The organism is Pseudomonas sp. EL_65y_Pfl2_R95 (assembly GCF_963971045.1).
Taxonomy (GTDB): domain Bacteria; phylum Pseudomonadota; class Gammaproteobacteria; order Pseudomonadales; family Pseudomonadaceae; genus Aquipseudomonas.
The window spans coordinates 230,686-287,495 of record NZ_CAXAOV010000003.1 but is presented as its reverse complement, the minus strand read 5'-3'; the positions used below and the strand labels follow the sequence as shown (position 1 = coordinate 287,495).

57 protein-coding genes and 1 tRNA gene (2 of these 58 only partly in view) are annotated in these 56,810 nt (G+C 55.1%); 21 read left to right on the top strand and 37 right to left on the bottom strand.

The window, feature by feature from the left end; translation table 11 throughout:
• Positions 1-25, bottom strand: partial view of a hypothetical protein gene (locus AACY09_RS12090; RefSeq protein WP_339488263.1) — the start only. The gene continues 185 nt to the left of window position 1, outside the view; 25 of the gene's 210 nt are visible here — the first part of the coding sequence; its start codon is at positions 23-25; its stop codon lies off the left edge, out of view.
• Positions 26-569: 544 nt separating this feature from the next.
• On the opposite strand from AACY09_RS12090, the gene aroQ reads away from it, so the two are divergent.
• From aroQ to AACY09_RS12065, 5 genes are all read left to right on the top strand, one after another.
• On the top strand, positions 570-1,010 hold the full coding sequence (aroQ, locus tag AACY09_RS12085) for a type II 3-dehydroquinate dehydratase (protein WP_339488262.1): 441 nt from the start codon (positions 570-572) through the stop codon (positions 1,008-1,010).
• A 5-nt stretch (positions 1,011-1,015) separates the two neighbouring features.
• Complete coding sequence (locus AACY09_RS12080; protein WP_339488261.1) at positions 1,016-1,873, top strand: shikimate dehydrogenase; 858 nt, start codon at positions 1,016-1,018, stop codon at positions 1,871-1,873.
• Between the two features lie 73 nt (positions 1,874-1,946).
• Positions 1,947-2,474 carry a TRAP transporter small permease gene (locus tag AACY09_RS12075; protein ID WP_339488260.1) on the top strand — a complete coding sequence of 176 codons (528 nt, stop codon included), beginning with the start codon at positions 1,947-1,949 and terminating at the stop codon, positions 2,472-2,474.
• On the top strand, positions 2,471-3,751 hold the full coding sequence (locus tag AACY09_RS12070; protein WP_339488259.1) for a TRAP transporter large permease subunit: 1,281 nt from the start codon (positions 2,471-2,473) through the stop codon (positions 3,749-3,751). The genes AACY09_RS12075 and AACY09_RS12070 overlap by 4 nt, the downstream gene beginning before the upstream one ends.
• A gap of 57 nt (positions 3,752-3,808) precedes the next feature.
• On the top strand, positions 3,809-4,825 hold the full coding sequence (locus tag AACY09_RS12065) for a TRAP transporter substrate-binding protein (protein ID WP_339488258.1): 1,017 nt from the start codon (positions 3,809-3,811) through the stop codon (positions 4,823-4,825).
• 72 nt (positions 4,826-4,897) lie between these two features.
• Here the strand turns inward: AACY09_RS12065 and AACY09_RS12060 are convergent, their stop codons facing one another.
• The gene (locus AACY09_RS12060) at positions 4,898-5,566 is read right to left on the bottom strand and encodes a TetR family transcriptional regulator (RefSeq protein WP_339488257.1); all 669 of its coding nucleotides are present in this window, start codon (positions 5,564-5,566) and stop codon (positions 4,898-4,900) included.
• 101 nt (positions 5,567-5,667) lie between these two features.
• Positions 5,668-7,593: a 3-dehydroshikimate dehydratase QuiC gene (quiC, locus tag AACY09_RS12055; protein ID WP_339488256.1), complete on the bottom strand. Its 1,926-nt coding sequence runs from the start codon at positions 7,591-7,593 to the stop codon at positions 5,668-5,670.
• 800 nt (positions 7,594-8,393) lie between these two features.
• Here quiC and AACY09_RS12050 point away from each other — a divergent pair.
• Both AACY09_RS12050 and AACY09_RS12045 read left to right on the top strand, forming a co-directional pair.
• Positions 8,394-9,575, top strand: a complete 1,182-nt coding sequence (locus tag AACY09_RS12050; protein ID WP_445323845.1) for an OprD family porin — start codon at positions 8,394-8,396, stop codon at positions 9,573-9,575.
• Positions 9,576-9,782: 207 nt separating this feature from the next.
• A complete protein-coding gene (locus AACY09_RS12045; protein ID WP_339488254.1) occupies positions 9,783-10,616 on the top strand; it encodes an aldo/keto reductase in 834 nt (277 codons plus the stop codon).
• 118 nt (positions 10,617-10,734) lie between these two features.
• On the opposite strand, the gene pcaC is transcribed toward AACY09_RS12045, so the two are convergent.
• The 15 genes from pcaC to AACY09_RS11970 form a co-directional block, all read right to left on the bottom strand.
• A complete protein-coding gene (pcaC, locus tag AACY09_RS12040) occupies positions 10,735-11,130 on the bottom strand; it encodes a 4-carboxymuconolactone decarboxylase (protein ID WP_339488253.1) in 396 nt (131 codons plus the stop codon).
• 14 nt (positions 11,131-11,144) lie between these two features.
• Positions 11,145-11,933, bottom strand: a complete 789-nt coding sequence (pcaD, locus tag AACY09_RS12035) for a 3-oxoadipate enol-lactonase (protein WP_339488251.1) — start codon at positions 11,931-11,933, stop codon at positions 11,145-11,147.
• Between the two features lie 9 nt (positions 11,934-11,942).
• Positions 11,943-13,304 carry a 3-carboxy-cis,cis-muconate cycloisomerase gene (locus AACY09_RS12030; protein WP_339488249.1) on the bottom strand — a complete coding sequence of 454 codons (1,362 nt, stop codon included), beginning with the start codon at positions 13,302-13,304 and terminating at the stop codon, positions 11,943-11,945.
• A gap of 113 nt (positions 13,305-13,417) precedes the next feature.
• Positions 13,418-14,623: a 3-oxoadipyl-CoA thiolase gene (pcaF, locus tag AACY09_RS12025; protein WP_339488248.1), complete on the bottom strand. Its 1,206-nt coding sequence runs from the start codon at positions 14,621-14,623 to the stop codon at positions 13,418-13,420.
• Complete coding sequence (locus AACY09_RS12020; protein WP_339488247.1) at positions 14,620-15,402, bottom strand: CoA-transferase subunit beta; 783 nt, start codon at positions 15,400-15,402, stop codon at positions 14,620-14,622. Before AACY09_RS12020 ends, pcaF begins: the two co-directional genes overlap by 4 nt.
• Positions 15,402-16,253, bottom strand: a complete 852-nt coding sequence (locus tag AACY09_RS12015; protein ID WP_339488246.1) for a CoA transferase subunit A — start codon at positions 16,251-16,253, stop codon at positions 15,402-15,404. The genes AACY09_RS12020 and AACY09_RS12015 overlap by 1 nt, the downstream gene beginning before the upstream one ends.
• 207 nt (positions 16,254-16,460) lie before the next feature.
• Positions 16,461-17,804, bottom strand: a complete 1,344-nt coding sequence (locus AACY09_RS12010; protein ID WP_339488244.1) for an MFS transporter — start codon at positions 17,802-17,804, stop codon at positions 16,461-16,463.
• Between the two features lie 161 nt (positions 17,805-17,965).
• Positions 17,966-18,808: an IclR family transcriptional regulator gene (locus AACY09_RS12005; RefSeq protein WP_339488243.1), complete on the bottom strand. Its 843-nt coding sequence runs from the start codon at positions 18,806-18,808 to the stop codon at positions 17,966-17,968.
• 112 nt (positions 18,809-18,920) lie between these two features.
• Positions 18,921-19,862, bottom strand: a complete 942-nt coding sequence (locus tag AACY09_RS12000) for an AEC family transporter (protein WP_339488242.1) — start codon at positions 19,860-19,862, stop codon at positions 18,921-18,923.
• Positions 19,863-19,872: 10 nt separating this feature from the next.
• Positions 19,873-20,895 (bottom strand): cell division protein ZapE, encoded by a 1,023-nt coding sequence (gene zapE / locus AACY09_RS11995; RefSeq protein ID WP_339488240.1) that lies wholly within the window; start codon positions 20,893-20,895, stop codon positions 19,873-19,875.
• Between the two features lie 22 nt (positions 20,896-20,917).
• The gene (pcaG, locus tag AACY09_RS11990; RefSeq protein ID WP_339488239.1) at positions 20,918-21,523 is read right to left on the bottom strand and encodes a protocatechuate 3,4-dioxygenase subunit alpha; all 606 of its coding nucleotides are present in this window, start codon (positions 21,521-21,523) and stop codon (positions 20,918-20,920) included.
• 11 nt (positions 21,524-21,534) lie between these two features.
• A complete protein-coding gene (pcaH, locus tag AACY09_RS11985; RefSeq protein WP_339488237.1) occupies positions 21,535-22,251 on the bottom strand; it encodes a protocatechuate 3,4-dioxygenase subunit beta in 717 nt (238 codons plus the stop codon).
• Between the two features lie 143 nt (positions 22,252-22,394).
• The gene (locus tag AACY09_RS11980; protein ID WP_339488236.1) at positions 22,395-23,204 is read right to left on the bottom strand and encodes a sugar phosphate isomerase/epimerase family protein; all 810 of its coding nucleotides are present in this window, start codon (positions 23,202-23,204) and stop codon (positions 22,395-22,397) included.
• A gap of 37 nt (positions 23,205-23,241) precedes the next feature.
• On the bottom strand, positions 23,242-24,291 hold the full coding sequence (locus AACY09_RS11975) for a Gfo/Idh/MocA family protein (RefSeq protein WP_339488235.1): 1,050 nt from the start codon (positions 24,289-24,291) through the stop codon (positions 23,242-23,244).
• 157 nt (positions 24,292-24,448) lie between these two features.
• Complete coding sequence (locus AACY09_RS11970; protein ID WP_339488715.1) at positions 24,449-25,228, bottom strand: IclR family transcriptional regulator; 780 nt, start codon at positions 25,226-25,228, stop codon at positions 24,449-24,451.
• Positions 25,229-25,427: 199 nt separating this feature from the next.
• Between AACY09_RS11970 and AACY09_RS11965 the strand changes: the two genes are divergently transcribed.
• On the top strand, positions 25,428-27,161 hold the full coding sequence (locus AACY09_RS11965; RefSeq protein ID WP_339488232.1) for an FAD-dependent oxidoreductase: 1,734 nt from the start codon (positions 25,428-25,430) through the stop codon (positions 27,159-27,161).
• A gap of 187 nt (positions 27,162-27,348) precedes the next feature.
• Here the strand turns inward: AACY09_RS11965 and AACY09_RS11960 are convergent, their stop codons facing one another.
• The 5 genes from AACY09_RS11960 to AACY09_RS11940 all read right to left on the bottom strand — a co-directional run bounded on the left by AACY09_RS11960 (position 27,349) and on the right by AACY09_RS11940 (position 32,450).
• The gene (locus AACY09_RS11960; protein ID WP_339488230.1) at positions 27,349-28,857 is read right to left on the bottom strand and encodes a tripartite tricarboxylate transporter permease; all 1,509 of its coding nucleotides are present in this window, start codon (positions 28,855-28,857) and stop codon (positions 27,349-27,351) included.
• A gap of 15 nt (positions 28,858-28,872) precedes the next feature.
• The gene (locus AACY09_RS11955; RefSeq protein WP_339488228.1) at positions 28,873-29,349 is read right to left on the bottom strand and encodes a tripartite tricarboxylate transporter TctB family protein; all 477 of its coding nucleotides are present in this window, start codon (positions 29,347-29,349) and stop codon (positions 28,873-28,875) included.
• A gap of 61 nt (positions 29,350-29,410) precedes the next feature.
• On the bottom strand, positions 29,411-30,412 hold the full coding sequence (locus AACY09_RS11950) for a tripartite tricarboxylate transporter substrate binding protein (protein WP_339488227.1): 1,002 nt from the start codon (positions 30,410-30,412) through the stop codon (positions 29,411-29,413).
• Between the two features lie 223 nt (positions 30,413-30,635).
• Positions 30,636-31,568, bottom strand: a complete 933-nt coding sequence (gene pcaQ / locus AACY09_RS11945) for a pca operon transcription factor PcaQ (protein WP_339488226.1) — start codon at positions 31,566-31,568, stop codon at positions 30,636-30,638.
• Between the two features lie 12 nt (positions 31,569-31,580).
• Positions 31,581-32,450 carry a helix-turn-helix domain-containing protein gene (locus AACY09_RS11940; RefSeq protein ID WP_339488225.1) on the bottom strand — a complete coding sequence of 290 codons (870 nt, stop codon included), beginning with the start codon at positions 32,448-32,450 and terminating at the stop codon, positions 31,581-31,583.
• 129 nt (positions 32,451-32,579) lie between these two features.
• Here AACY09_RS11940 and pobA point away from each other — a divergent pair, with 129 nt between their 5' ends.
• The 3 genes from pobA (at position 32,580) to AACY09_RS11925 (ending at position 35,857) form a co-directional block, all read left to right on the top strand.
• Positions 32,580-33,764: a 4-hydroxybenzoate 3-monooxygenase gene (gene pobA / locus AACY09_RS11935; protein WP_339488224.1), complete on the top strand. Its 1,185-nt coding sequence runs from the start codon at positions 32,580-32,582 to the stop codon at positions 33,762-33,764.
• A 218-nt stretch (positions 33,765-33,982) separates the two neighbouring features.
• A complete protein-coding gene (locus tag AACY09_RS11930; protein ID WP_339488223.1) occupies positions 33,983-34,873 on the top strand; it encodes an alpha/beta fold hydrolase in 891 nt (296 codons plus the stop codon).
• Positions 34,874-34,933: 60 nt separating this feature from the next.
• Positions 34,934-35,857: a LysR substrate-binding domain-containing protein gene (locus AACY09_RS11925; RefSeq protein WP_339488222.1), complete on the top strand. Its 924-nt coding sequence runs from the start codon at positions 34,934-34,936 to the stop codon at positions 35,855-35,857.
• Between the two features lie 48 nt (positions 35,858-35,905).
• Here AACY09_RS11925 and leuD read toward each other — a convergent pair whose 3' ends face one another.
• Both leuD and leuC read right to left on the bottom strand, forming a co-directional pair.
• Positions 35,906-36,514, bottom strand: coding sequence for a 3-isopropylmalate dehydratase small subunit (gene leuD, locus AACY09_RS11920; protein WP_339488221.1), 609 nt, complete (start codon positions 36,512-36,514; stop codon positions 35,906-35,908).
• Between the two features lies 1 nt (position 36,515).
• Positions 36,516-37,937, bottom strand: a complete 1,422-nt coding sequence (gene leuC / locus AACY09_RS11915; protein WP_339488220.1) for a 3-isopropylmalate dehydratase large subunit — start codon at positions 37,935-37,937, stop codon at positions 36,516-36,518.
• Positions 37,938-38,212: 275 nt separating this feature from the next.
• Between leuC and AACY09_RS11910 the strand changes: the two genes are divergently transcribed.
• A complete protein-coding gene (locus AACY09_RS11910) occupies positions 38,213-39,025 on the top strand; it encodes a hypothetical protein (RefSeq protein WP_339488218.1) in 813 nt (270 codons plus the stop codon).
• A 32-nt stretch (positions 39,026-39,057) separates the two neighbouring features.
• On the opposite strand, the gene AACY09_RS11905 is transcribed toward AACY09_RS11910, so the two are convergent.
• Positions 39,058-39,393 (bottom strand): hypothetical protein, encoded by a 336-nt coding sequence (locus AACY09_RS11905; RefSeq protein WP_339488215.1) that lies wholly within the window; start codon positions 39,391-39,393, stop codon positions 39,058-39,060.
• Between the two features lie 188 nt (positions 39,394-39,581).
• Positions 39,582-39,671, bottom strand: a tRNA-Ser gene (locus AACY09_RS11900).
• Positions 39,672-39,888: 217 nt separating this feature from the next.
• Here AACY09_RS11900 and AACY09_RS11895 point away from each other — a divergent pair.
• The 4 genes from AACY09_RS11895 (at position 39,889) to AACY09_RS11880 (ending at position 43,194) form a co-directional block, all read left to right on the top strand.
• On the top strand, positions 39,889-40,338 hold the full coding sequence (locus AACY09_RS11895; protein ID WP_339488213.1) for a hypothetical protein: 450 nt from the start codon (positions 39,889-39,891) through the stop codon (positions 40,336-40,338).
• Positions 40,339-40,434: 96 nt separating this feature from the next.
• Positions 40,435-41,124: a crotonase/enoyl-CoA hydratase family protein gene (locus AACY09_RS11890; RefSeq protein WP_339488212.1), complete on the top strand. Its 690-nt coding sequence runs from the start codon at positions 40,435-40,437 to the stop codon at positions 41,122-41,124.
• Positions 41,125-41,357: 233 nt separating this feature from the next.
• Entirely contained in the window at positions 41,358-42,080 is a 723-nt protein-coding gene (locus AACY09_RS11885) for a lysophospholipid acyltransferase family protein (RefSeq protein WP_339488210.1), read from the top strand.
• Positions 42,081-42,219: 139 nt separating this feature from the next.
• Positions 42,220-43,194 carry a magnesium and cobalt transport protein CorA gene (locus tag AACY09_RS11880; protein ID WP_339488209.1) on the top strand — a complete coding sequence of 325 codons (975 nt, stop codon included), beginning with the start codon at positions 42,220-42,222 and terminating at the stop codon, positions 43,192-43,194.
• Positions 43,195-43,381: 187 nt separating this feature from the next.
• Here the strand turns inward: AACY09_RS11880 and AACY09_RS11875 are convergent, their stop codons facing one another.
• The gene (locus AACY09_RS11875; protein WP_339488208.1) at positions 43,382-44,107 is read right to left on the bottom strand and encodes an amidotransferase; all 726 of its coding nucleotides are present in this window, start codon (positions 44,105-44,107) and stop codon (positions 43,382-43,384) included.
• 313 nt (positions 44,108-44,420) lie between these two features.
• Here AACY09_RS11875 and AACY09_RS11870 point away from each other — a divergent pair, with 313 nt between their 5' ends.
• From AACY09_RS11870 to AACY09_RS11860, 3 genes are all read left to right on the top strand, one after another.
• Positions 44,421-44,564 (top strand): hypothetical protein, encoded by a 144-nt coding sequence (locus AACY09_RS11870; RefSeq protein ID WP_339488207.1) that lies wholly within the window; start codon positions 44,421-44,423, stop codon positions 44,562-44,564.
• A 33-nt stretch (positions 44,565-44,597) separates the two neighbouring features.
• Entirely contained in the window at positions 44,598-44,792 is a 195-nt protein-coding gene (gene ptrC / locus AACY09_RS11865; RefSeq protein WP_339488206.1) for a type III secretion system co-regulatory protein PtrC, read from the top strand.
• A 160-nt stretch (positions 44,793-44,952) separates the two neighbouring features.
• Positions 44,953-45,192: a hypothetical protein gene (locus AACY09_RS11860; RefSeq protein ID WP_339488205.1), complete on the top strand. Its 240-nt coding sequence runs from the start codon at positions 44,953-44,955 to the stop codon at positions 45,190-45,192.
• A gap of 51 nt (positions 45,193-45,243) precedes the next feature.
• On the opposite strand, the gene AACY09_RS11855 is transcribed toward AACY09_RS11860, so the two are convergent.
• Together AACY09_RS11855 and AACY09_RS11850 are read right to left on the bottom strand one after the other, a co-directional pair.
• Complete coding sequence (locus tag AACY09_RS11855) at positions 45,244-47,388, bottom strand: 3-hydroxyacyl-CoA dehydrogenase NAD-binding domain-containing protein (RefSeq protein WP_339488204.1); 2,145 nt, start codon at positions 47,386-47,388, stop codon at positions 45,244-45,246.
• A 62-nt stretch (positions 47,389-47,450) separates the two neighbouring features.
• On the bottom strand, positions 47,451-48,656 hold the full coding sequence (locus tag AACY09_RS11850) for an acetyl-CoA C-acetyltransferase (RefSeq protein ID WP_339488203.1): 1,206 nt from the start codon (positions 48,654-48,656) through the stop codon (positions 47,451-47,453).
• A 748-nt stretch (positions 48,657-49,404) separates the two neighbouring features.
• On the opposite strand from AACY09_RS11850, the gene AACY09_RS11845 reads away from it, so the two are divergent.
• Both AACY09_RS11845 and AACY09_RS11840 read left to right on the top strand, forming a co-directional pair.
• Complete coding sequence (locus AACY09_RS11845; RefSeq protein WP_339488202.1) at positions 49,405-49,764, top strand: rhodanese-like domain-containing protein; 360 nt, start codon at positions 49,405-49,407, stop codon at positions 49,762-49,764.
• Between the two features lie 2 nt (positions 49,765-49,766).
• A complete protein-coding gene (locus AACY09_RS11840; protein ID WP_339488713.1) occupies positions 49,767-50,573 on the top strand; it encodes a cytochrome c in 807 nt (268 codons plus the stop codon).
• A gap of 36 nt (positions 50,574-50,609) precedes the next feature.
• On the opposite strand, the gene AACY09_RS11835 is transcribed toward AACY09_RS11840, so the two are convergent.
• From AACY09_RS11835 to AACY09_RS11805, 7 genes are all read right to left on the bottom strand, one after another.
• Positions 50,610-51,344, bottom strand: a complete 735-nt coding sequence (locus AACY09_RS11835) for a peptidase (protein WP_339488201.1) — start codon at positions 51,342-51,344, stop codon at positions 50,610-50,612.
• A 58-nt stretch (positions 51,345-51,402) separates the two neighbouring features.
• Positions 51,403-52,200, bottom strand: a complete 798-nt coding sequence (locus tag AACY09_RS11830; protein ID WP_339488200.1) for a transglutaminase family protein — start codon at positions 52,198-52,200, stop codon at positions 51,403-51,405.
• Positions 52,197-53,147, bottom strand: a complete 951-nt coding sequence (locus tag AACY09_RS11825; RefSeq protein ID WP_339488199.1) for an alpha-E domain-containing protein — start codon at positions 53,145-53,147, stop codon at positions 52,197-52,199. The genes AACY09_RS11830 and AACY09_RS11825 overlap by 4 nt, the downstream gene beginning before the upstream one ends.
• Positions 53,148-53,149: 2 nt before the next feature.
• A complete protein-coding gene (locus AACY09_RS11820; protein WP_339488198.1) occupies positions 53,150-54,559 on the bottom strand; it encodes a circularly permuted type 2 ATP-grasp protein in 1,410 nt (469 codons plus the stop codon).
• 221 nt (positions 54,560-54,780) lie between these two features.
• The gene (locus tag AACY09_RS11815; RefSeq protein ID WP_339488197.1) at positions 54,781-55,515 is read right to left on the bottom strand and encodes a type 1 glutamine amidotransferase; all 735 of its coding nucleotides are present in this window, start codon (positions 55,513-55,515) and stop codon (positions 54,781-54,783) included.
• A 114-nt stretch (positions 55,516-55,629) separates the two neighbouring features.
• Positions 55,630-55,983 (bottom strand): ribonuclease E inhibitor RraB, encoded by a 354-nt coding sequence (locus tag AACY09_RS11810; RefSeq protein WP_339488196.1) that lies wholly within the window; start codon positions 55,981-55,983, stop codon positions 55,630-55,632.
• A gap of 346 nt (positions 55,984-56,329) precedes the next feature.
• On the bottom strand, positions 56,330-56,810 hold the 3' portion of the coding sequence (locus tag AACY09_RS11805) for an SDR family oxidoreductase (protein ID WP_339488195.1). 284 nt of this gene lie beyond the right edge of the window; only the last 481 of its 765 coding nucleotides appear in the window; its start codon lies off the right edge, out of view; the stop codon is at positions 56,330-56,332.

Here is a 56,810-nt window from a genome sequence, read left to right as displayed (position 1 = left end):
CTGACATGATGTTGATGTGTGACATGTTCACCTCCAGAACTTTGCTTGAGACAAACGATATGCCTCCAGCCCCGCCAGGTGAAATCAGTCGAATTGATAGTCGTTATCTATAGAAAGCATGTCGCATGCTGTAACGAGTAAATGATCAGCCTTTCCTGTACAGGCACGTCCTCACAGGCATGTCCTATACAGGCATGTCCTATACAAGCATCTCACCTACTAGCGCTTCTCTGGTCCGAACAACGCTGAACGCCCCGCACCGATAGCTTCAACCGTTGATTGTTTGTCTTCAAGCTCGAATTTCAGGACAAAAACGGTCACTTCAGGTGTTTGTGGCCGATAACCGAACAGTTTAAAACTAAATATCCACCTCGAATTACTCCCAATTTTCTTTATAAACTCCAATTAAAACAATCGCTTATATTTTGTCGGTGGATTGTTCTTATTTGTCATTCGCAGGCTATTAGCCAATTAGCCAGTTGACCAAACTAACCAGTTGGTACATTTTCTCATCAAGCGCTCTGAGCTACGCACTCAGCAGCACAAAAATAAGAGCGGAGTACCTTTACATGCCTCGTACCATTTTGGTTCTGAATGGGCCTAACCTGAACATGCTTGGCACTCGCGAGCCTGCAACCTACGGCGTCGAGACTTTGGCCGATGTTGCCGATCTTTGCCGCCACAGCGCAGAGCAGCATGGCTTCAGCAGCGAATTTCTGCAGACCAACAGCGAAGGCGAGTTGGTCACCTGGATACATCAGGCCCGTGGCCGGTGCGCCGGGATTGTGATCAACCCTGCTGCCTGGACCCATACTTCAGTGGCCATTCGCGACGCACTTGTGGCGAGCGAAGTCCCGGTTATCGAAGTGCATCTATCCAACGTGCACAAACGCGAAGAATTTCGCCATCACTCCTTTGTTTCAGCCATTGCCGTCGGCGTGATTTGCGGCTTTGGCAGCAATGGCTACCGCCTCGCGATCGAACACTTCGCTCATCTTCTGCAGGACTAAATGCTATGCCGCCACTCAAAACCCCAGGCATTCTTGCCGGCCTCATTGGCGCCGGCATTCAGGCATCGCGCACCCCCGCGCTGCATGAGCACGAAGCTGATGCGCAAGGTGTACGTTGCCTGTACCGGCTAATTGATCTCGATGCGCTCAAGCTGGATATTAAGGCCCTGCCCGAGCTTATCAGTGCAGCCCACAAAACAGGCTTCACCGGACTCAACATTACCTTTCCCTGCAAACAAGCCGTCATCCCATTGCTTGATGAGCTTTCAGCCGAGGCGCGGGGTATTGGTGCGGTCAATACTGTGGTCTTTACCAATGGTAAACGTGTCGGCCACAACACTGATTGCCTGGGGTTTGCTGAAGGTTTTCGCCGCGGCCTGGGTGATGTTGCCCGTGCGCAAGTGGTGCAGATGGGCGCTGGCGGTGCAGGAGCCGCAGTCGCCCATGCATTGCTCAGCGAGGGCGTTGAGCAGTTGAGCATCTTTGATGTTGATAGCTGCCGCGCGCAGAGCCTGGCTGACAACCTGAATCAGAATTTTCCCGGCAACCGAGCGCAAGCCGGCGTCGATTTACCCCGCGCGATGCAGACGGCCAATGGACTGGTCAATACCACGCCCATGGGCATGCTCAAGCTGCCGGGCATGCCTGTGCCCAAAGCCTTGTTGCGTGCCGATTTGTGGGTGGCTGAGATCGTCTACTTCCCCCTTGAAACCGAACTGCTGCGCGAAGCCCGTGCACTGGGTTGTCGCACGCTCGACGGCAGCACAATGGCCGTGTTTCAGGCAGTCAAAGCCTTCGAGCTGTTCAGTGGTCAAGCAGCAGACGCACACCGAATGCAGGAGCATTTCAACACCATGAGCTGAGCGATCAGTGCCAGCGCTCAACAAGAACAATGGCCCGGTTGCACTGCACACTGGCCAACCTTGCGAGGTCAAAATGACAAGAATCGTCAACCTGTACTTTAGCCTGCTAAAGCTGATCATTGTCCTGTGCATGCTGAGCATGGTGGTGATGGTCTTCGGCAACGTAGTTATGCGCTACGCATTCAACTCAGGCATCACGGTGTCCGAAGAGTTATCGCGCTGGTTATTCGTACTGATGGTCTTCCTCGGCGCTCTGGTTGCCCTACACGAACGCAGCCACCTCGGCCTTGATTTGATCATCAAGAAAATGCCGCCAGCAGGACGCAACATGTGCCTGGCCCTTGGTCACCTGATGATGCTGTTCATCGCCTGGCTGGTACTCAGCGGTAGCTGGCAGCAAGCACAGATCAATTGGGATGTCGCAGCACCCGCCTCCGGGCTGTCGATGGCCTGGTTCTATGGCATTGGCGTGCTGTTTGGCGTCACTGCGATCCCGATCATCGCCTGGGATTTCGTACTGGCTTTGCGTGGCCAGTTGCCCCAAGGCAAACCTGAAATCGAATCAATCCACTTGCCAACCAGCGAGAAGGCTCTCCCATGACGCTTGCTCTGTTTTTAGGCACCCTTCTCGGCACTATGGCGCTGGGTATCCCGATCGCCTTTGCCCTGCTTATGGTTGCCGTCGCACTGATGTGGCAATTGGACTTGTTCGATGCGCAAATCATTGCGCAGAACCTGCTCAATGGCGCCGACAGCTTTCCACTGCTGGCGGTACCTTTTTTCATGCTGGCTGGCGAGATCATGAACGCTGGCGGCCTGTCCAAACGTATCGTCAACATCGCCATGGCCCTGGTGGGGCACAAGCGCGGCGGGCTCGGCTATGTAGCGATTATCGCATCTTGCTTGCTGGCGTCGTTGTCGGGCTCTGCAGTAGCCGACGCCGCTGCATTGGCGGCTCTGCTTGTGCCGATGATGGTACAAGCAGGACACAACCGTGAGCGTGCAGCGGGATTGATTGCATCAGGCGGTATCATTGCGCCGATCATACCGCCGAGCATCGGCTTTATCGTGTTCGGGGTTGCTTCAGGGGTATCAATCTCGAAGCTGTTTCTGGCGGGCATCGTGCCGGGCATTATGCTCGGCGGGGCCTTGGCTATCGCTTGGTGGTTTGTCTCACGCAGTGAAAATGTCGAAATGCCGCCCAAGCGCAGCCGCAGCGAGATCATCAAAACCTTGCTCGATGGCAGCTGGGCCATGGGATTGCCGATTATCATCATTGTCGGCCTCAAGTTCGGCATTTTCACGCCAACAGAAGCGGCCGTGGTTGCGGCGGTCTACGCCCTTTTCGTGTCGCTGGTGATCTACCGTGAACTGAAAATCAGCCAGTTGTATGAAGTGGTGCTTTCGGCCGCGAAGACCACTTCTGTGGTGATGCTGCTGGTGGCCGCCGCCATGGTTTCGTCCTGGCTGGTGACGATCGCAGATCTGCCCGGGCAACTGACTGATCTGCTCGAGCCATTCCATGATTCGCCAACCTTGCTGCTATTGATGGTCATGCTCCTGATTATTCTGGTCGGCATGGTCATGGACATGACGCCGTCGATCCTGATTTTGACCCCGGTGCTGATGCCGGTGATGAAACAAGCCGGTATCGACCCTGTGTATTTCGGCGTGTTGTTCTTGGTCAACACCTCGATTGGCCTTATCACCCCGCCGGTGGGCACTGTGCTCAATGTTGTCTGCGGGGTATCCAAGCTGCGCATCGATGAAATCACCCGAGGTGTTTGGCCGTTCCTGCTGGCACAGGTGATCGTCCTGATTCTTCTTGTGTTGTTCCCCCAACTGGTTCTGGGACCGTTGAAGTTCTTCTCCGGATGAACCCTTGATTCACCGCAAGCCCCGTAACTCAAACAATAACGATGGAGTGCCCTGACAATGAACAACTGGTTTAAACCTCTGCTGACATCTGCCTGCCTGGCAGGCCTGCTGCTCAATAGTTTGTCTGCACATGCAGAGATTGGTGAGCACACCCTGCGCTTTGCCTTCCAAAACGTGAAGGAACACCCCCAGGGTCAAGGTGCACAGAAGTTCGCTGACCTGGTTAAAGAGAAAAGTGGCGGCAAGATGAAAGTTCGCCTGTTTGCTGGTGGCGTGCTGGGTGGCGACCTGCAAACTGTTTCCGCGCTACAGGGTGCCACGCTCGATATGACCGTTCTCAACTCGGGCATTCTCGCGGCTCAAGTGCCGGAATATGCCCTGCTCGACTTCCCGTTTCTGTTTAACAGCACCGCCGAAGCTCAAGCCGTGATCGACGGTCCTGTTGGCCAGGAGTTGTCCAAGCGCTTGGAAGGCAAAGGCCTGAAAACCCTCGGCTACTGGGACCTGGGTTTCCGCAACCTGACCAACAGCAAGCACCCGGTGACTAAATGGGAAGACATGGCCGGCCTGAAGGTCCGCGTAATCCAGTCACCGATTTACCTTGAGACCTTCAAAGCCTTGGGCGCAAACCCGGTGCCAATGCCATTTCCTGAGGTCTACACCGGCCTTGAGCAACGCACGGTTGACGGCCAGGAAAATCCGTTTACCGTGATCAAGGGCAACAAGTTCAACGAAGTGCAGAAGTACCTGTCGGTCACTCAGCATATCTACAACCCACAGTCTTTCATTATCGGTGAGAAAAGCTGGGGCAAGCTCAATGCCGAGGAACAAGCGGTGATCACCGATGCAGCCAAAGAAGCCACGGCTTACCAGCGCCAGATCACAGCAGCCGCTCAGGATGCTGCCTTTGCTGAACTGTCGAAGGACATGGAAGCCAACACCGTGACCCCAGCAGAGATGGAGCGCTTTCGTGACAAGGTCAAGCCTGTCATTGAGCAGTTTTCCAAAGACATGGACCCAGCCTTAGTCAAAGCGATGTACGACTCAGTCGAGAAGGCACGTGCCGCTAACTAGGGGCAGACGTCGGTGTTGTAAACAGTAAAAAAGCGGCCAATGGGCCGCTTTTTTTAAGCCAAAATTACGCTTTCAGCGTTGTAGAAAACCCAGCACCGACTCGCAAATCATGCGCTTTTGGCGCTGCATCACTTCCTCGCTCTGCAGGTCGATCTGGAAAATCGAGCTGAAGGTGTGACGGTTGGACACCCGATAGAAACTGAATGAGCTGATCAACATGTGTACATCCACAGGATCGAGGCCTTGGCGGAACAAACCCGCATCGGCGCCGCGATCAAGAATTTCGCCGAGTGACTTGAGCACATGGCTACTCAGTGTGCGGATGGTCTCGGACTGACCAACGTACTGGCCGAAATTAATGTTCTCAATGCTGACGATACGCACGAAATCAACATTGCGAGCATGGTGATCGAAGGTGAACTCGACCAATCGGCGGATGGCCTCTACGGGGCCAAGCTCACCTAAATGCAGACTCTGCTCAGTCGTGCGGATATCCCCATAAAGCTTCTCCAGAACAGCTTGATAGAGTTGCTCTTTACTGCCGAAGTAGTAATAGATCATGCGTTTTGAGGTATGGGTGCGTTCGGCGATGGCGTCGACTCGCGCGCCAGAAAGGCCAAACTGAACAAACTCGGTGACCGCCGCTTGCAGAATATTCTCGCGGGTTTTCTCCGGGTTGTTCTTACGGCTTTTACGTGGCGCAGTTGCTGGCTCTTCGGCAAACTCTGTTGTTGTCGTCATGGTTACCGATCATTTGGATGCGTTGATCATGATTATGGTCGCGTCTGCGAAGCGAAGAAAGCCCGGCGCCTATGTGACCGGGCTTTCTGCATAGCGATGCGCTACAGGCGTCTGTTCGCGACTACACCACTGCGCGCCTTAGCCATAGCAGCTAGCCGAACAGCAACGTTCGCCGCACCGTAACCGATATAACCGTTTTTGCGCTGCAACAACTCGAAGAAAAACCGCCCCTCGAAGGGTTCCGTATACACATGGAACAGCTCGCCGCCCTGGGCATCGCGGTCATAAAGTACGTTGTAGTATGCCAACTCACTGAGAAACTCATCATCGAAATCAAAGCGGGCGGCCAAATCGTCATAGTAATTCAGGGGAATATCAAGCAGCGGTACCCCGGCATCCTTGGCGCGGTTGATCTCGGTGAAGAGATCCTCGCAAGAAAAAGCAATGTGGTGCACGCCTGAACCGCGATAGCTGGATAGCGCGTGAGAGATCGCCGTATTGCGGTTCTCCGAGATGTTCAACGGCAAACGCACGGTACCGTCACGACTGCGCAAGGCGCGGCTTTTGACCAACCCATAGGGATCGGGCAGCACGACTTCATCATCCGCTTCGAAATCGAACAGGCTCTTGTAAAACAGTACCCAACTGTCGAGGTTGTCTGCCGGCAGAGCCAACGCCATATGGTCGATGCGCTGCAGATGGCCGGTCGGCTCAGCTTGGGGATCAAGGATAAAATCGCTGTCGTAGATGGTCGCACCTGCAGGTGATTTATCGAGTAGATAGATCAGGCTGCCATCTGGCGCGCGTACCGAAGGAATTTCACGCTCGTTGGGGCCTACCAGGCCACGGTATGGCTGGCCTTTGAACTGGCGCGCACGTTCCAGCGCATCGGTTGCGTTACGCACCCGCAACGCTGTCGCACACAGCGATGGGCCGTGGGCTTCAAAAAAGCCATGGGCGAATGAGTAGGGTTCGGCATTCAAGACGATATTAATATCGCCCTGACGCAGAAGGCTGACATCTTTTGAACGGTGTTTGCCAGCGCGGGCAAAGCCCAGGCGTTCGAGCCAATTGCCCAGCTTACTGCCCTGATCGCTATCAACGGCAAACTCAAGAAACTCCACGCCGTCATATTGGCTTGCAGTCGGTGGATCAAACAGCAAATCAAGGCTTGGCTGAGGGGTGCCTACCTGCTCACGGGCCTGCTTTTCGAGCAGATCACGGGTTTTCTCTTCCAAGTACAGCAGTGAGCGCAGCCCATCAGCAGCATTGGTCCGTGGCGGTGCAGCACGGAAGCCATCATTGAATATTTCAAGGGACAACGGCCCGTTATAGCCCGTACGTAGAATAGGTGCGAGGAAGCCCGCCAGGTCGAACTCGCCCTGCCCTGGGAAGCAACGGAAATGGCGGCTCCATTCCAGCACATCCATGGCCAGAATCGGTGCGTCAGCCATTTGCACGAAAAAAATCTTGTCGCCGGGAATCTCGGCAATCGCGGCAGGGTCGCCTTTCAATGACAGGGTATGGAAACTGTCGAGCAGCACCCCAAGCGCTGGATGATCAGCTTGGCGCACGATATTCCAGACTTGCTGATAGGTACTGACGTGACGCCCCCATGCCAGTGCTTCATAGCCGATACGCAACTCGCGCGCACCCGCACGCTCGGCCAGCTGGCTCAGGTCATCAATCAGAATCTGTTCATCACCCACGGCGTCTGCGGCAACATTGCTGCACACCAACACCAAGTCGGTGCCCAACTCTTGCATCAGGTCGAACTTACGTTCTGCGCGGTCGAGATTGCGCTGTAAGCGTTCACGGCGGCAGCCTTCAAAGTCGCGAAACGGCTGAAACAAGGTAATGGCGATGCCTAAGTCAGCGCACATTTGGCGCACATCACGCGGGCTTCCGGCGTAGTAAAGCAGGTCGTTCTCGAAGATCTCAACGCCGTCAAATCCAGCAGCGGCAACCGCTTCAAGCTTCTCGGACAGAGTACCGCTCAAAGACACCGTGGCAATTGAACGCTGCATACTCAAACTCCTGTTTTTATTGGCGCCGCCGGACCGTCGCGACATGGTTTGAACGCTCTACACAACGCTCAGGCAAGTAGCACGATCGAGGGGGTAGGGATCAGACTAGATGAAGTATTCGAGCTTGAACGCGATAGCGCAAACACTTTGTACTGAATAGTTACCTTTATGTTCGATTATCGAACACTGACGATTATCGAATCCTATCTGAAGATCATACGCAATCAGAAGAGCCTTAAATTTATTTAAAAATGCCTTACAAAGCTGACTCTATGGCTTATTTGAAGCATAACAATGTACCAAATAGTTAATTAGCCGTTCGATTAACGAACAGAACAGGTGTAAACGAATTGCGTTGCGGGTACTTAACTTCCACTATCGAGGCTCAATGAAGTGCGCTGCGATTGAGACAAACGCCTTCACCGATGTGCCAATAAATACAAATAAAGGTTCATTGCCATGTTTATTTTGCTTAGCGGCCTTAACGGCCAAGGTGTTCTCGCGAGACTTGCTGCTACAGACACCCCTGCCCCCTCCGATGTCCAGCTCAAGCCGGCCTATGCCACGCATAGCGATTTGCCGTGCCCCTGATCTGCGCCCCGCTCCGCGAACGCCCTTGAGCTGCTCGCGCAGATAAAACAGGTTGTAAAACGGCACCCCTTGCTCTGTCCTCGCAATCAAGTGGATGGACCGCGCTCGTCTTTCAAATGCATTAAAAACAATAAACAAAGGAAATAAACATGACTGCTCATCGCCTTCGTATGCCTGCCGCTTTGGCAATTGCCGTTTCCAGCGCAAGCATGCCCCTGCTAACCCATGCCGCTGGCTTCGTCGAAGACGCCAAGGTTTCCACCAACCTGCGTAACTTCTACATAAACCGCAACTTCGTCGACTCCAACGCCCCGCAAAACTATGCTGAAGAGTGGACTCAGGCCTTTATCCTCAATGCGCAGTCTGGGTTCACGGAAGGCACCGTTGGTTTCGGCCTAGACACCCTGGGCATGCTTGCCATCAAGCTTGATAGCGGCGGTGGTACCGCAGGCACAGCCCTGCTCCCGGTTCACTCAGACGGTCCATCTGATGACTTCGGCCGCTTGGCAGTCGCGGCCAAAGCCCGAATTTCCCAGACCGAATTGAAAGTCGGGGAATGGATGCCGGTGCTACCGATTCTGCGCTCCGACGATGGTCGTTCGCTGCCGCAAACCTTTGAAGGTGCGCAGTTGACATCCAAGGAGATTGATGGCTTGAACCTGTACGGCGGCCAGTTCCGGCAAAACAGCCCGCGTGACAGCGCGAGCATGGATGACATGAGTTATGCCGGTGCATTTTCCGACCGCTTCAACTTTGCGGGCGGCGAATATGCCTTCAACGACAAGCGTACCCAAGTGGGCGTGTGGTACGCCGAGCTGGAGGATGTTTACCAACAACAGTATTACAACCTGCAACATACCCAGCCCGTAGGCGATTGGGTGCTGGGCGCCAACCTCGGCTTCTTTATCGGCAAAGAAGACGGCAGCGCATTGGCCGGCGACCTGGAAAACAAAACCATGTCTGGGCTGTTCTCCGCCAAGTACGCCAGCAACACCTTTATTGTCGGCCTGCAAAAACTCACAGGTGACAACAATTGGATGCGCGTCAATGGCACCAGCGGCGGTACCCTGGCTAACGATAGCTTCAACAACAGCTACGACAATGCTCAGGAACGCTCTTGGCAAGTACGTCACGACTTCAATTTTGCCGGGCTCGGCATTCCCGGCCTAACCCTTATGAACCGTTACATCAGCGGCGACAATGTACATACCGCGACCACCAATGACGGTAAGGAGTGGGGCCGCGAAACCGAACTGGCGTACACCATTCAGAGCGGCACACTCAAGGCGCTGAACATGAAATGGCGTAACTCGACCCTGCGCCAGGATTTTGCCCTGCGCGATATGGATGAGAACCGCATCATCATCAACTATCCACTGGATATTCTTTAAATATTCCAACGCTTAACCCGTCAGCTCCAGTAACGTTCAGCCCATCCCTGCGATGGGCTTTTTTTCACCGGCGCAACGTGTTCGCTTATCGACCGCTGTTTGCCCTGCAAAGCCCGCCATGTGCACAAACACCGCGCTAACACTTGTAACATCAAGCAGGCAGCCGAGACGTCACTGCGCGTCAGTCACTCGCCACGGAGAAGTTCTATGCACACCATCACTACCCGCCAACAGTTGCGCTTGCCTAAGCTCGGTTTAGGTACGTGGCCGATGCTCGATGAAGAATGCAGCCGCGCCGTTCAACAAGCGCTGGAGCTTGGCTATCGACACATCGACACCGCCACCGGCTACAACAACGAAGCCGCTGTAGGTAACGCCCTGACTCAATCCAGCACCCCACGCGAACAGGTGCATGTCACCACCAAGGTTTGGTGGGACAAACTGCAACCCGAGGCCATGCGCCAATCACTCGACTGCAGCCTCAAAGCCCTGCAAAGCGATTATGTGGATTTGTTTTTGATTCACTGGCCGGGCAATGCCGGTAAAGACTGGAGCCTGGAGCGCAGCATCGAAACCTTGGTGGAGCTGCAACAAAGCGGCAAAGCCAAACATATCGGTGTAGCCAATTTCACCCTGCCCATGCTCAAGCGTGCTGTAGAAGAATTAGGTGCGCCATTGGCTGCGCTTCAGGTTGAATACCACTTGATGCTTGACCAACAGCCGCTGCTCGATTTCGTCCGCCAACACGGGATGGCGCTCACCGCCTATACCCCTTTGGCACGCGGCAAGGCGGCTGAAACGGCGGCAGTACAACAGGTAGCAGAGAAGCATGGCGTATTGCCCAGTCAGGTCGCGTTGCAATGGCTGCTGGCCCAAGACAGCGTCGCGGCAATACCCAAGGCCAGCGGTAAAGCCAACCAGCAGAGCAACCTTGCGGCGCTTGATATTCGTCTCGACAACGACGACCTGGCCCTGCTTGCCCAATTGCCGAAGAACCTGCGCGTGGTAAACCCAGACTTCGCCCCACAGTGGGATCGCTGAAACTGCGCTGAATGGTGGATGGATAAAGCGCCATCAACCCGGGAGCGTTGCGCGTTCCGACGGCAATGGTGGCTCCCGTAGGGTGCGACAACGCGAACCTGACAGCCTGATGTGATAGCTACTCGTGTAGCGACTCAACGCCCATCTCGTCCCAGACTTCTTCAGCCAGATGGAAGCTGGCGTTGGCGGCTGGAATACCGCAGTAGATCGCGCTTTGCATCAGTACTTCCTTGATCTCCTCACGGGTTACGCCGTTGTTTTTCGCCGCTTTGAGATGCAGCTTCAGTTCGCCTTCGCGGTTCATGCCGATCAGCATTGCGATGGTGATCAAACTGCGGGTATGACGCGGCAGCCCGGGACGTGTCCAGATATCCCCCCAGGCGTGACGAGTAATCATCTCCTGGAACTCTTCATTGAACGGCGTCATTTTTTCCAGGCTGCGGTCGACATGGGCATCACCCAGAACTGAGCGACGCACCTGCATGCCGGCTTCGTAACGTTGTTTTTCGTCCATTGGCTAAACTCCGGTCAGGCCAGCAAGAAATCGAGAACGCGCCGGGTGAACAGCTCACCCGCCTCGACGTTAGACAAATGCGCGGCATGAAACTCAACCTGCTGCGCACCTGCAATTTGCGAGGCGATGAACTGTCCGTCTGCCGGAGTTGTCACCGCATCATGGGTGCCGCACACCACTAGAACGGGCAGCTCTACTGCAGCCAGTTGCTCACGAAAATCAGCATCGCGTACCGCTGCGCAATTGGCGGCGTAGCCTTCTGGCGAGGTTTGCGCGAGCATGCCAACTATGGGTTCGACCTTCTCCGGTTGGCTGGCAGCAAAGCCTTCGGTAAACCAGCGTGCAACTGAGCCATCACGCAACGCAGCCATAGCGTCAGCGCCGTCACGCAATACGGTTTCAATTCGTGGATTCCAGATTTCAGGGGTGCCGATTTTCGCTGCAGTGTTGCACACCACCACCTTATGCAGGCGCTGCGGCGCGTTGATCGCCAGCCATTGGCCGATCAAGCCTCCCATCGACAAACCGCAGAATGCCGCTTGCTCAATACCCAGCGCATCGAGCAACGCCAGTACATCACGACCATTTTGCTCAATGCTGTAAGGACCTTCAGTCACCAGCGATTTGCCGTGGCCACGGGTGTCGTAGCGCAGCACACGGAAGTGTTTGCTGAATGCAGGCATTTGCTCATCCCACATATGCAGATCAGTGCCCAGGGAGTTGGACAGCACCAATACAGGGGCGTCAGCCGGACCTTCAAGCAGGTAATTCAGTTCGCCACCGGCGAGTTGCACAACAGACATTTATGACTCCTATTGGCAGAAATTTTGATGTTCGTGCAGTGCGCGTTCGACCCAGCGGCGCGCCTGACCGAGATAAAGGGCTGGATCAAGCAACTGATCCAGCTCAGCAGCAGACAGTTGCGCAGTCACTTCGGAATTAGCACCCAGCACTTCGCGCAAGTGAGTGCCTTGGGCGACTGCATCGCGGCAGCACTGTTCAAGTAAATGATGGGCAGCATCACGGCCAATACGTTGGGCCAAGGCAATGCTCACGGCTTCTGCCAGGACCAGGCCTTGGGTCAATTCGAGGTTTTCAGCCATGCGCTGCGCATGCACCTCCAGCCCCGGAACCACCAGCAAGGCTTGTTGCAGTGCACCCGAAACTAGGCAACACAGCTCTGGCAGGCATTCCCACTCGGCGTGCCACAAGCCCAGGCTGCGCTCGTGTTCCTGGGGCATAGCTGAGAGCATGGTGGAGACCAAACCCGGCGCCCGCGTAGCAGCGCCGATCAGCACCGCCGCACTCACCGGATTTCGCTTGTGCGGCATGGTCGATGAACCACCCTTGCCCGGCGCCGCAGGTTCAAATACCTCACCGGCTTCGGTTTGCATCAACAGGCTCAGGTCACGGCCCAGCTTGCCAAGGCTTCCGGCAAGCATGCCCAGCAAACTGGCAAACTCGACCAAGCGATCACGCTGGGTGTGCCAAGGTTGATCCGGCAGGGTCAGCTTCAGCTCCTCAGCCAATGCCTCACTGACTGGCCATGCTTGATCCCCCAACGCTGCCAGGCTGCCAGAGGCGCCGCCAAACTGCAGGCACAATAAGCGCGGCTTAAGCTCAAGCAAGCGCTGGCGATGGCGGGTAATAGCGCCCAGCATGCCCGCAAGCTTCATGCCCAAGGTTACCGGAGTGGCATGTTGCAGCCAGGTGCGCCCGACCATGGGTGTCTCAGCATACTGCTCAGCCTGTCGCGCCAGCGCATCGCCCAGTTGCTGTAAGTCAGACTCAAGCAACTGGATGGCAGCGCGCAGTTGCAAAACCAGACCGCTGTCCATCACGTCCTGGCTGGTCGCCCCCAGATGCACATAGCGCTCAGCCTCGCTACTTTCACTGGCGACGCGCTTGCCCAGCGCCTTGACCAGTGGAATCGCCGAATTACCAGCCACTGTGATGGCTTGCGCCAACGCGGCGAAATCAAAGTGCTCGGCACGACAGGCCGCCTCGATTGAACCGACGGCGGTGTCAGGAATCACACCGACTCGCGCCTCGGCACGGGCTAGCGCCGCTTCGAAATCGAGCATGCCCTGCACCCTTCCCCGATCGCTGAAAATCGCGCGCATGGCAGGTTGGGTGAAATAGGCGTCGAATAGTTGATTGCTCGGACTGTTCAAGCCGGCGCTCCAAAAAGTTGCAATGGGGTGTCTGTTTTATAGCAGTGAAGGTGCCGTGGCCAATAGCAGATTTGCAGCAATCACAAACCCTTGTCGCCATTGGCCGCGCAGCATCAGACCCGCTCGAAAGCCAGTGCCAGGCCCTGACCTACGCCGACGCACATGGTCGCCAGCCCCAGCTTACCGCCGGTTTTCTCTAGCTGGTGAACAGCGGTGAGCACCAATCGGTTGCCACTCATGCCCAGTGGGTGGCCAAGGGCAATTGCCCCACCATTTGGATTAACCTTGGCGCTGTCATCTGCCAGGCCCAGTTCGCGGGTCACCGCCAAGCCTTGCGCGGCAAAGGCTTCGTTCAGTTCGATCACATCGAAGGCGTTGATGTCGAGATTCAAGCGCGCCAGCAATTTGCGCACAGCAGGCACAGGGCCGACGCCCATAACCCGTGGTGCGACGCCAGCACTGGCCATACCCAGCACTTTGGCGCGTGGCTTCAGGCCGTACTTTTGCACCGCTTCTGCCGACGCCAGAATCATGGCCGACGCACCGTCATTCAAGCCCGAAGCATTGCCAGCCGTCACCGTTTTATCGGCACCGTTGACTGGCTTGAGCTTGGCCATGGCTTCGGCGTTGCTGTCGGCCCGTGGATGTTCGTCGGTGTCGATAACCGTTTCGCCCTTGCGGGTTTTGATCACCACCGGGACGATTTCTTCAGCGTAGTAACCCGATGCCTGAGCGGCCGCTGCACGCTGCTGACTGCGCAATGCAAAAGCATCTTGGTCAGCGCGATTAACCGAATACTCAGCGGCAACGTTGTCCGCTGTAACCGGCATCGCATCGACACCGTATTGCTCTTTCATCAACGGGTTGATAAAGCGCCAGCCCATGGTTGTATCTTCAATTTTTTGACCACGGCCAAAGGCGCTGTCAGCCTTACCCATCACATAGGGCGCGCGGGTCATTGATTCAACACCGGCGGCGATTGCCAGCTCCATCTCGCCCAAGGCAATAGCGCGAAATGCAGAACCCACTGCGTCTAAACCAGAAGCGCACAAGCGGTTAAGGGTTACGCCCGGCACCGTCTCCGGTAGACCGGCAAGCAACAAGGCCATGCGCGCCACGTTGCGATTGTCTTCGCCCGACTGATTAGCGCAGCCCATAAACACTTCATCGATGGCGTTCCAATCAACCTGCGGGTTACGCTCGATCAATGCCCGCAAAGGGATTGCAGCTAAATCATCGGCGCGCACAGCTGACAAGCCGCCATTGAGGCGACCAATTGGTGTACGCACTGCATCGCAAATAAAGACATCGCGACTCATTCATCACCTCCAGCTTGACCGTGGGCGGCAGCGGTGCGTGCTTCAAGATCACGCAGCGCCGTCAACTCTTCCAGTTTAGGTGCTTCGGTGGTGGTCACGGTTTCGGCAAAGCGTATCTGCCAGCCGGTGTTCTCAATGACCTGTTCACGGGTCACGCCCGGATGCATGGAGGTGACGATAAATTCATTACTGCCTGCTTCCGGCTCCATGATGCACAGGTCAGTGATGATCGCCACAGGGCCCTCGCCCGGCAGGCCGAGTTTCTTGCGATGATCGCCACCTTCGCCGTGCCCCACTGAAGTAATAAACGCGAGCTTCTCAACAAAGGTGCGATGACCTTGTTTAAGGATGATCAGCACTTTCTTCGCCGAACCGGCGATTTCGGGTGCGCCGCCAGCACCCGGCAAGCGCACTTTTGGATGATTGTAATCACCAATCACCGTGGTGTTGATATTGCCGAATTTATCGACCTGAGCAGCGCCAAGGAAGCCAACGTCAATGCGGCCACCTTGCAACCAGTAGCGAAAGATCTCGCCAGTCGGCACCACGGTGTCAGCGGTCTCAGCCAGTTCACCGTCACCAATAGATAACGGCAATACCGTTGGCTTGGCACCGATAGGGCCTGATTCGTAGATCAACACCACTTCCGGAGCATGGGTCAGGCGCGCCAGATTCGCGGCCTTGGAAGGCAGGCCGATGCCGACAAAGCAAACGCTGCCATTACCGAGGCGGCGGGCTGCAGCGACGGTCATCATTTCATTGGTATTGAAGTCGCTCATCACTTGTTCTCCCCGTTCACTAGCGCTTGGAACTCGGCGAAATCCGCAGTGGCGCGGATGTATTTATCAATCCAGGCAGTGAAGGTTTCACGGTCGCGGGCGATAGGGTCCCAAGCTTGGTAGAAGCGGTTGTCACGCTCGTAATAACCGTGGGCGTATGAAGGATGCGCACCACCCGGTACCACGCAAACAGCGGCAATTGACCAGGTCGGCAACACACAGGCATTCATCGGCGCTTGCAGGTCATCGACGATTTCCTCAACGGTAACAATGCAGTTTTTCGCGGCCAAAGCGGCTTCTTTCTGCACACCGAGGATGCCTTGAATCAGCACGTTGCCTTTACGGTCGGCCTTTTGCGCATGGATCACGGTTACATCCGGGCGCACGCTTGGCACTGCCGCCAGCGTTTCACCCGTGAACGGGCAGTCGATAAACTTGATCCGCGGATTGACCTTGGCCAAATCCGAACCCTGATAGCCGCGCAGCACCGCGAAAGGCAAGCCCGAAGCACCCGACACATAGGCGTTGGCCATGGCCGCGTGGCTGTGCTCTTCAATCTCAAGCGGTTGTGGCCAGCCCTTCTCAACGGCGTCACGCAGACGGTGCAGCGAGCCAACACCCGGGTTACCGCCCCAAGAGAAAATCAGTTTCTTGGCGCAACCGGCACCAATCAACAAGTCGTAAACCAGATCGGGCGTCATGCGCACCAGCGTCAGGTCTTTCTTGTTCTGCCGAATCAGTTCATGGGAGGCAGCAGTTGGAATCAGGTGGGTAAAACCTTCGAGGGCAACAGTGTCGCCATCGTTGACGAAGCGTTGAACGGCTTCGCTTAGAGAAATAATGTCGGCCATGGTAGGTCTCGATGGGTGAACGGGACGTGGCAGCACGTCGTGTCGGTAAAAAGTACTCTGACGCTGAAACTGGAACAATCCGATAATCGACTATATGGGCGATTATCGAACAACACTCAACACAGCAGCTCTAAACAGCAACGCCCAGAAAACTGGGCGCTGACGAACGAGACACGCCTACGCAGACGTTTTAAATTGCCAGAGCTCTCAGGTGGCGTCCGCGTGGCTGACCAAGCCCTTGATCACCACAGCCGCCGTGGCGATCGCGGCAGGCACGACCAGGGCGGTCAATACTTGCTCGAAGTTCCAGCCCAGGCCAAGCAAGGTGGCGCCCATCCACGCGCCCAAAATGGCACCAAAGCGGCCAATACCAAGCATCCACGACACACCGGTTGCGCGCCCTTGGGTGGGGTAAAACCGTGCCGCCAGCGACGGCATGGCCGATTGCGCACCGTTTACGCACATGCCGGCCAGCAAGACCAATGTAGCCAGAACCGTGACTTCACCGAGGCTCTGCCCGACCAGATAGGCAAATACGCCCGCGAACAAGTAGAAAAAGCCAATGACCTTGTGCGGGTTGAATCGGTCCATCGCCCAGCCTACAGCCACAGCACTGAGTACACCGCCAAACTGAAACAGCGCACCAATAAACGCGGCTTGTTCCATGCTCGCGCCACTGTCGCGCATCAGCGTTGGCAACCAGCTGGTCAGCAGGTAAACAATTACCAAGCCCATAAAGTAGGTCAGCCACAACAGCAACGTGCCAGCGCTGTAGGTGCCAGAGAAAATCACCTTGAACACATTTTGGCTCTGCACGGTTTTTTGCTCGGGCACGGTAAATGCGCTGACGCCGCTAATGGCGGCAGGTGCAATAGGTGCAAGCACCTTACGTACCTTCTCCGTGCCGCGGTTACGCACCACCAGAAAACGTGCAGACTCGGGCAATCGCAATAGCAACACCAGCGACAGCGCCAACGGCAAGATGCCACCGAGCAACAACAGACTGTGCCAGCCATAGGCGGGAATCAGTGCCGCAGAGACAAAACCACCGCCGGCCATGCCCAAATTGAAGCCACAGAACATGCTGGTGACCAGCAACGATTTGAGCCGCTCAGGGGTGTATTCAGACAGCAGCGTGGTGGCATTGGGCATCGCCGCACCCAAGCCAAGACCGGTGAGAAAACGCAGCGCCACCAGCTGATCGATATTGCCGCTGAACGCTGATAACAAGCTGAACAAGCCAAACAAGAAGACTGCAACCACCAGCACAACTTTACGCCCGTAACGGTCCGCCAAAGGGCCCGAACCCAAGGCACCAAACACCATACCGACCAACGCTGCGCTCATCACCGGACCGAGGCTGGCACGGTCAATGCCCCAATCCTGGGTCAAGGCCGGGGCAATAAAGCCCATGGCGGCGGTGTCCAAGCCATCGAGGAAAACAATCAGAAAACACAGAATCATGATGCGCCATTGATAGCGCGAAAGGGGTTGGGCATTGATAAACGACTGCACATCAAGGGTGGCAGTCGAGGAGTTCATGGCGGTCATGGTCGTCTCTTGTTTTTGATTTAAGCCTCGATTGCTAAAGCATTCGAGACGGCATCAGCAACATAAGCGCCGCCCCATGAGCAGCTCAATACGATAATCGATTCAGCGTTCGATTAACGATCAAAATCAGACCTTAGTCTATGCTCCAGCCACGGTGTTTCTTAGTGAAACAAACGTGTACTCAATTCTTTACTCGCTTCAAGCAGCACCGGTAAAAAACGTGTTTCCAATTCCTGACGACTGGTACGACTGACGTGCGTACCGACGTTCAATGCGGCTAAAACCTGACCGGCTGAATCTTTCAGCGGTACAGCGATAGAGCGCAGGCCGATCTCCAGTTCCTGATCGATGATCACCCAGCCCTGCTGACGGATCTGCTCGATATTCTCGCGCAGCGCCTCGGGCGTATGCAGGGTCCGGCTGGTTTTGATCTGTAGATCGGCGTGTTCGAGGTAGTCGTCTAGCGACTGGTTATCCATTCCCGCCAGCAAAATCCGGCCCATTGAGGTGCAATACGCCGGCAACCGACTGCCGACGCTGAGGTCCACTGAAATCAAACGCTGCGGCGTAGCCGAACGCGCGATGTAGAGGATCTCGTCGCCCTCCAGGCTAGCCATTGAGCAGGCTTCATGCAGTTGTTCGCTGATGCGATCAAGGATCGGCTGAGCTGTCACCGCAAGCGGCGTCGAAGATAAGTAGGCGTGACCAAGGGTCAATACCTTGGGCAGCAGTGAATAGGTGCGGCCGTCGGTGGTGGCATAACCCAGCTTGATCAGTGTGTGCAGACAACGACGCACAGCCGCGCGCGGAATCTCGGTACGGTGGCTGATCTGGGCAATCGTCAGGTGTCGTTTACGCTCCTGAAATGCATGCACCACAGCCAGGCCTCGGGCCAACGAGGTCATAAAGTTCGGGTCGCCGGTCAGCGCTTCAATACGCTTCGCTGGCGAAACCACAATAGGCGGCGCCAGAGTGGACAGCGGTTGGCGGGGTTCATCGCTCATTGTGGTTATCCTGTCTGGGGTACGGTCCATGAGCGATTATCGAACCATTGTCCGGTAATCGCAATCGCGTCGTTTCAACTGAGTGGTGGCGTCGCGACGCGAAAATCCGCAGCTATAAATGGGGTCCGGCAAGCCAGCCGATGAACAGGCTGTAGGTCAAAAAAGACAGCACTGTTGCGCCCACCAGGGCCGCAGCACAGCGCCCCTGCAAACCGAAGCGTTGGCCGACAATGGGGTAGATGCTCATCATCGGGGCGCAGGCGAACAACACCCCAGCCACACGCAAGGCTGGGTCGTCCACGGGCAAAAACACGAAACACAGCATCACCGCCAACGGGTGCAAAATCAGTTTGCCGATACTGATCTGCATGACATCGGTGACCATGCCGCCCGCACGCATGCCCACCAAGCTTCCGCCAATCACAAACAAGGCCACCGGGGCTGAAGATTGCGCCAGCATCTCAACCACTCGCATTGGTATGGCAGGCACTTGCAGCCCACATAAGGCAGTGGCCAAGCCCAGGCAGAGCGCAATAATGATCGGGTTACCCAGCAAGCGTTTGCCAGTCTTCATCAGCGTTGCCCGGATGCCCAACCCCTGATGCTCGCCCCACTCTGCCAGCGCCAACGCCAGCGGCAGCATCAACAGGTTCTCAACCAGCACGCCCATCGCCAGCCCGATAGCCGCGGCCTCACCGACCACCAATGCCGCAATCGGATAGCCGATAAAACCGCTGTTGGACATCGACATACCGACTGCCGCCAGCGCGCTGCCACTTAGGCTGTCCCCGCGCAGGCGCCGCGAAATAACAAAGCCCAAGGCGAATATCAGCAGCGATGCCAAGGCATACGCCAAAATGTAATTGCGCTCAAACACCTCATCCAGCGGTCGCTCAACCAATGCCTTGAACACCAGCGCAGGCAAGGCAAAACTGATGACAAAGCGGCCCATGCCAGCCACTTGCTCTTGGCTTATCCATAGCAAGCGAGTGGCAATAAAGCCGATGCCGATGATCAAAAAGATCGGTGCAGTAATACCTAGAATCTGCAGCATAAAGATAAACTCATAGCGTCAATTGGCAGCGCTGCAACTGCTGCATACGGCTGCGCGTGCGCGCGAAATCAACATGGCTGCCGGGCTGACACAGCGCATCCAGATCAGCTGCGCAACCCAAGGAAAGTTGCACGCCACTGTCATAGGCAATGTCGATAAAATTGAGAAAACGCTGCTGCACATCGATCCCTTCAGCATCAAGGCTGGTCACACCACCCACCGCCAGTTGCCGGTACTCGCCACACAGCCACAAAAAGTCTGCACTGGAACGTGGCTGGCGACACAGTTCGCTGAAATCGAGCCAGAGCATCGCCTGCTCACGGGCGCGCAGCTTCAGCGGGTGATGGTTAAGGATTATTTCGACATCATAGTCAGCCTGCTCGCTGAAACCGAGGCGCTGACCGAGCACTGTGCTGGATTCATTCAAGGGCCAGATATACTCGCCCCAGCAATAGCCTTTGCTCTGCCGGTAATCGGTTGAGCCATCAAGTTGCAGCACGTCAAAACGCTGTTCAAGCAGGTTGATTGCCGGCTTGAAGCGCTCCCGATACAGCGGATTAGGGCACAAACCCTGCGGCGCATAGTTGGAGGTGCACACCACACCGACGCCTGCTTCGACCAACACCTTGAGTAAGCGACCGAGCAGCATCGCATCGCCAATGTCATGCACATGAAACTCATCAAAACACAGCAGCCGCGTCTGCCCCGCGATCTCATGGCCTACTCGCGCCAATGGATCGGGCTGACCGATGTAGGCCAGCATGCGCTGCTGCAACTCCTGCAAGAATCCGTGGAAATGCACGCGGCGCTTGTCTTGCAATGGCGCGGCAGCAAAGAATGCATCCATCACAAAACTTTTACCGCGGCCTACTCCGCCCCACATATAAACCCCGGCCACAGGTTTACCTAGCCAGCGAGAACGCTTGGCCAGAAACGCCGAAAGCCACTGACCGAGATGGTCAATGGCAATCTGTTGTGCGGAGTCGGCGGTATAGCCATTCGCTTGGAGCAGCGCCGTAAAATGCGCACGCACGAGCTGCTCGGGCAGCGTCTCGCTAGAAGTCAAAAAACACCGTTTCGCCTTCGCCTTGAATGTAGATATCGAAACGATAAGCCAATTGACCCTCTACTTCACAGCGTTGCGCGACTAATGTCTCACGCCGTTGTGGCTGTTCAATCAGGTTAAGCACCGGGTCTGCCGCGTTAGCCTGCTCCTCATCAGAGAAGTACAGGCGGGTCTGCAGATGGATGTTAATCCCCCGGGCAAACAGTGAGACATTGATATGCGGCGCCATCGGCACGCCTGCCGCATTGTTGACCACGCCGGGCTTGATGGTGTTCAGCGTCCAGCCACCGGTTTCAAAGGTGGTGGCGGTACGGCCAAAGCAGTTGAAGGGTTTTTCCAGGTCGTAATCGCTGTCGTAACGACCTTGATGGTCAGCCTGCCAGAACTCCAGAAACGAGTCTTTGACCAGATGGCCGTTGCCGTCATGGACATTACCGATCAGCAGAATGTGCTCACCCGGCGCCTCAGGCTTAGCCATCTGATTCCAGATTTCCTGCGGACGCGCGGGGTTACCCGCCGCCGCGAGGGCCAAGCCAATATGCACATAAGGGCCGGCGGTTTGCGAAGGGGTTTCGTGTAGTAATTCAATAGGCATAAAAATTCCCCTCAGCGATTTTCGAAGTGGGTTTGACGCTGCCCACGCAGGACAATATCGAAGCGATAGGCCAGGCAATCCATCGGATTGGCCGCACCCATATCAAGCTTGGCAATCAGGCTTTGCACGGCATCTGGGTTGGCGATCGACTTCACAATCGGGCACATCGCAATCAGCGGATCGCCCTCAAAATACAGCTGGGTAATCAGGCGAGTTGAAATAGACGGGCCGCTGATGGAGACGTGAATATGCGCGGGTCGCCAGTCATTCGGGCCGTTGCGCCATGGATACGGACCCGGCTTAACGGTGCGAAAACTGTAATTTCCGTCACGATCAGTCAGGGCTCGGCCAACACCACCGAAGTTAGGATCAAGCGGCGCCAAGTAGCGATCGTTCTTGTGACGATAGCGACCACCCGCATTGGCCTGCCACATCTCAACCAGAGTGTGCGGGATCGGTTTGCCGTATTGATCCATCACTCGACCGGCAACAATGATGCGCTCGCCAACCGGCAAGCCGCCATTGTTGAAATTGAGCAGCAGGTCGTTATCGTGCTCGCCCATTTTCAGGTGCGAGAAGTCCGGGCCGCTGGTTTCAGAAATGGATTGAGGAATACTCACCAATGCTTGACGGGGTGAGCGGGCAATCGACGTTTTATAGTCAGGCGTTAGCGCCTTCGGGTGCCAGTTGCGATCACGAATGACGAAACGGCTATCCGCATCAGACATACCGATATCCTCTTATTAGAATGATTGAATCTTACGACCGGCTAATACAGGCCAAGTTATCGGCAGTGTCCAGCAGACAGGCTCATTTGGAAATTGAAAAAATCGCTGCCATCCATAACCAAACAGTTATGGATGGCGCTCGACTATTGCTGCTCAGCCAACAGCGTTTTGGCTGCTTGAAGGGCCCTTTCCGCACGCTGCTGGGCGTTGACGCCTGGATCTTGAATAGGCACTTCAAGGCTTAATGGAATCTTCACCGGTAATGCCTTGAGCAGACCCTGCAAATCGCAATCGCCTTCACCTGGGAATCGCCGCTCGCTACGCGCCTGGCGCAGAATCTCGGCCATATCATCAGGCCGAGGGCCAAGCACATCACAGAGCTGGGCATAGCGCAGCCGAGCCGGTTCAATCTGCGCAAGCTGTTCAAGGCTCGAACCCGAGCGATCAAAGTGAAACGCATCAACCAGCACGCAGCCGTTGCTGCGCCCCGCCGCCTCGACAATTCGTAATGCTTGATTGAGGTCGCGAGCATCGGTCCACGGCATAAATTCCAGATGCGGGTGTATACCGAAGGGTTTGGCCAGGTCGCACAACTGGGCAAAGTTATCGCTCAGCCGCGCTTCATCCGGATCATTACCAGCCACCAGTAATTCGCTGGCAGAAAATTCAGCACCCACCTCCAGCAGCGCTCGCAACTCGGCAACGCAGGTGTCTGGCTTCAGTCGCAATATTTCAATATCCAGTACGCCGACACCGGTGTCGCGCAAACGCTGTTGAGTCTGACGTCGTAGCTCGGCATCCGTCATCAGGGCGTAGTGATGCTCTTCAACCGTGGCCGGCACCAGGCGCAAGCCGACATGGCTATAACCGGCGAGGGCGGCGACTTCCACCATTTCAGGTGGTGACAGTTCAAGCACGGTAAGTGCAGCCAGGGAAAATAATTGTGCGCTCATTATTGGCTTCCAGCATTGGCTCGTTAAGTGCTCGATCTCAAATCTGCGCAGGCGTGCAGGCCTGCCCAGTTTCAGCGGCTTGGCGAATGGCTTCGATCAAGGCCAAGGTGCGCCCTGCGTCTGCTGCGCTGACAATAGGTACAGCTTCGCCGCGGGCAACCTCGATGAAATGCTCTAACTGCCGGGTCAATGCTTCGGCTGCGGGATAAGCCTGTACTTCAGCCAGCAAAGGCTGATGCCAGCCGGCATCTGAGGCGTCGTAGTGCCAATGCTTTAGCTGCGGCAGGCTTAGCGCGCCACGGGTACCGGAAAGCAGGTAGCAAGGCTGATCGACTTGCTGCGGGTAAACCGGGTTTTCACCCGAACACAACTCCCAGCTCCACGGCGCTGCTACCGCATCCGACCCTGTCAGGCTGCCAAGGGCACCGTTGGCAAACTGCAGCAATACCGCGACGCAGTCTTCATTGGCAAAACCGCGGGCCTGATTACTGGTCACCGCTTGCACCGACTGCACTTCACCACAAAGATGACGCAGTAAGTCGAGGTCATGAATCAGGTTGGTCAAAAGCATCCCGGCACCTGCTTCGCGGCGCCATGGAATATCAAAATAGCTGTCTGGCTTACGCAATTGCCACAGCGCGGTGACCGAGGTCAGTTGACCAAGGGCGCCGGCATCCAGTAAAGCGCGGGCTTTGGCGATCAGAGGATTGTGCCGCCGATGGTGGCCGACTAAAACCGCGATGCCGCTCGCCTCCGATACCGTGACCAAACGGCGAACTTCATCGAGATGAACACCAACCGGTTTCTCCAACAGCACGGGAATGCCAGCCACGACGCAGTCGATTGCGGTCTGCACATGCAGATTATTGGGGTTAGCAATGATCGCAGCCTGTGGTTTTGCATCGGCGAGCATCTGCTGATGGTCACTGAAATAAGGGACACCACGTTTCTCGGCCAGCGTGGCGGCCTGCGGATTAGGATCGGAAATAGCACAAAGCCGTGCTTGGCTTAGGCCGTCTAGATGCTCAAGGTGTTGCTGGCCCATCACTCCAGCACCGATCAAGGCGATACGCAGTGGCGTTTGCAAAACAATATCCTCGGGTCTTATTGGAATTCGCTCTTATATTATTTAGAACCCAGTTCCATTATTAAATCAAGGGCACAAAAAAATACATAACCTGGCCCATTTAGCTGCCAAGTGCGTAGATGCCGCAGATCAGGTGGCCGTGTTCACGGCCTGTGCATTAGACGAACAGCTCAGAGGCCGGACTCGCGTCCGATAACTCCCCCGCCGTTTTAAGCAACAGCGCTGCCAGCTCATGCACACGCGACTCAGCCAAGCGGGCACTCGGCCCGGCAATACTGAGCACACCAATGCAGCGACCATCAACAGGGCTCAGCACCACGGCGGCCATTGCCGAGGTGCCTACGGCAGAGCTCTGCTCAACCCAGGCATAACCCTGCTGCCGAGCCGCCTGCAACCGTGCAAGCAAGTCTGCCGAGTTGCGCGGTGCATTGGGCCCAAGTTGCTGGGGATCAATGACCGGGCCTTGAGATTCAACCAAAGCCAAGGCCGCCGCGTCATCCATGCTCGCCAACCAAGCATGCCCAGAGGCGGTATAGAACAATGGGGCATCGCGGCCCATATCGGGGTCGTAACGCAGCCCACCCTTTGCGCCTTGGGCTTTCGCAATCCAAGTCAGACGGTCACTGTCAATCACCCCGAGACGCACCAGCTCACCGCACTCCTCGGCCAGCCGATCAAGGATCGATTGGACAATGTCCGAGCCAGCGTTCGACAAATAGCGAAAGCTAAGTGCAACCAGTTTGGTAGACAGTTGATAGCGACTGTTATCCGGATTTTGCCTCACATAGCCCAGCCGGATCAGCTCGGCCAGCATACGATGGGTTGCACTTTTAGGGATATTCAACGCGTCAGCCAGGCTCTGCATCTGCAAGCCTTGCGGCTCTTGAGTGAGGCTCTCCAGAAGGCTGAGTGCGCGTTCGATCTGACTGCCGGCCATGGTGCTGAAATCCACATTGAGTTTGCCGGGTATTCTAGCGGGATAGTTCAGAACGGGGAAATTTAGCGCGCGAATTAAGCCTGCTACTTGAATGCCGTCAGTCGCTGACGGCAATTGCTGCTTGGCAGTTTTGATTTCGCTAAATATAATTCGGAACACTGTTCCACTTTTAACAAAAACCAAATGAGAACGTCGCGTTATGCAGGGTATATCCGCACACCAGCACACCCCCGCCGCAGATTTAGAGTGCGACTTACTGATCATCGGCTCCGGTGCAGCGGGTCTTTCGGCTGCCGTCACCGCATCCTGGCATGGGTTAAATGTGATTGTTGCGGAAAAGGACGCGGTGTTTGGCGGCGCCACGGCTTGGTCGGGTGGCTGGATGTGGTTACCGCGCAACCCCCTCGCTCGCCGCGCCGGAATCGACGAATCTCTTGAGCAACCGCGCCGCTATTTGCAGAACGAATTGGGCGAGCAATTCAATGCCGAGCGCATTGATGCCTTCCTCAATGCCTGCCCTGCAATGGTAGAGTTCTTCGAGCAACATAGCGCCCTGCAATTTGCCGAAGGCAATGCGATTCCCGACATGCACGGCAATACCCCCGGCGCTGCAACAGGCGGTCATCAGGTCATTGCGGCGCCCTACAGCGGCAAAGAGGTGCTGGATTTATTGCCGCGCTTGCGCAAAACCATGACTGAAACCTCGTTCATGGGCATGCCGATCATGGCAGGAGCCGATCTGGCCGCGTTCCTGTCGATGACTCGCTCAGCTAAATCCCTGCTGCATGTAAGCAAGCGCTTTATCAACCATCTTTATCATCTGGCGCGGTACGGGCGCGGCATGCACTTGGTCAATGGTGTCGCGCTGGTCGCAAGGCTGGCCAGATCCGCAACTGATCTGGGCGTGCAACTAATCGACTCAGCACCCGCTTTACGCCTGCTGGAAGAAAACGGGCAGATCTGTGGAGCAGTACTCGGTGGAACAGCGGGTGAGCGAACAGTGCGTGCACGAGCGGTACTCTTGGCCACAGGCGGCTTTCCAAATGATCCAGGGCGACGTCAGGCATTGTTCCCCCGCGCCGAACATGAGCACTTGGCTTTGCCCCCCAAATCATGCAGCGGCGATGGCTTGCGCTTGGGAGAAATGGTGGGCGGCCAGGTCAGCGACGATCTGCAATCACCTGTCGCCTGGGCCCCGGTGTCCAAGGTGCCCTACCCTGACGGCAGCGTTGGTCACTTCCCGCATATTATCGAGCGCGGCAAACCCGGCATCATCGGCGTGTTGAAAAACGGCAAGCGCTTCGTCAATGAAGCGCATGGCTATTACGATTACGTCTCGGCGATGATCGAACAGGTGCCAGAGACTGAAGAGCTGTGCTCATGGCTGATCTGCGACCACCGCTTCCAACGCCGCTACGGCCTTGGCTTTGCCCGCCCTGCACCGTTACCGGTGGGCCCGCACGTTCGCAATGGTTATCTCAAGCGCGGCGCAACCCTCGCCCAACTGGCGCAGGCCTGTGGCATCGATGCGCAAGGCTTGGAGCAAACGGTGCAGCGCTTCAATCAGGGCGCACGCAACGGCGAAGACCCCGAGTTCGGTCGCGGCTCGACCGCATTCAATCGCAAAAACGGCGACCCACTGCACAAGGGCAAAAACCCCTGCGTCGCGCCTATTGAAAAAGGCCCCTTCTATGCGGTCAAGGTTCAGCCTGGCTGCTTTGGCACCTTCGCCGGCCTGCGCACCGATGGCAACGCCCGTGTACTTGGAGCAAGTGGTGAGCCTATCCCCGGCCTGTATGCCGCCGGTGCAGATATGGCCAGCATCATGGGCGGTTTCTATCCATCGGGCGGCATCAACCTAGGGCCGGCCATGACCTTCGGCTATATCGCCGCCTGTCATGTTGCAGGCGTTGCCCCGACAAAAGCGCCCTAAAAATCCAGCAACCCAGAGGTCGACGCTCTTATCGGCCACTATTTCGGGCTTGAACATTAGGATTATTTGCGCCGGTCACGGTGGCCAAGCTTGGCGTTGACACACCCTACGAATCTGCCATTGCGGGCAACGGCACTCATAAAAAACCGGGCGTTAGGTCCCGGTTTTCAGGTCACAACCAAGCCTGTTATGCGGTGGCCTCAGTGTTGCGTTTAAACAGACGCTTGACCCCAGGCGCACGGCTTAGTAGCAGAAGAATCAGCACTGAACACAACACCGCCGATAATGGGTTGCTAACCAACTCTTGCAGCAGCGCGACGGGGCTATCACCGACTGAAGACATGGCCTGACGGTAGGACGTATCCATCAGCGGCCCAAGGATGACGCCAAGGATGATCGGCCCCATCTGGAAGCCGAAGAGCTTCAACAGGTAGCCTGCAAAGCCAAAGCTAAGCATCCAGGTCACATCGCTCATGTTGCTGTTAATCGAGTATGTACCGACCACGCAGAGCACCAGAATCACCGGCACCAAAATCGATTTGGGTAATTCGACCACTTTGGCAAACAGCTTGATGCCCATCAACCCGAATACCAGCAGAAAGATATTCGCCAAGGCAAGATTGCCCACGGTGAACCAGAAAATATGAGGGTTTTCCACCATCATCAGTGGCCCCGGATTGATCCCGTGAATCACCAATGCGCCGAGGATCACCGCGGTGACCGCATCGCCTGGCATACCCAAGGTCAGCATCGGCATATAAGCGCCGCCCACCGCGGCACTGTTAGCGGTTTCCGGCGCGACCAAGCCTTCGTAGGCGCCCTGCCCGAATGGTCGTGACGGGTTTTTCACTGTGCGTTTAGCGTGATCGTAAGCAAAGAGCGCAGCGATATCTCCGCCCGCACCCGGCAATGCTCCCACCAACACGCCGATCAATGATGTACGAATCGACAGAGGCAAATACTTCAGCACCAAACGCAGCGGCGGGACGATCTTGCTGACATCCTGCCGAACCGGCACCTGCTTCAGGTTATGCAGTTGATACAGCGCCTCAGACACACCAAACAGACCGATCATGACCGCGACATAATTAATGCCGCCCAATAGGTCCATATTGCCCATGGTAAAGCGGCCTTGCGCGGTCACCGGGTCCATGCCGACCATACTGATAAGCACCCCAAGTGCGGCAGCAAATACACCTTTGGCCAAGGAATCGGTAGCCAGACTGCCAACCAGCAACAAACCCAGCATGGCAATCAAAAAATAATCGCGCGGGGCGAACTCCAAGGCAAATTCTGAGAGATACGGGGCCAGTAGCGCCAGCACCAGAACGCTGATCAAACCACCGATAACCGACATGACAGTTGTCAGTCCAATGGCCCGCCCTGCTTCACCGAGTTTGGCCAACGGATAACCATCAAAGGAGGTCGCAACCGCTGCCGGCGTACCCGGCATATTGAGCAAAATAGACGCCCGTGAACCACCGTACACACCGCCGACAAAAATGCCGACGATCAACGCCAAGGCATCATTGACCTCCCAAGAGAAGGTGAATGAAACCAGCAACGACACTGCCATGGTTACAGACAGCCCAGGCATAGCGCCGATGTAGATACCGGCGAAAGTGCCCAGCGCGGTGAGCATTAGCAACTGGGGATCAACCCAGGCCATGGTCAAGAATGAAAACATATCAGTCATTTCGGCACGCTCGACTCAGGGCAGGTAAACATGGAAAACCAGAGAAAAAAGCGCATAGATGAACAGCAGCGAACCGCCTGCAATCAACAGCGCATAAAGCACCCTGCCCCGCATCAGATAAATCATGCTGCACGCCAGAAAGACCAAGGTGCATGGGTAAAATCCCAGGTAATACATGGCGACCACATAGACAATGCACAGCGCCGAGAACACCAGCACGTCGGCTGGCAGATTAACCCGGCGAAATGCCCGGATTTGCTCCAGCAAGCCGCTTAACTGTGGTGGCTGACGGCGATAAGAGCCAATCAAGATGACCAGCGATGAAATCCCCAATGCCAAGCCCGCGCCCATTGGCAATGAGCCCGAAGAGTTGGCGATCTCAAACCCAGCAATGCTGAAAGCTTGATAAATAACCGCAACACTAAAAATCAGCAGCAACCAATAGAACATCCGCTCAAGCGGTTGCAGCGGATTCTTTGATTCAACGTTCATAACAGACCTCCGGTACGGAATAGGCCGGCGTGCCTATTCCGTACGCCCAGCAAAGCGATGATCAGGGCTTAGGAATGCCCAGCGATTCAGGCGACACCTTAACTGCACCAGCCTTGTACATTGACCAAGTGGTCACTGACTGCCAGCGGTCAAGATAGGTTTTGGCTTCAGCACCACTGAGGTTCAGCGGCGTCGCACCAAAGTTCTTGATAAAGGTCTGTGCTTCGGGCGTGGCGAGCGTCTTGGTGAAGGCATCGGTCAGCTTCTGCTTGATTGGCTCTGGCGTGCCTTTACGCACCCAAACACCCCAAAATGGACCCCAAGGCAGGTAAGAGGCAATTTCCGGCAATGCCTTAGTGATGGGTGGCACGCCCGGCAGAGTGTCCAGTTCCTCAGTCCCAACCACCGCCAGACCTTTGAGCTTGCCAGCGGCTATTTGCTCACGCGCAGCGGCCATACTCAGTGGCATGAAATCGATGTGCTTACCCAGCAACGCAGCAACACCTGGTCCGTCGCCAGCGAAGGTCACTTCACGCACATCCAGCGGCTGAATAGAACTGATCATTGCATGCACGCTGCTAGGCAAACCACCGGCACCAGTACTGCCCATACGCAAGGTTCCCGGGTGAGCTTTGGCGTCAGCCAATAACTCCTCCATGCTGTTCCATGGGCTGTCCGGTGGCGTGGCGATTACCGCCATGTTCTGTCCGATCAGGCTAATCAGATCGAGTCCGCTGTAATCGAAGTTGGCAAGGCCAAGCAGTGGATACAACTGCGGGTTTTCAGCGCCAATCAGCAAGGTGTAACCATCAGGACGTTGCTTCATGACAAAGCTCGTTCCAATCACACCGGTTCCGCCTGGGCGATTAGAAATTATCAGGCTTTGCCCTAGCTCTTTTTCGACCAGTGCGGCCAAACTGCGTGCGACGTTGTCGGTGGCACCACCCGGGCTCCAGGGTACAACGGCTTGAATATTACGTTCGGGATAATCGGCATGGGCCGGCAACGCGGCCAATAGGCAGGTAGAAGAAAGCAGAACACCTGCGACAAGATGCTTGAACATGGTAAATCCTCTGAGCTTTTTATGGTTGTTGTGCTCTGCCCGTTTGACTCCGATGGGTCGCCCGTGACAATCCGGTAACAATCTTCAAGATTGAAATTAACCAGTTAGTACAATTTATGGCTATGGCCTTGGCCCGTCAAATACCCAAGCACTTCAATGTCCGATAACCGCACGAAACAGGTTTTGCTACCGGTATCCGCCCATGCGTCTAGCGCTGCCTAAATCAGGCTTCGTACTGCTCAAGGTACCCGATAGCACTCGCTCGCAAGGCATCACAGCACCACTGGGCAGCCAGCGATAGCGGCGTTGAGGGATTGCTGCATATCCCAACCGAACCACCTGGCTCATGCAAACCAATATCGAGTTCAGACAACTCACCGCGAGCAATCTCTTGACGTACAGCATCGTGGGGGGCGACCCATATCGCATTACTGGCCTCAACATAGCGCCGACTTAATGCAACAGAGAGGGTTTCCAGGCGCTGTTGCGGCAGGTGGATGCCGCACTGCACATACAGACTGTCGGCGTAGCGACGAATCGTGGTGCCTGCCAGCGGCAGCACCACCGGGTAGTCGCCAAGGCGGCTGCGATCATTGAGATTAACCTGCAGCAAGGGATGGCCGGGACTCACCACCAACACCATCGATTCGCTGTACAGGTGCTCAAATGTCAGCCCGGCAATCTGCGGGCTGTCGGTCATCCGTCCCACCACCAGATCCAACCCGCCAACGCGCAGTTGGTCCAATAAAAAAGCGCTGGGTCCTGTCTCGACGCTGATAACCAGGGCCGCATGTTGCTCATGCAAACGCCTGACAACATCCGGCAGCAACGAGCTTTCTACCGTCGATAAAACCCCGAGCCGCACCGTGCCCGCCTCGTGCTCACCGCTGTGCAAGCTGCGCACGCCTTCGCGCAGCGCCTGCACGCTAGGCCCGGCATAGCGCAAAAAAGCCAGCCCGGCAGCGGTCGGCGTAACCCCTTGCTTGCTGCGCTCAAACAAGCGGCTATGCAGAATGTCCTCAAGCTCCTTGAGGGTCTTGGATACTGCTGGCTGACTGATTGCAAGCTCTCCGGCAGCCCGGGCCAAACTGCCTTGGCGCGCCACTTCCAGAAAGCACAGCAGATGACGAAACTTGATGCGATTATCGATGTTCATGTGGGATCACATTCAACGCTGCAAACGAAAGGCTTTGGGGGTAACCCCGCTGCATCGCTTGAAGAAGCGGGAGAAATAAGCGGGCTCGGAAAAGCCCAGACTATCGGAAACCTGATTCACCGTCATCGCGGTATATACCAGGCTGCGCTTGGCCTCGAGCAAGAGCCGCTGATTAATCAGCTGTAACGCCGATTGCCCGGCCAGCCGTCGACACAAAGCATTGAGGTGCGCGGCGCTGAGGCTCAGCTCACTGGCGTAAAAATCAATCGGGCGGTGCTCGCGATAATGCATCTCCAGCAGGGAGGTAAAGCGTTGCAAATGATCACGCGCGCGATCCGGTGCCTTGGCCTCGGTGCAGTCGAGCGCCTGTGAACGCCGAGCGACCCAGACTAACAAGGCACTGACCAAAGACTGCAGCATCAACTCCCGTCCCAGCCCCTGCTCGCTGTACTCCTCAACTATCGAGTCAAACAACGTCTTTATATAGCCTTCCTGCGAGTCCAGTGAATAGCAGGCAGCCGTGGCCAATGGCGTGCCATCCACTGCGGCACTCAGGGTATCAACCAAGGGTTGGGCGAGACTCAATATGTAGCCTTGAATATCCTCGGAAAAGCCAAATCCATGCACACTAAACGCTGGCACCACTTGTAACGATGCCTGCCTTACGCAGTTGATCTGGCCCTCAACCTCAAGCTCAGCTTGCCCCGCCTGCACATAGAGCAACTGCACCAGATCCCCATGGCGATGGGGCTTTATCTGCCAATCATGCAGGCGACTGCGGGCTGGAATGGACTCGCAATGAATCAGATCCGGTGTCGGCCAAGCAGCCGTTTCACCGTAGAGCTTAAACACCGGAACGCTCTTAACGGGCAGCCTGCTCATGAACTGATGACCCTCGAAAAGTCCATAAAAGTAATTGGATAGTGCCTTCAAAAGCCTGAGCAATCCACCAAAAATACAGCGACTTCAGCCACATCGAGCCGACTAACCGGCCCGCAAAGGACAATAACAATGAAGACTCAAGTCGCCATTATTGGTGCAGGTCCGTCTGGACTGCTGCTCGGTCAACTGCTGCACAAGGCCGGCATCGATAACATTATTATCGAGCGCCAAACCCCGGATTACGTGATGGGCAGAATTCGAGCAGGCGTGCTTGAACAAGGCATGGTTGACCTCTTGCGCGAAGCCGGCGTTAGCCAGCGCATGGACAGCGAAGGCCTGCCCCACGACGGTTTCGAACTGGCCTTCAGCGGACGTCGCGAGCGCATCGACCTCAAGCAATTAACCGGCGGCAAAACCGTGATGATCTACGGCCAAACCGAGGTCACCCGTGACTTGATGGACGCCCGCAAAACCAGCGGTGCCAAGACCTTCTATGACGTCAAAGACGCCCAGTTACACGAGCTAAAGGGCAAAAAGCCCTATGTAACCTTTACCCTCAAGGGTGAAACGGTACGTCTGGACTGCGACCATATCGCCGGTTGCGACGGTTTTCATGGTGTATCCAGACGCTCTATTCCTGAAGGCGTACTCAAAGAGTTCGAACGGGTTTATCCATTCGGCTGGCTCGGTGTACTTGCTGATACGCCCCCCGTCAACGAAGAGCTGATCTACGCCAATCACGAACGCGGTTTTGCCTTGTGCAGCATGCGCTCCGCCACTCGCACCCGTTATTACGTGCAGGTTGCCAGTGAGGAGAAGGTCGAAGACTGGTCTGATCAACGCTTCTGGGATGAGCTTAAAAGCCGCCTGCCGGCTGACACTGCAGCGCGTTTAGTCACCGGCCCTTCAATCGAAAAATCTATCGCGCCGCTGCGCAGCTTTGTGGTTGAGCCCATGCAATACGGTCACCTGTTTTTGCTTGGCGACGCTGCGCATATCGTCCCGCCGACGGGCGCAAAAGGTCTGAATCTGGCCGCCAGCGATGTCAATACGCTTTACCGCATACTGCTCAAAGTCTATGGCGAAGGCCGCACCGATCTGCTCGAACGTTATTCCGAGGCATGCCTTAAACGGGTATGGAAAGCCGAACGCTTTTCATGGTGGATGACCTCGATGCTGCACAAGTTTCCCGACACTGACCCCTTTAGCCAGCGCATGCAACAAACCGAGCTGGACTACTTTGTCGGCTCTGAAGCCGGGCGCACCACCATCGCTGAAAACTATGTCGGCCTGCCTTACGAGGCCATTGAATAAAGCCTCACCCACTAACAGAGCCTGTGCGGGGTTGCGCCGAGTTAACGTGCAAAGCCCGCGAGTGTCTCACAGCGCAATTGCGCTATTGCGGCCGCCTAATGCACGCGAGAGCTGGCCGGTTGTCCACGATTCATAAATAATCTGATCACGCTTTCGGGCTTGCGGGTGCGTGGCTTCGGCCTAGTATGTCTGGCACAAGTCATTAGGAAAAATTCGCTATGTTCGCTGAGTTCAACAAGCGCCAGTGTGATGTGAACGGAGTCAGTATTAGTTACCGCATCGGCGGAAGCGGGCCGGGCCTTCTGCTGCTCCACGGTCATCCTCAAACCCACGTGATATGGCACAAGATTGCTGAACAACTCGCCCAACACTTCACCGTAATCGCAGCCGACCTGCGCGGCTACGGTGACAGCAGCAAGCCAAGTACTGACGCCAATCACCTGACTTACTCAAAACGCGCCATGGCTCAGGATAACGTCGAGCTTATGCGGGCGCTGGGCTTCGAGACCTTCGATGTACTTGCCCACGACCGTGGCGCCCGCGTGGCACACCGTATGGTCGCTGACCATGGCGCAGCGGTGCGCCGGCTGATCATGCTTGATATCGCGCCAACGCTGGCCATGTACTCACAAACCACCGAGGCATTTGCCCGAGCCTACTGGCACTGGTTCTTTCTGATTCGCCCTGCGCCTTTCCCTGAGCGCCTGCTGGAGTCTGATCCGGAGTTCTATCTGCGCAGCGTAATGGGTACCAGAAGTGCAGGGATGCAACCTTTCACCGATCAAGCCTTCGCCGAATACCTACGCTGTTTGCAACTGCCAGGTACCGCCCACGCGATGTGCGAAGATTACCGCGCCAGTGCCGACATCGACTTGCAACATGACCAGCAAGACCGCAATGCGGGCCTGCAGATTGCGACCCCTTTACTGGTGTTATGGGGTGCAGAAGGCGTGGTCGGACGCTGTTTCGATCCTTTGCGTGAGTGGCGCCTAGTTGCAACTCATGTGCAGGGCAAGGCGTTACCTTGTGGCCATTACATCCCCGAAGAAGCCCCGGATTTACTGCTGGCAGAGGTGATGGCCTTCTTGACGAGTGAATCGCAGCGATGACCTAAAAGCCTATCGACGCGCCATGCTATATTTCACCTATCGTGGAATACAAGGTGATTTATGGAGCCTGTCAACACAGTTCGTGAGCAATTACCGCTGCCGGAAGACCTCAGGGTTTTCCTCACGGTCATCCGCAAACAGAGTTTCGCCGGTGCAGCCGACGAACTGGGCGCTTCCCCTGCTTATGTCAGCAAACGAATCCAAGTGCTGGAAACTGCGCTTAAAGCCCGTTTGTTGCATCGCACCACGCGGCGTATCGCCTTAACCGAGGATGGTGAACGCGCTCAGCGCTGGGCAGTGCGCATCCTCGGTGATCTTGATGATCTGTTTGATGAGCTGTCCGAGGCTCGGCATACACCAAGAGGCCTGCTGCATATCAGCAGCTCATTTGGCTTTGGCCGCAATCATGTAGCGCCTGCCATTTCTGATCTGGCCGAACATTATCCCGAACTGGAAATCCGCCTAGAGGTTTTTGACCGTGTTATAGATCTGGTCGGCGAAGGCTTTGACCTGGAAATCCGCGTGGGTGACGACCTCCCCGGGCAACACATCTGCAAGCGCCTGGTCAGTAACAAACGAATACTCTGCGCCACGCCCGCGTACCTTGAGCGACGGGGTGTACCGGCGACTCTGGATGACTTGCAGCACCACGACTGCCTGGTGATCAAAGAAGGCAAAAACGTGTTTGGGGTCTGGGATCTGGATAACGCAGGCAAACAACATTCCGTGCGCATCAGTGGGCCGTTATCATCGAACAATGGCGAGATCGTCTTGCAATGGGCACTTAAAGACAGAGGCATCCTGTTGCGATCACTGTGGGATGTGAAACCGCTGTTGGAGACCGGAGAACTGTTGCAGGTACTTCCTGAGTACAGCCAGAGCGCGAATGTTTGGGCGCTCTACCCCACCCGCCTATCCAACTCAGCCAAGCTGCGGGTCTGCGTTGAATTTCTGAGTGAGCACTTCAAAGCGTTGTCCCTCTGAAAATGCGTGCGGCTACTCAAGTGGGCCACACGCATGATCAAACTTGGTTTACGCCAGCCAGGGATTAGCCTGCAGATGCTCGGCCTCGAAGGCACTTATCTGCTCGCTGCGCTGCAGCGTGCTGCCAATCGCATCCAGACCCAACATAAGCGACTGTTTGCACAAGGTGTCGATCTCAAACGCCATACTGCTCCCGTCATGCAAGGTGATTTTTTGCTGCTCAAGATCAATGCTGATCGTCGCGCTTTGCGCCTCACTCGCCAACTGCCCCAGCGTTTGAATCTGCGTCTCGCTGAGCTGAATCAACAGCACGCCATTGCGCTGGCAATTATCAAAGAATATCCCGGCAAAACTGCTACCGATCAAGGCGCGAATGCCCAGCTGTTTCAATCCCCAAACCGCGTGTTCACGGCTTGAGCCACAGCCGAAGTTCGGCCCTACTATGAGAAATCTCGCCGCCAGCCAAGGTGCCTGATTAAGCACAAACTCAGGGTTTGGCTGACCATTTGCCAAGAACCGCAGGTCAAAGAACACACCCTGATCCAAACCATTGCGGTCGATGCCCTTGAGAAATTGCTTGGGCATGATCACGTCGGTATCAACATTGGCCGCGAGCATCGGCGCAGCAACCCCACTGACAGTCTTGAACACTTGCATATCAGGCCTCCTCAGCCATGGCGCGCACATCGGTAAGACGCCCACGTATTGCCGCGGCAGCAACCATCGCGGGACTCATAAGGTGGGTGCGCGCGCCCGCACCCTGGCGCCCCTCGAAGTTACGGTTGGTGCTCGATGCGCACCGATCACCAGCAGCCAGTACATCATCATTCATCGCCAAACACATCGAGCAGCCTGACTGACGCCATTCGAAACCGGCATCGATAAACACTTGAGCAATACCTTCTGCCTCAGCTTGATCACGCACCAGAGTAGAACCGGGCACGATCATGGCGCGCACATGGCTAGCGACTTTACGGCCGCGAACCACCCGCGCCGCGTCACGCAAATCTTCAATCCGAGCATTGGTGCAGGAACCGATAAAGGCGTGGCTGATTTGGATATCGCTCAACTGCGCCCCGGGCTCAAGCCCCATATAGCGAAGTGCCCGCTGCAGATCCTGACGGCGAATCAGGTCGCTTTCATTCATCGGATCCGGCACACAATCGCCAATCGCAGCGGCTTGATCAGGGCTGGTGCCCCAAGTGACCATAGGTTCTAACTCGCCGGCATCCAGCATCACTTCACGGTCAAACGGCGCATCTGCGTCAGTGTAAAGTTCCCGCCAGCTGGCGAGCGCTTGGGTCCAAAGTTCGCCCTTGGGCGCTCGCGATTTATCAGCCAGATAGGCATAAACCTTCTCGTCCGGCGCCATAAATGCGCCGCGCGCACCCGCTTCAACCGCCATATTACAGATGGTCATACGGGCCTCAACGCTCAGCGCATCAATCGCTGGCCCGGAAAACTCGATGGCAAACCCGGTGGCGCCCGAGGCACCAATGCGCCGGATCAAGGCCATGATAATGTCCTTGGAAGTCATACCCGCGCCCAACTCGCCCTGCACTGTTACGCGCATGGTTTTCAAGCGCTTGTAGACCAGCGTCTGGGTGGCCAGCAGGTGTTCGATTTCCGATGTACCAATGCCAAAACCAAAGGCGCCCAGTGCGCCGTAGGTCGTGGTGTGGCTGTCACCAGCTGCGATCACCATGCCCGGCAAGATAAACCCTTGCTCGGGCGCGACGACATGCTCAATGCCCTGCCGCTTATCCAGCACGTTGAACAGCTCAATGCCGAAGTGATCGCAGTTTTCCTGAAAATAGGAAACCTGTAACGCGCCACCCGCATCAGCCATCGCGGCAATACGCTTAGGACTGGTCGGATTAACGTGGTCAACCACCGCCAGGGTTGCACCTGGGCGCCGGACCTTGCGACCAGCCTCACGCAAACCGCTAAACGCCTGCGGGCTGGTGTACTCATTGGCGACTTGCCGATCAACGTAAAGCAGCACATGCCCTTGATCGTCCAAGGTGCAGACCGTATGAGAGTCGATGTGCTTTTGGTAAAGGGTTCTGGGGCCATTCATGGCAATTCTCGCTTGGGCAGATTGAAGGCAGCACAGCTACGCGGCATGCCAACCATCATATTGAGCGCAATATGCAACTCAACACCCATTAAGAAATGCTTGAATACACGATTCGTGAATAATGGTAATAACTTCAGTCCCCCGTCAGCATGCCTGGGGCCTATAAAAATCCTGAATCGAAGCTCGGGCTATTCGCCTCTTAACTAGAAAACTGCGGTCTGTCCCCTGAGACATAGCCCCTGGGTTTCACCGCAGAACTCGGCCAAAAGCGGGTAATGATTCGCTTAAATAAATCAGCCCCCTTTTTCATTAATAAATCAGTCCCCTTTTTCATTGCTGAGGGGGCTATCCGCTACTCTTGGTTATCAACGCAACGTAGAAACTGGAGCAGCACATTGAAGCGACCATGGGATATCAAGGCTTTGCGGGAGCACATTGCAGTTGACCACCCTGAGACGGCAAAGAATCTGATTAGGCAGGTCAATTCCTTGGGCCGATCTAAAGACCTGTTTGATTACCACGCATTCTTAGCACGAGATGCCTATAAGGATTTCTTGGACGCCGACCCCAGCGGCCTCGTCGTTGCTTACCACTCTCTGGGCGGCGGGGATCAACAGAAGTGGGATACGGCAAATTTACAGAGTGAGGCAAACTTAATTGGGTGCATTAGTACAGTGGTCAACGCCTATGAGACGTTCGGGCAACTACTGGACGGCTTAGGGATGGTTGCTCCGTATGACCGACGGCTAGACGTTCACAAAGCGTGCAGAGGGCTGGCCGCAGGAGAGGTAAAAGATTTGCTAAATGAGGCCACCTCAGCGGCTGCATACAAGTATTTGAAGGCGTTTACGAACACCAATAAACACCACCAACTGATTGATCACCATATGTCGCTTTCATTTGAAGATGGCCGCAGTGGTGCGGGCGTAGAAAAGTTTACGTATGAAGGTCATTCAGGAAAACTTGAGGAGTACCCCACCCGCTGGGCTGAGGACGTGCTCAGGGACGCCGTTAACGTTCTGTCGGCATTATTGGACTGCGGGAGAGCCTTAAACCGCTACCACCAAATACCCTGTACTGACCATTGATGGGTGGATAATCAAGTTTGGCTGTCCGCTCCCTAATAGGGGTATGGTTTAGCTGGCTTACCGGGGTTTGGCTCTTCATCTGCTAGTCGGCTTTGGTATTCTTCGTGATAACTAGAGTCATCACGACTAATCGAATCATTGTGGCTGTTCAGTTCGTCCAACCGCCCAGAGATTTCCTCAAGCCGCACGAGCACGGCGTAGAGCTGATCATCTTCACCCCGCGACGGCATGCAGCTAGGCAGATAGATAAACACGCCGAGTAGCACCACAATTTCGAAGAAGTGGTCTAAACCCCAGCCAAAGATCGCCACAATGGCACTCCAAATCACTGAGAGCACGAGCAGAATGATGCTTATGAGATTGTCCATATCACTCAACCTATTCGTTTTCTGGATTACGTCTACGATAGCTTGAATAGTGAGAAATGGGATTTGAAAACGGCAAAGGTGGAGCGCTAGGAGCGCTAGGGGAGTGTTGATTTTTACCTACAATTGCCACGTACAAACAGAAAACAAAAAGCCCCGCAGATCATTGATCTGCAGGGCTTTTTTGAAAGTGGCGGTGAAGATGAGATTCGAACTCATGATACGATTTCTCGTATACACACTTTCCAGGCGTGCTCCTTCAACCGCTCGGACACTTCACCGGATCTCGTCAGGCATTGCTGTCTGTCGAGGCGCGCTAATGTAGCCGAACAAAGCCTTAAAAGCAAAAGTTTTTTCAGAATTTTCATGCGCTTACCCGACCCTCTCGGCTCATTCCCTTTCGGCCCACTAAGCTGCGCTGTGATGCATGTCTATGCAAAGCCCTATCGCTTGATGATAAATATGCAGGTCCGCTATTAATGCACTACAAGGAATGTTATGCGTTCGCTTAACCTATGGTTGATCTCATTTATCTGTGCCTGTGCGCTACTGCTCACCTTGCTGGCCCTGCCAACCCTTGGCGATAGGCCGCTTGCCCACTGGGCACTGAATATCGGCGCGTGCTCCAGCGCGTTACTGATATCCTTGCTTTACCTTGCGGCATGGCTTATTGCCCCTGCTTCGCATGAACGATCGCAGGTGGTTGTTCTTTCCACCTACTTGCCCACATTGCTGATCAGCTTGGTCACAGGTGCGCTTTGGGGGACTGTTGGCCATGTAGTGGAAACTCAAGGCGTGGGTTTAGCGACCGCCCTGCATCGGACCGGTCCATTGATCTACATCGGCTATTTGCTGACATTAGCCATTTATAGCGGCGCAGCGCTGTACCTGCTGCTTACGCGTATGCGTTACGAAAGCCATGCACCTCAAGGTTTAGCAACCATCTGAAGGGTGATATGGGTGACTCATCAGTCGCTTATAGCGCTTTACCGGCGAGCGCGGGATGGGTAACGTCAGCGCATCTCCAGTACAAGGATTTCAATCATGAGCGACTTGATCAGCTACCAATTAGAAGATGGCATCGCCACGCTCACCTTGAGCAATGGCAAGGTTAACGCTGTCTCCCCGGATGTAATTGTTGCCTTTAATGCTGCGCTCGACCGCGCCGAACAGGATAAAGCGGTGGTTATCATCACTGGTCAGCCTGGCATTCTTTCCGGGGGGTACGATCTTAAAGTCATGACTTCTGGCCCGCAAAACGCAATCGATCTGGTTGCTGCAGGCTCAACGCTGGCCCGGCGCATGCTGTCGTTTCCTTATCCGATTGTGGTCGCATGCCCTGGTCACGCCGTTGCCAAAGGCGCATTTATTCTGCTGTCGGCTGATTATCGCCTGGGAACTGAAGGCAAATTCAGCATTGGCCTGAATGAAGTTCAGATCGGTATGACCATGCACCATGTGGGCATCGAATTGGCCCGCGATCGCTTGCGTAAGTCAGCTTTCCATCGCTCGGTGATCTGCGGCGAGATGTTTGATCCACAAAGCGCTGTCGATGCCGGTTTCCTTGATAAGGTGGTACCCGCAGAGCAATTGATGGCCACGGCGCAAGCGGTTGCCCAGCAGTTGAAGAAAATCAATATGACGGCGCACAAGAACACCAAACTGAAGGTGCGTAAGGCGCTGCTTGAAACACTCGACAAGGCGATCGAGCTGGATAAAAGCTTCAGCCTTTAACCACTCGCTGAATGCGATAAGGCGAAGCTTCTCCATTCAATCAGGCCCCTGTTGCATGCAAATAGGGTGGATGAGAGAAGCCGCATCCACCCTGCATTGTCATCCTAAAGCCCGGATTTTCCGGGCTTTTTTGTGCCAATCATATTCACACACAGCTTGCTGATCTCCGGCAATTGCCGAAAACAGTTTACAGCCGTACACTGCGCGCCTTTTAGGTTAAACGAGCGTATTAAATGCTTTTTATTCTGCGCATGGCGTTAATGGGCGTGCACTTTATTATCGCCGGCGTGCTGGGTTTGTTGGTTGGCATCTGTCGCCCTTTCAATCCGGATAACAGCCGAATTTGCGCACGTATCTACGCGCTGCCCGCCTTGCGCATTTTGAACCTGAAGGTCAAAACCCAAACCGAAGGCCTACGCGATCACGCCAAGTCCTGCGTGGTAATTGCCAACCACCAGTCGAATTACGATTTGTATGTGCTAGGCCGTGTAGTGCCATACCGCACCGTCAGCCTCGGCAAGAAAAGCCTGAAGTGGGTGCCATTTTTCGGCCAGTTGTATTGGTTGGCTGGCAACATTTTGCTCGACCGTGGCAATGCGCGCAGTGCCAAGCAAGCGATGCTCAAAACCACCGAAACCCTTAAGCACAAGAACACCTCGATTTGGGTCTTCCCTGAAGGCACCCGCCATCCTGGCCCGCAAATGCTGCCCTTCAAAAAGGGAGCGTTCTTGATGGCCATTGCGGCTGGCGTGCCGATTATTCCGGTATGCACCAGCACTTACGCAAACCGGCTGCGCGTGAACCAGTGGAACAGCGGCACCATAATGATTCGCTCACTGCCAGAAATTCCTACCATTGGTTTGACTATCGCTGACGTGCCCGCGCTGATCGAGACCTGCCAAACACAAATGCAGGCCTGTATTGAGGCAATGAATAAAGAACTGTCCGGGGCTTAGAGCCTGACAGTTCATCCAGCCCGCCTCATTCGCAATGAGTGCGGGCTTTTTTGTGCGCCAGCAAACGATGTGATCCAGCACTTAGTGCGCGACACAGGCTAAGCTGAGCGCTTATTGCCAAGAACAAGCCGAGTCAGAAATGGATAAGAGTGTTGTAGCTGCTGCCGTGTACTGCCAAGGAAAAAAGCTCAGGGATATCAGTTTGGAGGACGAGATCACCTGGGTGGGCAAACCCGGACACTTCGCCTGGATTGGCCTGAAAGACCCAGAGCCGGAAGTGTTTACCAAGCTTCAGGCGCAATACAACTTGCATGAACTGGCGGTTGAAGACGCACTCCTTGGCCATACCCGGCCCAAGCTCGAAACCTTTGGCGATGCGCTGTTTATGGTGCTGTACTCACCGATTTTAAAGGACGGTCAGCTTGAGTTTGTCGAAACCCAGCTATTTGCTGGCACCGGCTATGTGATCAGCGCCCGTTACGGCCAATCTGCACCCTACTCAACCGTTCGCCAGCGCTGCGAAGCACGGCCATTGTTACTGGAGCACGGTGAGGACTTTGTTCTCTACGCCTTGCTCAGTTTCGTCACCGAGAACTACCGGCCAATCATGGACAGCTACAACAGCACCCTTGAAGAAACCGAGCAAACCGTACTCAGAGATGCCGTTACCATGGCCGAAGCTGTCAAAATCCAGAGCCTGCGCCGTGACTTGCTGCGCCTACGACGCAACATCAGCCCACTGGCGGAAATCTGCCAAGAACTGCAACGCCTGGATTTCCCTTTTATCGATAAACAGATGCGTCCCTACTTCAGGGATGTGGCGATTCATGTTAATCGCTTACTGGAAGACCTCACCGCTCTGCGCGAAATGGCGGATCACGCGATTGAGATCGGCCTGCTGATGGATTCCGCGCGGCAAAGCATCACTCAGCGTAAATTTGCTGCCTGGGCGGCCATTCTTGCCTTCCCTACTGCCATCGCAGGCATCTACGGGATGAATTTTCACAATATGCCCGAGCTTAGCTGGCAATACGGTTACGCTGGCGTACTGGGTTTGATAGGGACTGGCTGCGTGGGCTTGTACGCCAGCTTCAAATACCACGGCTGGCTGTAACGCAAAAACGCCAAGGGTGTCGCGCGGCTCCAATGCAACGCAGGCAAAATCTGTAGGGTGAATGTCGCTTCACCCATCCACCCTTTCGTCATGGATAACAGCGGATTTCGGCGCTAATCCATGGTGGCCAGGTTTTGCGATGACCACCCTAGGCCGACCACCATTAACGACCCGTAATATTAGTGAATCAGGCCTCAGCCGCACGGCCGTTGGCGACAAAACGCATCATCCACTCGGCAACCGTGGTGCCTTGATGGTCATCCTTCAGGCTATCCACGCCCTTGCGGTAATTCTGCTCACCAATGTGCTGTTGGCGAATATCGAGCAAGGTCTTCGAATACTCGTGGATAAACTCCGGATGCCCTTGAAAGCACAGCACCTGATCCTGGATGCAATAGGCTGCAATCGGGCAGAACTCGCTTGAAGCCAACAAAGTCGCATTGTCTGGCAGCTTGGTGACTTGGTCCTGATGGCTGATCAGCAGAGTCAGATCATCTAGCGCAGGTGTCATCCATTGCGTTTTATTGGCCATGGCATAACGATGAATCCCCACGCCCCAACCTTGAGCAGCGCGCTTGGCCTCACCGCCCAATAACAGTGCCAGCAGTTGGTGGCCGAAACAGACACCAAGCAATTTATCGCCGCGCGTGTAGCGCTCAAGCAAGTAGGTTTTGAGTGTCTGAATCCAAGCATCTTCGCCGAATGAATCCGCCTTACTGCCGGTTACCAGATAAGCATCGTACTGCTCGCTGTCTGCCGGGTACTGGCCTTCCATCACGTTGTAGACGGTGAACTCAGCGGCAATTGGCTGACGCGCGAACAGGCGCTCGAACATCTTGCCATAGCCTTGATATTGATCGATCAGCTCGGGACGAAGTACATCTGTTTCAAGAATACAAATTTGCAACGGCATGGAAGTGTCCCTAAGCCACGGGTGATAGTCATTCGTTTAGCTGCAAAAAGCTGTCCAAGGTCGATAGACGGCTGCACAGGGCCGTCATGGAGAATGCTAGTTGCGAGCGTCAGTAGCCTGCCTTGCCAAACGTGACATGGCAAGAGCCCGGCGTTAAGGATTAGACATATCTGACCGCTGCCGAGACACAGCGACGCTCATCTATCAGTGGCCGTGATAGTTACCATAACGACCATTCACTTCTGTTAATACCGGGCGCGGCGGATTATCACTCCACCGGGCAGCCGCCCACTCGGACAGAAGGAAACTCAGCATGAATAGTTTCGCCGCAATCGCCAGCTTGATCGCTGCCTCAGCATTTACCAGCACGGTAAACGCAGACAGCCAACGTCAATCTGATAAGCCCCAAAGCACAGTGACCCAAGCGCAGAAACCTTCGGTCTCCTCAAGCAAGTAAATCACCCAACGGCTTACTATTTAGGAGCTGGTTATGACGCTCGAATCCATCACCCAGCAAAATGTATACGCAGTGACCTACGCCACGCTTGATGAGCGCGGGATTCACTACGAGTCAGAACTGGCGATCCAATTGGCAGACGGAAAATTGACCACGCTACGCATGCCAACGCAGCTTCATGAGCGCAAGGCCATCGAACGGGTGATGTGCCAGCAATACGGCTGTTAAATCTGCTTTTCCCCAGCCCTGAGCTCGTTCAGGGCTGGGGAAAAGCCGGCCTTTAGCGACCACCAACGCGCCACTTTTCGACTGACAACATTTTTAATGGCTAAGCCGTTAATCGGCAAGCATCAATGACCGCTACAGCTCAATTTTAGGCCAGTGCATCATGAAACTGAAAAACCGTAACCTGCTGATCATCGCCGCGCTGGCAATCATGACCAACGGCCTGTCCTTACTCGGACTCAACCACGGTTCTGCAGGCGCATTGGCGCGAACCATTGAGTGCAATTCAAATATTGGCCGTAATCTGCAGGTTGCTCAGCAGCTTAAACTGATGACCAGCACACCACCGAACAAAGCCGACTGCGTATTTGTAGAGCGGTTTGAACTGGGCAGCTTTGCCTAGGCTCACACCATAAAAAACCGGCCGCTGTCGGCCGGTCTTTATGTCCACCACTTAGAAGGTTTCGCCCTTAGCGGCCTTATCCAGCAGCAACGCAGGTGGGTTGAAACGTTCACCATACTGCTCGGCCAGATACTCGGCGCGCGCCACAAAATCCTGCAAACCATATTGGTTGATGAACTGCAGCGCACCACCCGTCCATGCCGCGAAGCCAATGCCGAAAATAGAACCAATGTTGGCATCGGCAACCGAAGTCAAAACGCCCTCTTCCAGACAACGCACCGTCTCGATTGCCTGAATAAACAGAATGCGGTCACGCACGTCCTGTTGCGCAATTTGCGCAGACGCCTGTTCGAAGCGCGTCTTCAGCTCAGGCCAAAGGTATTTCTTGCCACCTTCTGGATACTCGTAGAAACCACCACCGGCAGCTTTGCCAGGGCGCTTGTATTCGTTGAGCATCAAGTCGATAACCGCAAAGGCCTTATGTTCAAGCAATTGCTTGCCCTCTGCGGCGAGGTCTTTAGTGGTTTGTTGGCGCACGTGATTCATCAGGCTCATTGAGACTTCATCACTGATCGCCAAAGGCCCCACCGGCATCCCGGCTTTTCGCGCCTCGTTTTCAATCAGGGCCGCACTAATGCCTTCGCCCAGCATGGCGATACCTTCATTGGTGAAGGTGCCAAACACCCTTGAGGTGAAGAAACCACGACTGTCATTGACCACTATCGGGGTCTTTTTAATCTGCATCACATAATCGAAGCCACGGGCCAGCGTTTCATCGCTGGTGTGCTCGCCACGGATAATCTCAACCAAGGGCATTTTATCGACCGGGCTGAAAAAGTGCAGGCCGATAAACCTGTCCTGCTTGTCGACAGCCTTTGCCAATCCCGTAATCGGCAATGTCGATGTATTGGACGCAATCACTGCATCACTGAGTGCATGGCGTTCGGCTGCCACAGTCACCTTGGCTTTAAGTTCGCGGTCTTCAAAAACCGCTTCAATAATCAAGTCGCAGCCCGCGAAGTCAGCCTCATTGTCGCTGGGCGTGATCAAGGCTAAAAACCCATCACGTTTTTCGGCCGTCATATGACCGCGTGCGACTTTTTTATCGAGCAGCTTGCTGGAGTAAGCTTTGCCCTTCTCTGCGGCTTCAAGCGAAATGTCCTTGAGCACCACTTCGATGCCGGCTGCGGCAGAGACATAAGCGATGCCTGCGCCCATCATGCCGGCACCCAGCACCCCGACTTTACGCGTGACGCTTGGCTCAAACCCTTTCGGCCGCGAACCACCGGCGTTGATTTCATTAAGTTGAAACCAGAAGGCGCCAATCATGTTCTTGGCCACCTGGCCGGTCGTCAGCTCGGTGAAGTAGCGGGTTTCAATCAGCTGCGCGGTGTCGAAATCGACCTGCGCGCCCTCGACGGCGGCACACATGATTTTCTCAGGTGCAGGAAAGCAGCCCCTGGTTTTATCACGCAAGACAGAAGGCGCAATCGCCAGCATCTGCGCCACATTCGGGCTTGCAGGCGTGCCGCCAGGTATCTTGTAACCCGGAGTATCCCACGGCTGCTTCGCGCCTGGGTTCTGGTTAATCCAGGCCCGTGCTTTGGCCATCATGTCGTCTTTATCAGTGGCAAGCTGGTGGATCAGACCGGCTTTAAGCGCCGCATCCGGGCGCACCTTCTTGCCTTCCGCCAGAAACGGCAACGCCTTCTCAAGCCCAAGCAAACGCACCATACGCACCACACCGCCGCCCCCTGGCAGCAGGCCAAGGGTGACTTCCGGCAAGCCGATTTGCACGCTGCTGTTATCCAGCGCGATGCGCTGATGACAGGCCAGGCAGATTTCCCAGCCACCGCCAAGTGCCGCTCCATTTATTGCCGCAACCACGGGCTTGCCGAGCAGTTCAAGACGACGCAATTGCGCTTTGATGCCAAGGACCATGTGATAAAAATCACTGGCATCGGCCTTGGTGACTTTGATCAGCTCGTTTAAATCACCGCCGGCAAAGAAGGTTTTCTTGGCCGAGGTAATAATCACCCCGACTATGCTGTCTTTTTCAGCTTCAAGTCGATCAACCGTGGTCGCCATCGCTTCACGGTAAACCGCGTTCATGGTATTGGCACTCTGGCCTGGCATATCGATGGTCAGGACGACGATATTGTCCTGTCCTTTCTGGTAGTGGATGGCATCGGTCATGGTGTTCGTATCCCTGCAGTTGGGAGAGGCTCAGCGCGCGACATGCGCGCGCCAAACCCTGATTAGATTCGTTCGATGATGGTGGCGATACCCATGCCGCCGCCGACACACAAGGTGGCCAAGCCGTAGCGCAGCTCGCGGCGTTCCAGCTCATCTAGCAAGGTGCCGAGGATCGCGCAGCCGGTCGCGCCCAGCGGATGGCCCATGGCGATGGAGCCACCGTTGACGTTTACTTTGTCTTCGCTGACGCCCATGTCCTTCATAAACTTCATCACCACAGAGGCGAAGGCTTCATTGACCTCGAACAGGTCGATGTCATCGACATTCAAACCCGCCTTGGCCAGCGCCTTGCGCGTTGCCGGCGCCGGGCCGGTGAGCATGATGGTCGGATCGGTACCGGTTACCGCCGTGGCGACGATACGTGCACGGGGTTTTAGCCCCAGCTCGCGGCCTTTGGCCTCAGAGCCAATTAGCATCAAAGCAGAGCCGTCGACGATGCCTGAGCTATTACCCGGTGTATGCACATGGTTAATCCGCTCAACATGGCTGTAGACCTGCAACGCAGTGCTGTCAAAACCCATCTGCCCCATCATTTCGAAACTGGGCTTGAGCTTGGCCAGCCCTTCGACCGTTGAGTCGCCGCGAATAAACTCATCGTGATCCAGCAACACAATGCCGTTTTGATCAACCACCGGCACCAGCGATTTTTTAAATGAACCATCGGCGCTCGCCCGAGCCGCTTTTTGTTGCGAGCGCAATGCGTAGGCATCGACATCTGCACGACTGAAACCTTCGAGCGTGGCGATCAAGTCTGCGCCAATACCTTGTGGCGTAAAGTGGGTGTGCATGTTGGTTTCAGGGTCCATCACCCAGGCGCCACCATCGGAGCCCATGGGAATGCGCGACATCGATTCAACACCACCCACCACGACCAAATCCTCAAAAGCAGAACGGATTTTCATGGCGCCCAGATTGACCGCCTCCAGGCCCGAGGCGCAAAACCGATTGAGCTGGAGCCCCGAGACGCTGACATCCCAATCGGCAACCATGGCGGCGGTTTTGGCGATATCTGCACCCTGATCACCCACCGGGGTTACACAGCCCAGAACGATGTCATCCACATGGCTGGTATCGAGGTTATTGCGGGTTTGCAGAGCGGCCAGCAGCCCCGCAATCAGGTTGACCGGCTTAACGCTGTACAGCGCGCCGTCTTTCTTACCTTTACCGCGGGGCGTGCGCACCGCATCAAAAATATAGGCTTCGGTCATAACGTCCTCAAACCTCCTTTGGAGGTGGCTTACAGCGCAAGGCGCCTTGTTGTAATTAGCTCGGGAGAATTTGTCGCAGCCAGCGTCCCTAGGTGACCACAATACGCGGCAAGGCGCTGGCCTCAATGACCAATGTGCTCAGCGCCATTGACCACTTTGCTCAAGTGCAGAGGGCAGACTTGGCCAACCGGTATCAAGTCTCAGACAAACGGTCAAATAATGGCACTTTGCCGCAAGATTGTTATGAATGCCTCTGGCCCAAGGGTTGCTTTAACACAACCTTGAACGGGTATTACAACAAGTTGTTAGAGCCACCAGCTTTATAACCAAGGTATCTAAAAAACTTGTGATCTGAGCCTAAGATAAAATATCTGGATTACCGTAGTACTTCTCACAAAGCCGATCTTGCTTAAGCTTAATAGTCAGTGGCGGTACCGTATTTTCAGTTACCGCTTTGGGCGCGACGTTTCTTCAGCTGAAGAGCCAACGGCCGCGTTCAGGCTACAGCTTGTTATTCCAACAATAAAAGGCAATTGCCATGCGTAATCAGCCAAAAATCCGCCAAGCCAGTCTGATTGTATTCGTCGTTACAGTCGTGCTGATCATTCCCAATTTGACGCACATCATCAGGTAGCGTTCACCCACTCCTGCACCTGTTGACCTGATGGGCTATTCAGCCTTGTGCCCTACAACACATCCTTTTTTGCTGCTATGTTTGCCCTACCTGTAATGGTCAAAGGAGACGATCATGCGCGTATTAATGGGTTTGCTTGCACTGTGCTTGAGCGTCACTGTCTCGGCTGCCGATGTGGATCAGTTGACCGCAATTGATGCGATCCAAACAGAAGACGCTCTGCTGATTGATGTGCGTACCGACGAAGAGGTTACAGGCGGGATGCTGCAAGGCGCCGCCCATGTTGAGTACCAAGACCTCGCAGCAAAAATCAGCCAGCTACAACCCGATAAAGACGCGCCTATCGTGCTGTATTGCAAAAGCGGGCGGCGTTCAGGTATCGCTCAGGACGAGCTGACCAAACTGGGTTACAGCCACGTCATCAACGCGGGCGGCTATGACGAGCTAAAGTCGGCGTTGGAGGCTAGCGATTGAAATTGCACCGCCTGTTATACGCGTCGCTTTTCTCTGTTGTTTTTACCCATACAAGCACCCAGGCCGCCGAGCTGAGCGTGGACTTAGGTGAGCAAAGTAAAGGCTGGTCTACCGCTGAGCTGCTTGCACTGCCACAGATGCGCGAGATCAGGATCCCGGCGGATGTCAGTTACAAACGCGCCATGAGTTACAAAGCTATACCTGTGGCGGTGCTGCTCAAATCGGTTAAGCCCGACGAGCATATTCAAGCAATTGCTGCGGATGGCTTCGCCGCTGAACTGCCTGCTGCCTCCTTGCTAGAAAATAAAGGCGCCAGGGCTTGGCTGGCAATTGAAGAACCCAACCAACCCTGGCCAGCGCTGAACAAGAATGGCGAGAGTGCGGGTCCATTTTACTTGGTCTGGGAAAACCCCAAGGCGGGTAATATCGGTCCAGAGCAATGGCCGTTTCAGCTGGCGACCTTGCGCCGCTTGCCTCCGGTTGCAGAGCGCTTCCCGGCGTTATTGCCAGCAGCCGACGCAAGCGCGGAAGTAAACAGCGGTTTTGCTCAGTTTCAGAAAAACTGCATGGCGTGTCACCGTTTGAATAAAGCTGGCGACTCGCAGTTTGGCCCGGACTTGAACCTGCCGCACAACCCAACCGAATACTTTAAACCGGAATTTCTCAGCCGTTATATTCGTGACCCACAAAGCATGCGTCACTGGCCGCAGGGCAAGATGCCCGCCTTCAGCGAAGCCAGTATCAGCGACGCTGAACTCAATCAGCTATTGGCTTATCTCAGCCATATGGCGGGCCGCAAAACTCAGTAACTCGGGGTATACAGCAACCGCCGCATACCCGCCTGATTAGAGTTGATATTGCTCAGGTGGTGGTGGCAGCTCCAGCAATAGTTGCTGTAGCGCCTTTCCCCACTGCTGGCGAATGCCTTGGTAGTAAATGTCATCTTCATTGACCCTAAAACCGCTGGGCACTTGCAGGCTGTTCGCGTTATAGACCAGCACATCCAGTGGCATGCCAACCGAAAGATTACTGCGAATCGTCGAGTCGAATGAAACCAATGCAGTCAGCAAGGCGTGCTGCAAACTCGCACTGTTATCCAGCGAGCGATCCAGAATTGGTTTGCCGTACTTGCTTTCACCGATCTGAAAGTAAGGGGTGTCTTCGGTAGCGGCGATAAAGTTGCCCTGCGGATAGATATTATAAAGTCCCGGAGCCTCGCCATTGACCTGACCACCGACAATAAACGAACAGCTCAGGTCAACGCCTTGCATCATCACCCCATTGCCATCACGGGCCATTACCTCGCGCATGGTTTCACTCACCAGCGAAGTCGCTTGATACAGATTCATCACGCTGTTGAGGTTAATGCATTCGCTGTTGAGGCGCTGCTGTAACAGGCTGATCACCGACTGTGACGTCGCTAAATTGCCTGCCGTTTGCAAGACGATGATTCGCTCACCCGGCACACCAAATACATGCAGCTTACGAAATGTGGCGATATGATCGACACCGGCGTTGGTGCGTGAATCCGACACAAACACCAAACCTTGCTCCAAACTTATACCGACGCAATAAGTCATAACCAATCCTTAGTACACTGATAAGGCCCAGTCATGCCGGGCCTTATATATTTGCGCTTTACTGAGCCTGCACCATCAACATTGGCGAAACATCAACAAATGCGTGCATCTGCTCGCCTCCACCACCCCGGCGCATGCCGCGTACCGGGCAGGCGTCCAGGTAATCAAGTCCCACCGCAAGCTTCAAATGTCGCTCTGGCAACGTCAGGTTATTGGTGATATCAAAGCTGTACCAGGCGCCATCCAGCCACGCTTCCGCCCAAGCGTGACTGGCCAAGTGATCGCTGTCATCGGTATACAAATACCCTGAAACGTAGCGTGACGGCACCCCGAGGCTGCGCGCGCAGGCCAAGAATGCATGAGCATGATCCTGACAAACACCGGCACCAGCGGCGAAGGCCTCTGCGGCACTGGTCTCGGTGGTGGTAGTGCCTTTTTCGTAGCGAATATGCGCGTTTAATGCCTGCATCAGATCAATCATTGCGGTGCGGTCGCGCCGTGTTTTGCATTGCACCTTGGCGAACTCACGCAACTCTTGGTTGGGCTCGGTCAGACGGGTAACGCGCAAGAAGGGTAAAGCCGATTGCTGCTCGTGTACCGACTCACTGGTTTCGTCGATATCAACCTGGCCATGAGCACCGATCACGATGCTGTCATGGGGCACATCAACGGTCAGCACGTGCAGAATATTGCCGTAAGGGTCGCGCTGTGCCCGCACTGGACGGGGTAAATTCAATTCCCAATTAAGTACTTTCTGTCGTTCACTTTGCTGCGGTGTAATGCGCAGGTACTGGATGCTGGAACGAACTTGTTCATCGTATTGATAGGTGGTGTCGTGGCTGATGGACAGTCTCATGCGACCTCCAGGTAAGAGCTATGAATGGCTTGGCCCAGTTCACGAATCAGCAGAATTAAATCATTCAGCCAAGTGTGCAGGCCTTCGTCCAACACTTCATCAATGGTTGTGTAGCGCAGGCGCGCTTCAAGCTCTGCTGCCAGACGTTGCGCCGGACGACCGTTGTCCCCGGGCAAACTACTCAGCATCGAATACAGCTCTTCTGTGCACGAGCGCAGTGAGCGTGGTACTTCTGGGCGCAACAGCAACAATTCAGATACTTTGCGCGCACCCGGTGACCCACGGTAGATCTCGGCAAACGCCTCGAAAGATGACAGTGCACGTAGTAATGCCGTCCACTGATAATAGCTGCGCGCGGAGCGACCTTCGACCTCGTCAATGTCTTCACCCAGCAACTCATAACGCGCGTCGAGCAGGCGCAGGGTGTTGTCAGCGCGCTCGATAAACGTACCCAGGCGGATAAACCGATAGGCTTCACCCCGCATGATGGTGCCAAAGGTGGCGCCGCGGAATAAATGCGAGCGTTCCTTGACCCATTCACAAAAATGGCTGATGCCGTAGCGGCCAATACCCTGCTGGGCAATGTCACGAATTTCCAGCCAACTGGCGTTGATGTTCTCCCACATGTCCGCGGTAATACGTCCACGCACCGCATGGGCGTTCACCCGGGCCGCTTGCAGGCAACAATAAATACTCGCTGGATTATTGGCGTCCAGGCCAAAGAAGTTGAGCATACGCTCGGCGTGCATTTCGCCGTTCTGCTCCAGATACTCTTCAAGGGTTCCGGTAATAATCAGCGGCATGGCTAATTCATCAAGGCCATTACCGTGGTCATCTTGTGGCATCAATGACAGCGAATAGCTGACTTCAAGCATACGCGCGAGGTTCTCGGCACGTTCCAGGTAACGTGACATCCAATACAGGTTGGAGGCAGTCGTACTGAGCATAATTAGTCCCCCACTATCCATGTGTCTTTGGTTCCGCCGCCTTGTGAGGAGTTCACCACCAGTGAACCTTCACGCAGGGCTACACGGGTCAACCCGCCTGGCACCAGACGTGTTTCCCGACCCGACAATACAAACGGACGCAAGTCGATATGACGCGGCGCAATGCCGCTCTCGACAAAGGTTGGGCAGGTTGACAGCGACAGGGTCGGCTGGGCGATGTACGCCTCAGGACGCGCAATCAAACGTGCGCGGAACTCCTCGATCTGCGCCTTGGTTGAAGCTGGGCCAACCAACATTCCATAACCGCCAGATCCCTGGGTTTCCTTAACCACCAAATCAGGCAAATTGGCCAACACATGAGACAAGTCCTTAGGCTTGCGGCACTGCCACGTTGGCACATTCTTCAGAATCGGCTCTTCTGCCAAATAGAAGCGGATCATTTCATCGACATAAGGATAAATCGATTTATCGTCGGCGACGCCAGTGCCAATGGCATTGGCCAGCACGACATTGCCTGAGCGATAACTTGCTAATAGCCCCGGCACTCCCAGCATTGAATCAGGGTTAAAAGCCAGAGGATCAAGGAAAGCGTCATCAAGGCGGCGGTAAATCACGTCCACCGGCTTTGCGCCAGCGGTGGTGCGCATGTAAACCTTGTCATCGCGGACAAATAAATCAGCGCCCTCAACCAACTCAATACCCATCTCACGGGCCAGGAATGCATGTTCAAAATAGGCGCTGTTGAAGCGTCCGGGCGTGAGCACCACTACCGTTGGGTTTTCCATCGGGCTCGAAGACTTCAGGGTATCGAGCAACATATTCGGGTAGTGATTAATGGGGGCAACCCGCTGCGCTGCGAATAACTCAGGAAACAGGCGCATCATCATTTTGCGGTCTTCGAGCATATAGCTGACACCGCTAGGCGTGCGCAGATTGTCCTCAAGCACGTAATAGCTGCCATCACCGTCGCGCACTAGGTCAACGCCAGAGATGTGCGAATAGATATTGCGGTGCAGATCCAGCCCCTGCATCGCCAACTGATAGCCTTCATTGGCCAGCACCTGTTCAGGCGGCACAATACCCGCTTTCAGGATGCGCTGATCGTGATAGATATCGGCAAGAAACATATTCAGTGCTTGCACCCGTTGGATGCATCCACGTTCAACGATCCGCCATTCGCTGGCCGGAATACTGCGAGGGATTATGTCGAATGGAATTAATCGCTCAGTGCCTTGATCATCACCATAGAGCGTGAAGGTTATGCCTGCACGGTGAAACAGCAAATCCGCTTCGCGTCGGCGTTGCGCCAACACATCACTGGGCGTATCTGCCAGCCACCGGGTGAATTCCCGGTAATGAGAACGGCACTCGCCATTCTCAAAGTACATCTCATCATAAAAGGTGTGGGCCATACCAAACTCCTTTTCACCCGCATATTCCATTGCGTTGCAAAGCCCGAGCCATCTGATATTTTTATTTAAAATCAAATACTTAGTGATAATTCTAAAATATCAAGCACCTAAACAGTGCAACACATCCTGTTCCTCGGCTGGTCCTGCGCCAAGGCGAAGCATTGTGAAGCTGTGTCTTAACCTCCCCTGCATTGCTTTAAATATAGACAACGCAGGTCGATTTAATTCAAAACGCCCGGGTTTTCACTAAATTTTGTAGCTTGGCTCAACCAGTGTCGATAGAAGCCTTCTGCCACTTTGTTCAAGGCCGAAACCCTGTCATCAAGCTTATCCAGCATGAACTCAACAGACTGCTGACTTGGCTGGCTGGCATCGAGCAAATGCGACCAATCATGTAGCCACTGACTGACCAATTCAGCCGTCATTTCCGGATGGCCCTGCAAGGCAAGAATTTTATCGCCCATCGCAAATGCCTGATTCGGGCACCATTGATTACTCAACAGGGGCTGAGCCCCTTCAGGCATGGCGAAGGTATCGCCGTGCCACTGGAAAATTTCAAAACTTTCAGGCAAGTGTGCCAACCAAGGACTTTGTTCAGCGCCTTCGACTTTATTCATCCCTTGCCAACCACTTTCGGTGTAGCCCATTTGGCTAACGGGGGCACCTAATGCCTTGGCCAGTAATTGGCCTCCCAGGCAGTGTCCAAGCAGTGGAATGTCACGTTTGATGAAGTGTTGTAGCGCCTTGATCTCGGTCTGCAGCCATGGCAGTGGATCGTTAACACTCATGGGGCCGCCCATAATCGCCACGGCTTTGGGCCGGTCCAGGTCGTAGCCCTCGAGCTGGTTGAGGTCAGCACGCAACTCGGTAAATGCGAGCTGTGCGTCATCAAGCACCGTGGCCAGGTGGCCCGGTGTGCAATAGTCGATATGGGTAATTATCAGAATGTCTGTCATACGCCCTCCTTTGCGTCAGTCTCGCGTACTCGCTTATTGGAGGTCGATAGGTATTGCAAAAAAACATCAATCTAAACGCTGGCCGAGCATTACCGGCCAGCGTGCATTACTTCCTCAGTAGCTGCCGACCGGCAACAAATCCTTGCGCTCTTGGGTGACTCCCCAGCCTTCAAGCTTGCCACCCAATGGGTGGACTACCGAACCCAGATCCTGCTCAAAATCACCGATGCCATAATAGGTCGCGAACATTACTTTGCTGACCTGTAAATGCCAGACACCATCTTCGCGCGGTGTAACCTGCGCGTTGAGTGATTCACCACGAAAATTTGTGGCCGCCATGCGAGCCCGTTCCTCGTCGGGAAAAATGGCGTAAAACTCGATGGGATGGAAGCGCGCGAAATCAAAACCACCTTCTTTCATGCGCTTTAGGACGTTGCTGCTGACATCATCTTGCATGACTATGCTCATGATACGATCTCCTCAGGCGATGGTTGGATGCTGCTCTTCCATTGCAACCGCTTGAACATCAGCGGTGTCGCGACACCAAAAAGCGTGTCGCCCGAGTATCAACAAAGTGCAAACTAGGTCCTGACTGATGAGTCGTAGGTTTGGAATGAATCCAGAACCTGAAGACGCTGCTTTATAGAGCGCGTTATCCCTCCTTTGTTACACGCAGCTCAAAGTGGTTTACCCGCAGGCGTCTATTGCAGAATAGCGCTGTAGAAAAAATTATGCATGCTTTGCTTTTAGCTGATGACAAAACCCGTTCTGCCTGAGGCGCCTGTGGTGCGCACTCAGGCAGTGCTTGAGGCCCTTATTTACGGCTCAGCCAGCGCATTGTCAGGCGCGACATCCATGCCGGTGAAATTTGCCCCGCCCAGTACATCAGCTTGAATTGCAGGCTAACCGGGCGGTGCACAGCCGTGCTATCAACCTGCTGCCACACCGCCTTGGCGATTTCCACGGCTTCCAGGTTGACGCCCAAGCGTGACAAGGTTGCCGGTGCATGGTGCTGACTGCTCACCATGGGAGTATTCACGAACGGTGGCATCAAATCCGCAACCCTGATGCCATGGCGCGCCCATTCTAGATCCAAGGCCTCAGTGAAGCCCCGAATGGCAAACTTTGACGCCGAATAAGTGGCCATTTCCGGCACCCCATACAGCCCGGATGCCGAACCCATATTGATAACCTGCGCGTTGTGCGTGGCCTTCAGGTAGCCAAACGCGGCGTGGGTCATGTTGCAAACACCCATTACATTTATCTGCATGATGCGCAGATGTTCGACCTGCTCA

Coding starts and splice junctions, on each gene's coding strand:
- AACY09_RS12000 (WP_339488242.1), bottom strand. CDS start 19,862: ATGCTGCAGATTCTAGGTATTACTGCACCGATCTTTTTGATCATCGGC.
- AACY09_RS12020 (WP_339488247.1), bottom strand. CDS start 15,402: ATGAGCGACTTCAATACCAATGAAATGATGACCGTCGCTGCAGCCCGC.
- AACY09_RS11825 (WP_339488199.1), bottom strand. CDS start 53,147: ATGCTCAGTACGACTGCCTCCAACCTGTATTGGATGTCACGTTACCTG.
- AACY09_RS11830 (WP_339488200.1), bottom strand. CDS start 52,200: ATGAGACTGTCCATCAGCCACGACACCACCTATCAATACGATGAACAA.
- pcaD (WP_339488251.1), bottom strand. CDS start 11,933: ATGTCTGTTGTGCAACTCGCCGGTGGCGAACTGAATTACCTGCTTGAA.
- AACY09_RS11845 (WP_339488202.1), top strand. CDS start 49,405: ATGCGCGTATTAATGGGTTTGCTTGCACTGTGCTTGAGCGTCACTGTC.
- pcaC (WP_339488253.1), bottom strand. CDS start 11,130: ATGGACGAAAAACAACGTTACGAAGCCGGCATGCAGGTGCGTCGCTCA.
- AACY09_RS11940 (WP_339488225.1), bottom strand. CDS start 32,450: ATGAGCAGGCTGCCCGTTAAGAGCGTTCCGGTGTTTAAGCTCTACGGT.
- AACY09_RS11815 (WP_339488197.1), bottom strand. CDS start 55,515: ATGACAGACATTCTGATAATTACCCATATCGACTATTGCACACCGGGC.
- AACY09_RS11965 (WP_339488232.1), top strand. CDS start 25,428: ATGCAGGGTATATCCGCACACCAGCACACCCCCGCCGCAGATTTAGAG.
- AACY09_RS11925 (WP_339488222.1), top strand. CDS start 34,934: ATGGAGCCTGTCAACACAGTTCGTGAGCAATTACCGCTGCCGGAAGAC.
- AACY09_RS11930 (WP_339488223.1), top strand. CDS start 33,983: ATGTTCGCTGAGTTCAACAAGCGCCAGTGTGATGTGAACGGAGTCAGT.
- aroQ (WP_339488262.1), top strand. CDS start 570: ATGCCTCGTACCATTTTGGTTCTGAATGGGCCTAACCTGAACATGCTT.
- AACY09_RS11905 (WP_339488215.1), bottom strand. CDS start 39,393: ATGGACAATCTCATAAGCATCATTCTGCTCGTGCTCTCAGTGATTTGG.
- quiC (WP_339488256.1), bottom strand. CDS start 7,593: ATGCAGCGTTCAATTGCCACGGTGTCTTTGAGCGGTACTCTGTCCGAG.
- AACY09_RS11960 (WP_339488230.1), bottom strand. CDS start 28,857: ATGACTGATATGTTTTCATTCTTGACCATGGCCTGGGTTGATCCCCAG.
- pcaF (WP_339488248.1), bottom strand. CDS start 14,623: ATGAGTCGCGATGTCTTTATTTGCGATGCAGTGCGTACACCAATTGGT.
- leuD (WP_339488221.1), bottom strand. CDS start 36,514: ATGCAAGTGTTCAAGACTGTCAGTGGGGTTGCTGCGCCGATGCTCGCG.
- AACY09_RS12065 (WP_339488258.1), top strand. CDS start 3,809: ATGAACAACTGGTTTAAACCTCTGCTGACATCTGCCTGCCTGGCAGGC.
- AACY09_RS11835 (WP_339488201.1), bottom strand. CDS start 51,344: ATGACTTATTGCGTCGGTATAAGTTTGGAGCAAGGTTTGGTGTTTGTG.
- AACY09_RS11810 (WP_339488196.1), bottom strand. CDS start 55,983: ATGAGCATAGTCATGCAAGATGATGTCAGCAGCAACGTCCTAAAGCGC.
- AACY09_RS12005 (WP_339488243.1), bottom strand. CDS start 18,808: ATGAGCGATGAACCCCGCCAACCGCTGTCCACTCTGGCGCCGCCTATT.
- AACY09_RS12015 (WP_339488246.1), bottom strand. CDS start 16,253: ATGGCCGACATTATTTCTCTAAGCGAAGCCGTTCAACGCTTCGTCAAC.
- AACY09_RS11860 (WP_339488205.1), top strand. CDS start 44,953: ATGAAACTGAAAAACCGTAACCTGCTGATCATCGCCGCGCTGGCAATC.
- AACY09_RS12070 (WP_339488259.1), top strand. CDS start 2,471: ATGACGCTTGCTCTGTTTTTAGGCACCCTTCTCGGCACTATGGCGCTG.
- AACY09_RS11855 (WP_339488204.1), bottom strand. CDS start 47,388: ATGACCGATGCCATCCACTACCAGAAAGGACAGGACAATATCGTCGTC.
- AACY09_RS11850 (WP_339488203.1), bottom strand. CDS start 48,656: ATGACCGAAGCCTATATTTTTGATGCGGTGCGCACGCCCCGCGGTAAA.
- AACY09_RS12045 (WP_339488254.1), top strand. CDS start 9,783: ATGCACACCATCACTACCCGCCAACAGTTGCGCTTGCCTAAGCTCGGT.
- pcaQ (WP_339488226.1), bottom strand. CDS start 31,568: ATGAACATCGATAATCGCATCAAGTTTCGTCATCTGCTGTGCTTTCTG.
- ptrC (WP_339488206.1), top strand. CDS start 44,598: ATGACGCTCGAATCCATCACCCAGCAAAATGTATACGCAGTGACCTAC.
- AACY09_RS12050 (WP_445323845.1), top strand. CDS start 8,394: ATGCCCCTGCTAACCCATGCCGCTGGCTTCGTCGAAGACGCCAAGGTT.
- AACY09_RS11950 (WP_339488227.1), bottom strand. CDS start 30,412: ATGTTCAAGCATCTTGTCGCAGGTGTTCTGCTTTCTTCTACCTGCCTA.
- AACY09_RS11820 (WP_339488198.1), bottom strand. CDS start 54,559: ATGGCCCACACCTTTTATGATGAGATGTACTTTGAGAATGGCGAGTGC.
- AACY09_RS12060 (WP_339488257.1), bottom strand. CDS start 5,566: ATGACGACAACAACAGAGTTTGCCGAAGAGCCAGCAACTGCGCCACGT.
- AACY09_RS11895 (WP_339488213.1), top strand. CDS start 39,889: ATGCGTTCGCTTAACCTATGGTTGATCTCATTTATCTGTGCCTGTGCG.
- pcaH (WP_339488237.1), bottom strand. CDS start 22,251: ATGTCTGATGCGGATAGCCGTTTCGTCATTCGTGATCGCAACTGGCAC.
- pobA (WP_339488224.1), top strand. CDS start 32,580: ATGAAGACTCAAGTCGCCATTATTGGTGCAGGTCCGTCTGGACTGCTG.
- leuC (WP_339488220.1), bottom strand. CDS start 37,937: ATGAATGGCCCCAGAACCCTTTACCAAAAGCACATCGACTCTCATACG.
- AACY09_RS12075 (WP_339488260.1), top strand. CDS start 1,947: ATGACAAGAATCGTCAACCTGTACTTTAGCCTGCTAAAGCTGATCATT.
- AACY09_RS11880 (WP_339488209.1), top strand. CDS start 42,220: ATGGATAAGAGTGTTGTAGCTGCTGCCGTGTACTGCCAAGGAAAAAAG.
- AACY09_RS12010 (WP_339488244.1), bottom strand. CDS start 17,804: ATGACCGCCATGAACTCCTCGACTGCCACCCTTGATGTGCAGTCGTTT.
- AACY09_RS11885 (WP_339488210.1), top strand. CDS start 41,358: ATGCTTTTTATTCTGCGCATGGCGTTAATGGGCGTGCACTTTATTATC.
- AACY09_RS12080 (WP_339488261.1), top strand. CDS start 1,016: ATGCCGCCACTCAAAACCCCAGGCATTCTTGCCGGCCTCATTGGCGCC.
- AACY09_RS11980 (WP_339488236.1), bottom strand. CDS start 23,204: ATGAGCGCACAATTATTTTCCCTGGCTGCACTTACCGTGCTTGAACTG.
- AACY09_RS11875 (WP_339488208.1), bottom strand. CDS start 44,107: ATGCCGTTGCAAATTTGTATTCTTGAAACAGATGTACTTCGTCCCGAG.
- AACY09_RS11955 (WP_339488228.1), bottom strand. CDS start 29,349: ATGAACGTTGAATCAAAGAATCCGCTGCAACCGCTTGAGCGGATGTTC.
- AACY09_RS11890 (WP_339488212.1), top strand. CDS start 40,435: ATGAGCGACTTGATCAGCTACCAATTAGAAGATGGCATCGCCACGCTC.
- pcaG (WP_339488239.1), bottom strand. CDS start 21,523: ATGCCTATTGAATTACTACACGAAACCCCTTCGCAAACCGCCGGCCCT.
- AACY09_RS11970 (WP_339488715.1), bottom strand. CDS start 25,228: ATGGCCGGCAGTCAGATCGAACGCGCACTCAGCCTTCTGGAGAGCCTC.
- AACY09_RS11910 (WP_339488218.1), top strand. CDS start 38,213: ATGATTCGCTTAAATAAATCAGCCCCCTTTTTCATTAATAAATCAGTC.
- AACY09_RS11870 (WP_339488207.1), top strand. CDS start 44,421: ATGAATAGTTTCGCCGCAATCGCCAGCTTGATCGCTGCCTCAGCATTT.